This window comes from Methylotenera sp., assembly GCF_030684185.1.
Lineage (GTDB): Bacteria > Pseudomonadota > Gammaproteobacteria > Burkholderiales > Methylophilaceae > Methylotenera.
This window is the reverse complement of the sequence record NZ_JAUXOY010000010.1, coordinates 57,672-109,968: the sequence shown is the minus strand read 5'-3', so window position 1 is coordinate 109,968 and position 52,297 is coordinate 57,672. Positions and strand designations below refer to the sequence as shown.

The window sequence follows — 52,297 nt, the reverse complement described above, 5'->3', positions numbered from 1 at the left end:
GCGTTGGAAGACATCAAGGTCAATGTGAAACTGAAGCTTGCAGCACTGTGGGCGAGTTTTATGTTTCTCTACATCTATGTAGATTATTTCCACTTATATATGCCGGGCTCCATAGAGGATATTCTGGCAGGAAAAGTATTTGTATTTGACATTTCATATGTCTTTCTACTGATAGCAATGATTTTTGTAATAATTCCAGCTCTTATGATTTTCCTTTCTGTTGCCCTGCCGGCTAAGGTAAATCGTTGGGCAAACATAATCTTGGCTACGGTATATATTCCTTATATGTTGTTTAATTTGGCAGGAGAGGCTTGGGTGCACATGTATTTTGCTGCAGCTGTAGAAGTCGTTCTTCTTTTACTAATTATCTCATATGCATGGAAGTGGCCTAAACAGGAAGCATGAACTGAGCCCATGCTCTTAGAACCCCTCAGAGGAAAAGCAGTTATAACTTTGGAGCATGGTAGCAAAACCTAACAACGGGTTGCAGCCGACGTTGCTCCGCTGCGCGGCTTAACCCGGGCGTTGGACAATGCGAAAGACTGCGGATCAAAGCAACCTTCAAGGGCGATAACGTATGAAAGCTATTGTGTATGAAAGATATGGGTCACCCGACGTACTTCAATTGAAGGAGGTCGAAAAGCAAGCGTAGCCTCGATGGAATGCTATGAACTCGAGGGGAATTAAGTGATGGTTATTCCTTGATTCCACTACGCTTCATCAAGGCTACGCTGGCTATTCAAATTAATATGGATAAACCTACAATTGATTGCAAAGTGTCTCCTTCGATGGCGTTGAATTAAAACGTTAGTAACAATTGGGAACGATTATGGCCATTAATTAAATATAGGAAAAAGAATCAATTTTTCCATACAAGATGTTTATTTGTCACAACCATAAATCAGCACATCAGCAGTTTGCAAAAGTAGAGAGGCACAATATGAAAACACTTGGAATTTTGTTTTCCATTAACTTATTACTACCACTCACGGCAGTTGCCTGTCCAATCGGTATGGTTTACAACGGGAATGGTTGCAGTCCTCCGTATGAATATACTGGGTGGGATTTGCTCCGGGACCGGCGAGCTTACATTGATTCTATCGGAGCTGATCGACCTAAGGCATCGGCACCTGGCCTAAGCCGTGAGGAAGCGGTCGACTTGAAACGCCGCGCATTAGAGGCACAGCAAGAAAAAGAAAGAGAACGCGAGAAGATTGCAAAAGGGCTATGGCATTTTAATTCAACCTCAACACCTGAAGGTAAATTATGCGTTGCAACGTTTGCTAAATACACGAGCGGAAAGGATGGTTTAGAGGGCGGTTTGGTAACCATCATGGGGTTTCAACACCCTAAATCTGATGCTTGGCTCATGTTTCAAGGCACCGAACTACCCAAACCACGAGACGTTCAGAAGCTGAAGGTCACTATCCAGCAAGATGATGAGCCAGCACAAACTGTTCAGGTGTTCAATTACAGAAAATCAAGAGAGGTAGGCGAGGTTGCATTTGCCGTGCCAGGGCTGATGGCAGCACTGGACGGCATGCGTGATGAGCAAAGCTTCGAGTTATCGCTTGACGAAAAAACGTTGATGACCATCAAGTGGGCCAATGCAGCACCATTTATCGGTCAACTCAGGCAGTGCGTAAAGTAGTGGCAAAGCATATAAAAATAAGGGCGATAACGAATGAAAGCAATTGTGTATGAAAGATATGGGCCACCCGAGGTCCTTCAATTGAAGGAGGTCGAAAAGCCCACGCCCAAGGACAATGAAGTCCTGATAAAAACGCATGCGACAACGGTAACATCCGGGGACTGGAGGGTGCGAAGTCTCAATGTGCCTGCCGGCTTCGGGCTCATCATACGTTTGGTGTTTGGTTTCTCAAAACCCAAGCAACCCATACTAGGGTCGGAGTTGGCCGGGGTAATTGAATCAGTCGGCAAAGACGTAAGAAAATTCAAGGTCGGTGACCCCGTTTTTGCGTTCAGCGATGCCGCCATGGGTTGTTATGCAGAGTACAAATGTATGCCGGAAGACGGAGCGGTGGCATTAAAGCCAGTCAATCTGACCTTTTATGAAGCCGCCGCACTCTCTTTTGGCGGAACAACGGCACTGGATTTCTTCAGAAGAGGAAAGCTTCAGCGTGGTGAAAAAGTACTCGTCAATGGTGCTTCTGGTGGGGTAGGTACAGCCGCAGTGCAGCTTGCCAGGCACTTTGGGGCAGACGTGACTGGGGTGTGCAGTACCGCGAATATGGAATTGGTGCAATCTCTGGGTGCCGGTCATGTCATCGACTACACCAAAGAGGACTTTACGCAGAACGGTGAAACCTATGACGTCATTGTCGATACCGTCGGCACGGCCTCGTTCTCCCTTAGCAAAGCTTCGTTGAAAGAAGGGGGGCGTCTTCTTGTGGTTTTAGCTGGGCTGCCAGACATGCTTCAGATTCCATGTGTGTCGATGACGAGCAGCAAGAAAGTTATCGCTGGGCCAGCAACCGGGCGCGCGGTAGATTTGCGTTTTCTCGCGGGACTGGCTGAGGCGGGTGAATTCAAACCGGTCATTGATCGGTGCTATCCGTTCGAGCAGATTGTTGATGCTCACAGCTACGTTGACACTGGACGCAAGCGGGGGAATGTCGTCATAACTCTGGTGCGTGACGATTGAACTTAGGAGCACCGATCACGTATGCGACCATCTGAGAAGGCGTTGTCCAACATGGCGTTCGAGTGGGACACCCTTAAATTGGCGCACCCCTAAAAGTGACGTTAGTGGCGCAAAGGAGCGAAGTATCAAATGAAAAAAATAACTATTTTCTTGTCTGCAATCATTGTGCTTCTGATTGTAGCCTGCGGCGCAACTGCGAGAGTTGTGAACAGCTTTGAAGAGTGCGTAGCAGCCGGACTTCCTGTCGCGGAGAGTCATCCCAGAAAATGCTATACACCAGATGGCAAGCATTTTGTTGAAGCCTTACCTCCTGATTCTGATGATGTCGCCTGTACTATGGATGCGATGCAGTGTCTGGATGGCTCTTATGTATCGAGGATTTCGCCTGGTTGCAAATTTGCGCCATGTCCTGGGGATGATAAGGCGCAATGAATTGAGAATTCATCCCATTCTTTTCAACCACCAGCCCAACCCGTGCGCGCCAAAAACAGCCCGCTAGTTAGCTTTGCGTTCAGATTCCCGTGTAACTGAATTTTGTAGCAAGTGTAGTCTCGATGGAATGAGATGAAATCGAGGCTATTTGAATGCTGGCAATCCCCTGATTCCACTTAGCTACATCAAGGCTACAATTGTCAGTAAGCGCAAGCATAAGGACTAGCATTTATCATAGGCTTCTCACCTAACATCAAGGCGGTTACTAACTTAGCACTCGCTGGCGCCATGGTTAGCCCATACCTAAAATGCCCAGTATTCATAAACAGATTTTCAATAGTTGGATGCGCTGAAATAGTTGGTAAATTCTCGGGCGTGCCAGGCCGCAGGCCGCTCCAGTGTTTGAGTATGGCTTGATTTTTTAGCGCCGGCATAATTGCCTCAGCTTTTGCGCTTATTTCATCGCGCACTTCACGCGTAACGGCGGCTTCAAACCCAACATCTTCCAGTGTGCTGCCCGCAAGCAAATAGCCATCTCGGCGCGGTATCATGTAAAAGCCTTCACGGTACACTATTTGTTCAAGGTTCTTTTCGGGTTTATAGAGCAAAATTTGCCCGCGCATGGGTTTAATGTTTAGTTTTGCACTGGTTTCTTTAAGTAGCTCAAAACTCCATGCGCCTGAGGTAACAACGAATTGGTCCGCGGTTAATGTTTCACCGCTTACGGTTTGCCATTCGTTCAATTGTTGAATTTCATTAAGCGGCTTGAGTTCAGTGTGTTCCAGCATGGTGACATTGTTCTGCTCTAACCATTTTCGCATGGCTTGCATAAAGTACGGTGGGCGTACTTGGCAGACTGTCGGTAGCCATAATGCATCTTCACCACTAAGCGACTGCACACCAAATGCAGAGGCTTTGACTGGTTGCGCCGGTACTAGATTGTTAGCGCACCAAGCGGCGGCAGCATCAGTATCAAACTTTGGCAGCAGTAAAAATCCTGACTGCTCAAAGTCAGTATCGACCCCTGTTTCACGCAGTAGCCGCTGACAAATTTGAGGATAAAACTTAGCGCCATAGCTGGTAAGCACATTAACCGCATCAGAATAAAGCCAAGGCAGTAACGGAAAAACAATACCGCCACCTGCCCAAGAAGATTCGCCCGAAGTTTGACTGGCGATTTGGTTACGTTCCACGATGGTAACTTTGCAGCCGCGGTTTACCAATTCCATGGCGGTCATACAGCCAACAATGCCGCCACCTACTATCACTACTTTTCTAGTCATAATTTCACAAATTTATTTAGACGCCACACGGCCAATAAGTAAGGCATTTTGTGCGTTCGTTAGGCCTGTAGGCTGGCCAAGCAGAACAATCACATCACCTTCTACAAGCAGACTTTCATCGGTAGGCACCATGCCATTAGAGTTCGGGCGGCGAACGGACTTAACTTCTACGTCAAAATTTTCTAACTGTATATCCACCAAACGTCTGCCAATTGCGAATGAACCTGGTGAAATAATCACAGAATGTAGCCGTACCTGTTGTTTTTCCAATGCCTCATCCTCGGCATCTGAAATACCATGAAAATAGCCTTTAAACAACTGATAGCGATCTTCACGAAATAGCCGAATACGCTTTACCACTCGGTTAAGCGGTACGCCCATCAGCATCAGTGCGTGCGAGGCTAACATTAAGCTGCCTTCTAAAATCTCCGGCACAACTTCAGCCGCGCCTGCTTCTCGTAACGCCTCCATATTGCTGTCGTCCACAGTGCGGACAATCACGGGCAAATGCGGGTAGCTTTCTTGAACAATATGCAAAATTTTCATGGCGGCACGATTGTCAGCATAACTAATTACCAAAGATTTAGCGCGCGCACCTCCCGCAGCCTCAAGCACCACGCGGCGTGCGGCATCCCCAAACATAACATTTTCACCCGCCGCTGCGGCTTCTAACACGCGTGACGGATCAATATCTAATGCCACGTAGGGAATGTTTTCTTCTCTTAAAAAACGACCTAGATATTGCCCGCTACGCCCATAACCGCAAATAATCACGTGGTTATGCAAGTGCTTACCCACATTATCAATGTCTTGCACCACCTGACCGCTATTACGATTGTAGCTATGTACCATGCGCCTAGCGATACGACCGTTATACTGGATTAAAAATGGTGCAATCACCATAGAAAGTAACGAGGCTGCGAGCACGAGTTGCAAAGCCTGTCCGCTAATTAGCTTTTGCTCTACTCCCAGTGCCAAAATTACAAAACTAAATTCACCCGCTTGCGCCAATATCAAGCCTGTACGTATCGCTACACCCCATTCATATTTCACCATTCTTACAACCAAAGCCACCACTACCGCTTTAAATGCAATGAAAGAAATTAAAATCAGTAACACCAAACCAATATTATTAAAAATTTGTTGCAGGTTTAACAACATGCCAACGCTGATAAAAAACAGTCCTAGCAAGATGTCACGGAATGGTGAAATATCAGATTCCACCTGATAGCGAAATTTTGTTTCTGATATCAGCATGCCCGCAATAAAAGCGCCCAGCGCATAAGACAAACCTGCTAATTTAGTGGCAAATGCCAAAAGCAAAGTTATCATCAGCACGTTCATCACAAACAGTTCACGTGAACGCTGGCCCGCCACTATATTGAACCAGGGATTGATCACCCATTTACCAACGGTGAACAAAAATAAAAGCATGGCTGCCGCTTTTAACAGCGCTAATCCTAGCACGTCTGTTAAATTAGCCCCTGCTACACCTAAAGCTGGAATAAGCACCAGAACTGGCACTACTGCAATATCCTGAAACAGCAACACACCTATGCTTAATCGACCATGACGTGAATTTAAATCAACCCGTTCAGCCAATATTTTTGAAACAATCGCTGTTGATGACATGGCTAAAGCCGCACCAATCACAAAAGCTGCAGACCAGTCTAAACCAGCGAATTTAGCAATACCCATCACAATTATCAGAGTGATTGCAACTTGCGCGCCACCTAAGCCCAGCACCTTTTTACGCATGGCGTATAGTTGCGGCAAGCTAAATTCCAGCCCGATACTAAACATTAAAAACACGATACCAAACTCGGCAAATTCACGACTTGCTTCAGTATCTGGCAGCAAGCCAAAAGTATGCGGGCCCAGCGCCAAACCCACCAAAAAATAAGCCAGCATTGCGGGTAAGCGAAGCGCACGAAATAGCGCCACAGCCAGAACAGAACTTATGAGCAGGATTAGAACTAAGGGTAAAGCTTCAAACATATTTTATTTTATGATTTCTATTTTAACGTTCTCTATTGTTTCACATCTTTACCTATTATTTAACACCTTTACTTAAGTTTAAATGCGACTGATTTTCACTGAGAAAAGAAAAATATAGCATCAACATTTAAACTAAACCATTCTAAATTCAAAATCTGATAGCAAAAATTGTGCCTAAGCTATAAGTTTTTACTTAAAACTCTTAAATTGTCGTTATATTGTAGTTGTATAGGCTTTATATGTAAGCCATTCCCTTTTATACTAGCTAATAACTATGTCAATTTAAACAAATTAACAAAACACAATGTCATTCACACTTAAAGCGCAGCAATCTACAAAAACCAAACAGCCGACCTTGCAACTGGCACGCGATGTATTATTGCTTGAGGCTAATGAAATTAGCGCACTGGCAAGCAGGCTTGATGAAAATTTTACTGACGCTGTTACACTCATTTTAAATTGCACAGGTCGCGTTGTTGTGAGCGGCATGGGTAAATCTGGCCACATAGGCGGGAAAATAGCCTCCACACTGGCGAGTACAGGCACCCCTGCATTTTTTATGCACCCGGCGGAAGCCAGCCATGGCGATTTAGGCATGATAACCGCAGGCGACATAGTGATTGCGCTCTCAAACTCTGGTGAAAGTGATGAAATTCTCGCAATTGTTCCTCCGCTCAAAAGGCTAGGTGCAAGCATCATCGCAATTACAGGTAACGACACCTCCACTTTAGCCAAAGCAGCAGATATCCATTTAAGCGCCCATGTGGCAAAAGAGGCTTGCCCGCTCGGCCTAGCCCCCACTTCAAGCACTACCGTTGCTTTAGCGTTGGGTGATGCGCTAGCCTTGTGTGTACTAGACCAGCGAGATTTTACTGCAGAAGATTTCGCCCGCTCCCACCCTGGTGGCAGCCTTGGGCGACGCTTGCTGATTCATGTGAATGACCTGATGCGCACCGGTGAAAACATCCCGAAAGTTACGGTCGATGCATCGCTTTCACAAGGATTACTTGAAATGACACGCAAAGGCTTAGGTTTAACGGCAATTGTAGACGCGAATAAAATACCCATTGGCATTTTTACCGATGGCGACCTGCGTCGTACGTTTGAACAAAACGTGAATGTCGCAACTTCAAGCATTGCTGATGTCATGCATCAAAATCCATTTACAATTAATCAAGATAAATTAGCCATTGAAGCAGTTGAGATTATGGAACAACGTAAAATCAATGCGTTGCTAGTCACTGATGACACTGGCGTTTTGGTAGGCGCACTCAATATGCATGATCTTCTATTGGCGAAAGTGGTTTAAATTAAATGACAATAAGCTCGCTAACTTCCAAATCCCTAAGCCCTGAACTGCAGGCACGCTTCAAAAACATCAAGCTTTTAGTGCTGGATGTAGACGGCGTAATGACCAACGGCGGCCTAACCATAGGTGATGACGGTCAGGAATATAAAACCTTTCACTCGCATGACGGCTTAGGCATGAAACTTCTCAAAGCCACTGGCGTTAATCTGGCTATTATTACAGGCCGCACGTCAAACGTAGTAAAAAAACGTGCGGAAAGTACAGGTGTCGCACACTTTTATCAAGGTGCCGAAGATAAATTAGTGGCGTTTAACGACCTGATAAAAATAAGTGGCTTGCAAGAAAGTCAATGTGCTTTTATGGGGGATGATGTGGTGGATTTACCGCCTATGCTTAAATGCGGTCTTGCAATTGCCGTGCCGGATTCACCGGCATTAGTACTAAATCATTCACATTATGTAACAACAAAAGCGGGTGGTCATGGTGCAGTGCGTGAGGTATGTGAACTGATTATGCAAGCACAGGGCACGTTTGATGCGCAGATGGCGCAATTTTTAACGCAAGCAAGCATAGCTAATTAGTGCAATTGGTTAGCACTATCAATATTTAACATGACCATTGGCACACGTTCTGCGATTATTTACCCGATAGTGCTACTATCGTTAATCGGCTTGTTGACCGCTTGGATTGGCCATATGGTTCAACCGCCAGAACCTAAGCTGGATGGCAGTAGCAGACATGACCCTGACTATATTATGAGTAATTTTGTTACCACGCAGACGGATAAAGATGGAAGCCTGCGCTATAAATTAGCGGCGGCAGAAATGAAACATTTCCCTGACGATGACACTACTGAATTACAGCGTCCGCGGTACACCCAGTTTGCTTTAGACAAGCCTTATACACAAGTTGAAGCGCTAAGAGGACATGTGTCTAGCAATGGGGAGCAGGTACAATTAGAGGATAAGGTAAAAATAACGCGTCAGGCATTTGCTGGCAAAGGTGAAATGACTATTGAAACGGAATATTTAAACATTCTGCCAAATGAAGATTTGGTGAAAACTGATCGCCCCGTGGTTATAAGACAAGCGCCAAAAACAGTTATTTATGCTACAGGAATGATTTACGAGAAGAATGCACGTACGGTGACTTTGCTACATAAAGTACGCGCACATTATGAAAAACCTGTCACTCAATCTTCAAGCACGCAAAAATCTTCAGCTGTTAATAAAACAGCTCAATCCAATGCGGCTCCCCACAAGCAGTAGATGTGCAATCTAAGGCAAATCAAGTTGAAGACTAGTCAGCAAAAAACAGTTTTAACATTAAAGAAATCCAACACGAATAATGCGCGCATTTGGAGACGCTATGAGTAATCAATCCATCAAAATACAACCTAATTTATTGATGAGTTTAGTTTTTATAAGCTTGGCTTTAATGGGGGTTTCTAGCAAAGTGCTGGCTGAAGCAGCCGACCGTGACCAACCGATTGATTTGGAAGCTGATTCAGTAAAAGTAGACGATGCGAAGCAAATCAGCACCTACACTGGCAATGTCATATTAACGCAAGGCACATTGATTATTCGCGCTGACAAGTTAATCGTGCGCGAAGACAATACAGGCTTTCAGCACAGCACCTCAACAGGCAACCCCACTACCTTTAAACAAAAACTTGAAGGTAAAAACGAATATATGGAAGGCAGCGCACAACGCATTGAATATGACGGCCGCATGGATAAAGTACAGTTATATACTAAGGCTTGGGTAAAGCGTGGCGAAGATATTGTGCACGGCAATTACATTAGCTACGATGCAAATGCTGAATACGCAGAGGTATTAGGCGGCACCAAATCTGCTGACGGAGTGAGCTCTAGCGGACGAGTGCGTGCGATTATTCAACCGAAAAACAAAAAATCCGCTGAACCAGTAATCAACAACCCCAAACCAGTTGGCAGCAGTGGAGGTAGCTCTAGCAATAGCACCTCCCCCTTAAAAGATTCACGTTTTAGCCGAACCATAGAGCTTGGTGTTGAGAAAAAAGCATTAGATGCCGAGCAAAAACAATAGCATTACCCTAAAATTCCAGACACTAAAAAGAATATGCCAAAATGAGTGAACTGATTGTAGAAAATTTACGTAAATCATACAAAACCCGTACTGTGGTGCAAGATATTTCTTTAAGCATAAAAAGTGGCGAAGTCGTAGGCTTGTTAGGCCCAAACGGCGCAGGTAAAACCACCAGTTTTTATATGATGGTAGGCTTAGTGACTCTAGATGAAGGTAAAATCTTACTCGATGGTAAAGACTTAAGTCACATGCCTATTCATATGCGCGCTAGAATGGGCTTATCTTATCTTCCGCAAGAACCTTCTATCTTTCGCAAACTTACTGTGTCTGAAAACATTCTTGCAGTATTACAACTGCAAGATATGTCTGAAGAAGCAATGGATGAAAAACTGGAATCCTTACTCGAAGAACTGCATATTATGCATATTCGTGATAGTGCGGCGGTGAGCTTATCTGGCGGTGAGCGTCGCCGCGTTGAAATTGCGCGATGCCTCGCATCCAACCCCAGCTTCATTTTGCTGGATGAACCATTTGCTGGCATTGACCCAATTGCGGTAATTGATATTCAAAAAATCATTCACTTTTTAACCGCGCGCAATATTGGCGTGCTGATTACTGACCATAATGTACGCGAAACTTTAGGCATTTGTGACCGCGCTTACATCGTTAATCAAGGCCATGTATTTGCCTCTGGAATACCCAGTGATATCGTAGATAACGAAAGAGTGCGTGAAGTATATTTGGGCAAAGACTTTAGACTATGAAACAAGGTTTACAACTTAAGTTTTCACAAAACCTTTCGCTTACGCCACAACTGCAACAGGCGATTAGGCTTTTGCAACTGTCTACATTAGAGCTCAATCAGGAAATTGATTTGCTCATGCAAACCAATCCGTTGCTAGAAAGAGGCGATGACGGTGAAGATGAATACGGTAACGCAACTGACAATAGTGAAGATGAAGTCACGCTAAATACCACCAGTAATGATGGCAATGTGACTGAAACCCCGCAGGACTATGATGTAAACAGCGATTTTGACCTAGAAAAACCTAACACTGAATTTTCTGAAAGTAAAGCTGAGTCAAATCAAGCAGAATCAACAGAATTTGAACCAGGCACTTCTGAATTTGAACAAAGCACTACAGACTTTTCTGCCGAATTCAATGATGATTATGACGAATACTCAAACGGGAGCCTTTGGGACGAAAATAGCACGCCTGCTGATGACGATAGCGACTTTAAACAACAAGAAACTTTACAAATCAGCCTGCGGGAACATCTACTTTCCCAACTAAAATTGATGCCGCTGTCAGAGCGTGACCAAACTCTCACATTATTGCTGGTAGATAGTATTAACGAAGATGGTTACTTGGAAGAAACGCTCGAAGATATTGTCGAGCAAATGCCGCTAGAGCTGGAAATAGAAGTATTAGAACTACAAACGGCTTTACGGCATATTCAGAACTTAGACCCTGCTGGTGTCGGTGCGCGAGATTTAAGTGAATGTCTGTTATTACAGCTAGAACTGCTTCCTAAATACACTCCGCATTTAGCACTTGCTAAGTTAATGGCAAAACACTACTTACCTGCACTTGGCGCACGTGATTTTGGTAAATTACGTAAAGAGTTAGGGTGTGATGAATCCACGCTGAAAAATGTACAGCAACTTATCACCAGCTTGAATCCAAGACCTGGCAGCGCTTTTAGCATCATCGGCTCTGAACATTATATTCAGCACGAAGTCATCATCAAAAAAGTAAAAGGTATTTGGATTGCCAGCTTAAACGACGCTGTGATTCCTAAACTTAAAATCAACCAGCTTTATGCGAGCATTTTGAAACGCAACCGCGACAGTTCTAGCCAATATCTGCAAAGTCAAATGCAGGAGGCTAAATGGATGATTAAAAATATCCAACAGCGTTTTTCAACCATTTTACGGGTGGCTCAATCAATTACAGACCGTCAGCGTAATTTTTTAGAATACGGTGAGGTGGCAATGAAGCCTCTGGTGCTACGTGAAATTGCCGAAGAGCTGGATTTACATGAATCGACCATCTCTCGCGTCACCAACAACAAGTATATGCTCACGCCGCGTGGAATCTTTGAGTTGAAATACTTCTTCGGTAGCTCAGTGGCAACCGATACAGGCGGCACTTGCTCGGCAACTGCTATACGCGCACTTATTAAGCAACTGGTTGACCAGGAAAATCCTAAAAAACCCTATTCCGACAATCAAATTACTGATTTATTAGCTAAACAGGGCATAGTCGTAGCACGCCGCACCATTGCAAAATATCGGGAATCACTCAACATTGCGCCAGCCAGCTTAAGAAAATCGCTCTAAAGAGTTAAGTCAAATATAAGGCGTCTACTTCAATTAAGTATTGAAGGCGAGTTCAGTTGATACACATAATAAGCATCTAAAATATTCTCTATTCAAGTAGCACAGATGTGAATTAAAGTAGTAAACTGAAATTGTTCGAGAAGTTTTGAAGTACTAAAAATTTCAACCATTGTGGGTTTTTGGAAATTCAAACTTTTAGAATATTTTAAAAAGGAGCAAGTCATGAATTTACAATTAACTGGTCATCACTTAGAAGTAACGCCTGCATTACGCGATTATGTCACAAGCAAATTAGTCCGAATTAGCAACCACTTTGATCATGTTATCGATGTCAAAGTGACCATGAGTGTAGAAAAACTTATCCAAAAGGTAGAGGCTACACTGCATGTTCCTGGGAATGATTTACATGCCGCCTGCACTGACGACAACATGTACAGCGCAATTGATATGCTGACAGACAAACTGGATCGCCAAGTGGTGAAACACAAAGAAAAACAAGCCGATCATCACAAAACGAATGGCGCAGTTAAGCACCAAAGCATTGATTAATCTTTGTAATAATTTATGGCTCAAATAAACGTAGCTGAGCTATTCAAACAGACCCGCCGTAAGCTCAAACTTAACTGGATTGCCGGACTTGACGGCGGGTTTAATTCCCTCACTAGCGAAACCGTATCAAAACCATCTTTGGCACTCATTGGCCACCTCAATTTCGTGCATCCTAATCGGGTACAGGTGTTAGGTTGTGCCGAAATGGACTACTTACAAAGCCTGCAAACTACTGAAGCCAATAGCGCGATTAAAAATTTATATTCGACAGATTTAGCCGCAGTCATTGTTGCAAATGGCGAAAAAGTACCAGAAACGCTAATAGCGGCCGCCAATAGTCACAATACGCCGCTATTCTCTTCCCCGCTACGCAGCCCGGAATTAATGGATATTTTGAATCACTTCCTAGCCCAAGCAGTGGCAGAATCTGTCAGTATGCACGGCGTTTTTATGGAAGTGCAAGGATTTGGCGCGCTTATTAAAGGTGAGGCTGGTATGGGAAAAAGTGAGTTGGCTTTAGAGCTGATTTCACGCGGGCACCGGTTAATTGCCGATGATATTGTTGATTTTTTCCGTATTTCTCCTGAGCGTATTGAAGGGCGTTGCCCCCCTCTATTACAAGATTTTATCGAGGTGCGGGGTTTGGGTATTTTGAATATCCGCGCACTATTTGGTGATAACTCTGTCAAACCAACTAAGCCGCTAGATCTTATTATTCAGCTTGAAATGGCAGATAAACTGGCTCCGCATTTACTGGACAGACTTAAGATTAAAACATTGTATGAGCAAGTATTAGGCGTAAAAATTCCTAAAGTGCAAATCCCCATCGCGGCTGGGCGTAATATTGCCGTGTTGGTAGAAGTCGCAATTCGTAACCACATGCTATTATTACGTGGTATCAACGCGACTAAGCAATTCACTCAGCGCCAACAGCGCGAAATGAAAAAGTCGGCAAATACCGAATAATTATCAACATGAAACAACTCATTATCGTTACAGGACTTTCTGGCTCAGGTAAAAGCATTGCACTACATGCGCTTGAAGATAGCGGCTATTACTGTATTGACAACTTACCCGCCACCATGTTGCCGCAGATTGCGGAACACTTGCAATCCGAAACCAGGCGCGCAGAAAACCCAAATGTGGCTAATTACGACCGCGTGGCAATTAGCATTGACAGCCGTAGCGCGGCGATTGAAACATTGCCTGCACATATCGAGCAATTAAAATTACAGGGCGTTATTACTCAAGTACTTTTCCTTGAGTCTAATGCTGAAACACTAGTCAAAAGGTTTAGTGAAACAAGGCGTAAACACCCCTTGAGTAAAGATACCACTACGTTAGCTGAGAGCATTGCTATTGAACGCGAACTGCTGGGAAACTTAGGTAACCTTGGACATGTGATTGATACCAGCCATATCAGTGCTAACAAACTCAGGGCCTGGATAAAAGAAGCCGTTTCGATTGACCATACTGGATTAACTTTGCTATTTACCTCATTCGGTTTTAAGCATGGCATTCCGTTAGACGCTGACTTTGTATTTGATATACGCTGTTTACCAAACCCACATTACGACCCAAAATTACGCGACCTCACAGGCCGCGATGCTGAAGTGCAATTGTTTTTGGATAAACAGGCTAATGCGCAAGAAATGTTGAATGACATAAAACAATATATAGAAAAGTGGCTACCGTGCTTTGTTACAGACAACCGCAGCTATTTAACAGTGGCTATTGGTTGCACTGGCGGCCAGCATCGTTCCGTTTATTTTGTTGAGCAACTAAGTCAACATTTTAAGTCAAAGCAAAAAGTGTTAACCAGGCATAGAGAATTAACATAATGTGGTTAACAAAATAGTGAATAGCATTAGATTTAATAACTTATAGTTGAGATAAAAAATGATTGGCATTTTAATTATTGCGCATGGGGGTTTAGGTGAAAGCCTGAAAGAGTGTGCTAAACATGTCATTGGAAATGAACCTAGGCAATTAGCATTTCTTGCTGTTAATATTGATGACGACCCCAATGAATTGCTACCAAAAGCACAAGCATTGGTGCTCGAGCTTGATCATGGTGATGGCGTTTTAGTGCTGTCAGATATGTATGGCGCAACCCCTTGCAACATTGTGAGTAAATTATTAGTACCCGGTAAGGTAGAAGGAGTTGCGGGCGTCAATATGCCGATGATAGTTCGCACGATGACTTACCGACATGAGTCACTGATGGCATTGGTGGAAAAAGCCATCAGCGGCGGGCGTGAGGGTGTAGTGCATTTTGACCGTGATTGTTGCGACCGATATGGGTCGTAAGATATTTATGAAAAACTTAGTGCTTAATATTAAAAAATATGACTTTCAAAAATACAACCGGGCTTATATAGCATGATTAGTACCGAAGTGGAAATTATCAATAAATTAGGGTTGCATGCCCGCGCCTCAACTAAACTAACCCAAACTGCCAGTAAGTTTGCCAGCGAAGTGTGGATAACCCGAAATGGCCGCAGAGTAAACGCAAAGAGCATTATGGGTGTAATGATGCTGGCTGCTGCTAAAGGCTCGTTTATCACACTAGATGCCAATGGCACAGATGAACAAGCTGCAATTGATGCCCTGACTGCATTAATTGCGGACTATTTTGGCGAAGGCGAATAATTTTTCATGGGGAAAATTACGAGTGATTTCTCGCGGAGTAAATTTAAAGTGATTTCTCACGGAGAAGAACTATAGTGACTAGCTTTAGCATCCATGGCGTAGGCGTCTCTAGTGGCATTGCCATTGGGCAAGCACACTTAATCTCTAATGCACTTCTAGAAGTTGTTCATTATCAGCTTCCAATGCATTTAATAGATGATGAAATCAAGCGTTTTAGCGATGCGATAGCTACCGTTAAGTATGATTTAGAGAAAATTAACAGCAGTTTGCGTAAAAATGCACCCGCCGAATTAAGTGCCTTTATTGGTACACATTTAATGATGCTGTCAGACAAATCATTATCTGAAGCGCCTAAAAAAATCATCCAAAATGAAAAATGCAATGCCGAGTGGGCAATTAAATTGCAAATGGATGAAATCGTTGAGCAATTTGAACAAATTGAAGACAACTATCTACGAGAGCGCAAACAAGATGTCATTCAAGTTGTCGAGCGCGTCATTAAAGTGCTGCTTGGTCACCCTAGCCAATTGGCCACAGAACAACAGTTGAGTGCACTGAGTGAAGAACACAAACTCATTTTAGTTGCACACGATATTTCACCCGCCGATGCCATTCAATTTAAACAGCATGAATTTGCCGCATTTATTACCGATGTAGGAGGCATAACGTCTCATACCGCAATTCTTGCGCGCAGCCTTAATATACCTTCAATTGTTGCATTGCAAAAAGCCCGTGATTTAATTCGCGACGGCGAGCTCATTATTGTAGATGGTAAGCAAGGGGTGGTAATTGTTAACCCCGACAAAAACATCTTGACTGAGTACAGGCTGCGTCAGGAGCAATGGGAACTTGAGCAACAAAAGCTACAGCGCATCAAATCAACCAAAGCCGTTACTTTAGATGGTATTAATATTGATTTATTTGCCAACATTGAAGTGCCGGATGACGTGACCGCCGTCAAAGCAGCGGGTGCCACAGGTATTGGGCTATATCGCACCGAGTTTTTGTTCATGAATCGGCGTGAAATGCCAGATGAAGAAGAGCAGTTTATTGCCTACAAAAAAGTAGCTGAGGCCATGAAAGGTGATGTTGTCATTATTCGCACTCTGGATTTAGGTGCCGATAAACAAATGAATCCTGATACTGTGGTAACGTGTGCCAACCCAGCACTAGGTTTACGTGCGATTCGTTATTGCTTATCTGAACCACAGATTTTCCATACCCAATTACGCGCACTATTACGTGCATCGCATTTTGGTAATATTAAAATATTGGTGCCTATGCTATCAACGCTGTCTGAGCTGCGGCAAACCAAGCTGCTACTAGAGCGCGCTAAATTGAGCCTGCGTAAGCAGGGGGTTTTATTTAATGAAAACATTGCATTAGGCGGAATGATAGAAATTCCAGCGGCCGCTATTAACGCGGAAGCATTTGCGAATGAGTTAGACTTCTTGTCCATCGGCACTAACGATCTGATCCAATATACCTTAGCGATAGATCGCACTGATGATGCCGTGGCGCATCTTTATAACCCACTGCATCCATCGGTATTAAAATTAATCTCGATGACCATCAAAGCAGGTGAAAAGTTGGGTAAGTCAGTTTCTGTGTGTGGCGAGATGGCTGGAGATGCCAAACTCACCAAGCTGTTAATTGGTATGGGGCTGCGTCAACTTTCCATGCATCCATCACATATACTCAGTGTAAAACAACAGATACTGCACAGCCAACTGAGTGCGCTTAGTGCTAACTCCCGCAAAATTCTAAATCTGACTGACATAGAAAAAATTGAACCTCTTGTCGCCAAATTGAATCGAATTGCTGATTTAAGAATGCATCCAAGACCATAATCAATGCACACCTACTATCGAAAGGACTTCAATGTCTACCGAAACAAACACCGAAGTAATTACTGAGCCAAATAACGCCACTCCCAGTAACGATGATAAAAATATCGCCACCATTACGCATCTTGGGGGCACGGTGTTTTCGTTTGTTCCCGCGTTAATCGTTTGGATTTTGAAAAAAGATGACAGCGAATATATTTCAGAGCAAGCTAAAGAAGCACTGAACTTTCAAATCACCGTACTACTTGCTTATTTTATATCATGGGTTTTAGCCTGGATTTTAATAGGCTTTGTGTTCATGTTGATTATTTGGGTATTCAATATTGTTTTATCCATTATCGCCGCTATCTCTACCAGCAAGGGCGAAACCTACCGTTACCCGTTTACCTTACGTTTGATAAATTAGAAGGCAAGTTTTATCAATTTACCAGTTAATCAGCTTACAAGTAACTTGTTAAAAGGTTACGTTAAAATATCAGGAAAGATTTTACACTTTGACCAGTCAATCATTACAAAACAACCCACTTTTACATTTTTCTGGCCTACCAAAATTTGAAGAAATCAAGGCTGAGCATGTATCACCCGCCATTGACTGTTTACTGGCGGAAGCAAGAGCGACCATTGAAGCACTTGCACAAAGTGACAGTCAAAGTAATGGCGAAGTCACTTGGGATAACTTTGCTGCCAAACTTGAAGATATGGAAGAAAAATTATCTCGCGCATGGTCTCAAGTGGGTCATATGAATGGCGTGGTGAATAGCCCGGAATTACGTGAAGCTTATAACGAAAATTTATCTAAACTGACTGATTTTTATGCTGACTTAGGTCAAGATGAACGGCTTTATGCTAAGTTCCGCACCTTGCGTGCTAGCCCTGAATTTAACACATTCACCGCATCACAAAAGAAGATTGTAGAAAACGAGCTGCGTGATTTCCGTTTGGGCGGAGCTGAATTACCTACCGAGCAAAAGAGTCGCTTCAAAGCCATTCAGGAAGAATTATCAAAACTTTCATCCAAATTTGAGGAGAATGTATTAGATAACACCAATGATTATGCCCTTTACGTGGATGATGCAAGTGCTTTAGCTGGCATTCCTGAAGATGTGCTGCAAGCCGCCAGCGAGGCTGCAAAACTGGACGAATTAGCAGCGCGAGCTGGTAACAAAAATAATAAGCCAAGCTGGAAATTTACTTTACACTTCCCTTCTTATCTGCCTGTTTTGCAATATGCTCAAAATCGCAACCTGCGCGAAACCCTTTACCGCGCCTATGCAACACGCGCTTCAGAGTTTGGTAAGGCAGAATGGGATAACACGCCGCTTATTTCACAAATACTAAAATTGAAACTTGAAGCTGCAAATCTGCTCGGTTTTGCTAACTACGCTGAACTTTCAGTCGCTACCAAAATGGCTGAATCAGTAAAACATGTGAAAGATTTTTTATATGACTTGGCTGAAAAAGCCAAACCTTATGCGTTAAAAGACAAGCAAGAGCTTGAACAGTATGCAGCTAAACTGGGCATTACCGATATGCAGGCTTGGGACGTTGCCTATGCTTCTGAAAAACTGCGTGAAGAAAAATATGCGTTTTCTGACCTTGAAGTGAAACAATATTTCCCTGAAACTAACGTGCTGACAGGTCTCTTCAAAGTGGTTGAGACCATTTTTGGCGTACATGTAAATAAATCTCAAGCTTCAGTATGGCACGAAGATGCCAGCTTTTATGACATCAATGACCACGCGGGCAACTTAATTGGTCAATTTTACCTAGACTTATATGCACGTAACAATAAACGTGGCGGCGCTTGGATGGATGAAGCCATTACACGTCGTAAAGTAGATGGTAAAGTGACTACGCCTGTGGCCTTTTTAACTTGCAACTTCTCAGCGCCTGTCGGTGAAAAACCGGCGTTATTTACACACGATGAAGTACTCACCATGTTCCACGAATTTGGCCATGGCTTACACCACATGCTGACGCAAGTAGATGATTATGGTGTATCTGGCATTAAAGGTGTGGAATGGGATGCAGTAGAACTACCCAGCCAGTTTATGGAAAATTTTTGTTGGGAATGGGAAGTACTGCGGAATATGACAGCCCATGTAGACACAGGTGAGCAATTGCCGCGCGCTTTATTTGACAAAATGGTAGCCGCTAAAAACTTCTCTGCCGGCATGCAAACCATGCGTCAAATTGAATTCTCATTGTTTGATATACTCTTACACAGTGAATTTGACCCGAATGGTCAGTCATCAGCGCTAGATTTAATCGAAACCGTACGTGATGAAGTCGCAGTAGTACGCCCACCAAAATGGAATCGCTTCCCGAATAACTTCACACATATTTTCTCAGGCGGATACTCTGCAGGCTACTATAGCTACAAATGGGCAGAAGTATTATCTGCCGATGCCTACAGTATGTTTGAAGAAGACGGTGTAATGTCAGCCGAAACTGGCAAACGCTATTGGCAAGAAATTTTGTCACAGGGCGGCTCTCGCACCGCGATGGAATCTTTCACTGCATTTCGTGGCCGCGAACCAAGCATTGATGCGTTGCTCCGCCATAATGGCATGAACTAATTATCTCTACCACGATGAAACTTGCTACCTGGAATGTCAACTCACTGAACGTCAGACTGCCGCACATGCTTGATTGGCTGGATGCCAATCAGCCTGACGTGCTATGTTTGCAAGAAACCAAACAAGAAGACAGTAAATTTCCGTATGAGGCACTAAAAGAAGTTGGCTACGAGGCTACCCATATTGGCCAAAAAACTTATAACGGTGTGGCTATTTTAAGTCGCCATCCCATCAGCAACATTCAGCGCAACATTCCCAATTTCGATGATGATCAGCAACGAGTCCTTGCTGCCACCATCAATGGCATGCGGATTATTTGCGTCTACATTCCTAACGGTCAAGCAGTGGATTCTGACAAATATCATTACAAAATGCGCTGGCTAAATGCTTTAAACGATTGGCTCAAAACAGAATTAGCTGCCCACCCTAAGCTCATGTTACTTGGTGATTACAATATCGCTCCTGAAGACCGTGATTGCCATGACCCCGCCGCCTGGGTAGGCCAAGTATTAGTTAGCCCAGCCGAACGTGAGGCGTTTCAAAAACTATTGCAGTTAGGATTACACGATAGTTTCAGGTTATTTGAACAACCTGACAAAAGCTTTAGTTGGTGGGATTACCGTATGATGGGTTTCAGACGTAATTTTGGCATGCGTATTGACCATATCTTAGTAAGTGATGCACTTAAATCAGCCTGCGCCTCTGCGTGCATCGACAAAACGCCGCGCAAATTAGAAAGGCCTTCTGATCACACGCCCGTGGTCTTGGAGCTTGCTTAAGTCTGTATTTCCTCACATTGCATACCAAATTAACTGCGAGAGGCAGTATCAAGAACCTTTGTCTTCTCTCATACCCACCGCATATTGCAGAATACTCACTTGAGCCTCTTCGCTTAGATCATTAAATTCAAGAATAATCTCTGCCATGATTTCATTTTCGCAATACATATAAATTGCGGGAATTCTAAGCACACGCGCCAAACGCTCCACCATGTAAACATCAGGTACATGCTTGCCGCGCTCGTATTGGTTAATTCTTGGACTTGCTGAAAATTCATCAATTCCAGCCAATATACCCAGTTTTTTCTGAGATAGCCCCGCCCTCTCACGCGCTTGTCGCAACCTGATGGCAACAGTATGCAAACTCAATATCACTTTAAGAAAATAATAGCATGACGATTCATTGCTAAGATATTCTTAGTTATTAACTTGACACGATACTAAGGAATGCTTAGTATTTGTAAATTACTAATAATTTTCAACTAGTAAGCAAGTTTTTATAATAAAAAACTTTAACTAAAAGTGATTAATTCAAGAAAGGATTACTCGTCATGAGAATGTATGTTTTAGCACTGAGCGTTGCTTTAAGTAGCGCGGGTTGCGCTACCAGCACGCCATTGATGCCGCAAGCCGAAAAATATCCCGTAAGCTCGCAAAAAAAGCCAATAGCAGTGCAGCATTGGGGCGCAATTGCGGTTGATGTAGCGATACAAACCAAGCTAACATTGGATAAAAATAATTTTTTGAACCAAAGAGCCTTGTACGTTGCACCTGGTAACTCGGTGTTTGAACAATCATTTAGCAATTACATGATTAGTAATTTAGTCGCTCGTGGCATTCCAGTAGCTAATAGCCCACAGGGTGCTGTTGAGGTGAAATATGATGTGCAAGTTGTACAACATAAAGCAGGCTTTAACCCCGCAGACCAATCTTACGTACCTGGTTCAACCACTGCTGGCGTTGCGGGACTATGGATTTTAAGAGATGCTGCATTACATGCCTCAAGAGATGCGTGGATTGCAGGTACCATAGGCATTGCAGCTGCGTATGATATTTATAAATTTTTAGAAAAAGACAAGAACTTAACCAAACCCACCAATACTGAGCTGGTCATTAGCACATCAATTGCAGATAACGGGCGATACCAAATGCACAAAACGGACGCCTATTATATTGAGCAGGCGGAGGCCAGCTTATTTCAACCAAATGTTTTTGCAAAAAACTGGGGGGTAGTACAATGAAACGCATCATTCAAACCCTTGCCATGACCACAATCGCATTGCTGTCAGCATGTGCAACAGCTCCACAAAACAGCGTTGCTGCCTCAAGTAGCGCACCGCAGATCAATTTTCAACAAAATGAATTTATTCGCGCAAATTATCAAGCAGCTGACGCGTTAAGCGCATCTGCAAATCTACGTCGTGAAATGCCGAAACAAGTGCCAATTTTGGTGGCAACTTTAGTCAATATTGACTCACTTACCGAGTCATCGCGCCTAGGACGCATTGTTTCCGAGCAGCTGCAAGCAAGGCTATCGCAGCATGGTTATTCAGTGGTAGAACTCAAACTACGTGGAAATTTGTTTGTTAAGCAAGATCAAGGTGAGTTACTGCTGTCTCGTGAGATTAAAGACATTACCACCAACCACAAAGCGCAAGCTGTCGTTGTGGGCACCTACGCTGTAGCTAACAGTAATGTATTTATCAACTTAAAAATTGTAGGTAATGATAATATTTTATTAGGCTCTTACGATTACTCGCTAAATTTAGATGCCGATACAAAAGCGATGCTGATTAATACAAAGAAGTAGCTCAGCTGTAAGGCATTATTCACAGGCAAACTCCATTGAGCGAAAAATGCTGGCATGGAAGCCTTTATTTACAAGGCTTCCATGCCCTAAGCCAGCAAAGACCATGGAAGTTTCCATCAATTTAAATCTCAATCATCCTTTAATTTTAATACCCAGCTGTTTAAGTTTACGATACAAATGAGTACGCTCTAAACCTGCAATCTCAGCCAGTTTACTCATATTATTAACGGCATCTTTCATGTGGTGGGCAAAATAAAGCCGCTCAAAATCATCACGTGCCTCGCGTAAAGGTTGATCTAAAAAAGGCATATCTACTTGACTGGTTAAACTCACTTCTTCCACTTGAACTTGTTTTGATTTTCTATTTTCAGCTGATTTAGCCCGCGTGCTAGAATCATCAAATTGATGCAACACACGTTTTACATCATCCAAGGTGATTTTTTCACCCAAGCTGGTATGTATCAAATTACGAACCGCCGCGTCTAACTGTGCTAAATCGCCAGGCCAATTGGCATTACGCAAGCCATTTAATGCCGCTACATCAAATTCACGATATTCCAGCCCGGCTAACTCTAATTGCAAATTGGCAATCGATACTGCCAGATCAGGGATATCCTCTTTGTGCTCATCCAGCGCCGGTACACGTAACGAAACCGCAGATAAAGCTTGAAATAAATTATGATCGAACAATGCCTCAGCTTGTAGTTTAGGCAGATTTTCACTAGTACCACATACCACGCGCACATTATATTTATCTGATTTTGCAATCAGCAGTAACAGGCCCTTCTGTTCGGTTTTATTGAGTTCAGTAATCTCCGAAATGTAAACTACACCGCCTCGGATAGTTTCTAAAATATCCAGAGGCGCATTGACCAGCTGGCTAAATTCAGACAATTGCAGCCAAGGGCTACCAGAATCATGCAAATAGCGCGCGCACAGCTCGGCACCGCAACCTTTAGGGCCAATCAACAACACTGGGCTTGGGCTAACGCCTACCGCAATTTTGTCCAGCCGATCTTTCAGAGCCACCACAATCGGACTCTTACCTAAACTGGTTAAATTCATCTCGGATTTTGGCAACTGCTCACTATGCTTTAATGCCGCGCTTACGGTCTTTAATAATTTCTGTAGCGCGATAGGCTTTTCTAAGAAATCAAACGCACCGATACGTGTGGCTTCAACTGCAGTATCAATTGTACCGTGCCCAGACATCATCACGACCGGCATGGTCAGCAGACTGCTATTCGCCCATTCTTTAAGCAGGGTAATGCCGTCGCAATCCGGCATCCAAATATCTAACAGTACAATATCCGGCCGCTCATGCAGGCGCGCCGCACGCGCTACAGCTGCATTTTCGGCCAGTTGTACCTGATAGCCTTCATCTTGCAAAATGTCGCGCAGAAGCTCGCGTATGCCGATTTCGTCGTCTACTACTAATATATGTTTTGATGCCATTATTTTTATCTTCTTTTGGATGTCGTCGTACTATTTTCTTCAATTAATAAAGGAATATTAATGGTCACAATTGCCCCTGTGCTTACCTTCTTCTCGGCATATTCTTTTCCACTTTGGCCTTGGACATTCTCAATTTTAATACCACCTTTATGTTCTTCAATAATTTTTTTAACGATGGCCAAACCAAGCCCTGTACCATGAGTTTTAGTCGTCATGTAAGGTTCAAAGGCATGTAACATCATCTCCTCAGGAAAGCCTGCGCCGTTATCTTCTACTGTAATCACCAGCATCTCGTTTTGTATTTGTGTGGCAACCTCAATTACCGCATCAGCTTTTTCCACAAGGGAATCTTGCGCATTTTGTAGCAAGTTATGTATCACTTGGCGCAGCATAGTGCTATCACCTTTAATTGGACAAGCTTGCTTTTCTAAAGACAGCTTAATTTTAGTGGCAGGCTGATCATAAAACGATACCACTTCTTTAATCAGGCTATTCAAGTCTAAACTTTGCAGTTGCGGAGCAGGCGATCGGGCATATTCGCTAAATTCGTTCACCATTCTCTTCATCGCATCGACCTGATTGACGATAGTCTCGGTTGAGCGTTTTAACATTTCGGCATCAGCAACGTCTAATTTTTTTAGCAACTTATGCGACATTCGCTCTGCCGATAGCTGAATAGGGGTGAGCGGGTTTTTAATTTCATGGGCGAGGCGTCTGGCTACCTCACCCCAAGCGGCATCGCGCTGGGCCTGTATCATAATTGTTGCATCGTCAAAAACTGCCACATATCCGCCATCTGGCAAACGCGTGCCACGGACCGTTAATATCTGTTTGCCATGTGCACTTAATAACTCAACCTGAGTTTGAACTTCATCTTTACGTCCATCTGCCTGCTCTGGGTGGGGCAGACTATTCATTGCTATTGTCAGTAAAAAACTTTCTAATCGCGCGTTTTTTGCATATATTTTATCTAGCGTTAAACCCACAAAACCACCCAATTTCACGCCCAGAATATTACTGGCTGCTTGATTATATGTGCGTAGCTCACCACGTTTATTCAGCGCCAAGACCCCTGACGACAAATGCGAAAGTATGGTCTCTAGATAACCGCGCGCCGCCTCAACACGTGCACGGTTACTTTCTGCGGCCTTGGTCGCATCGCCCAACTGCTGTGTCATGCTATTAAAAGACTGAACCAATATGCCCAATTCATCTTTGCCGTGTGCAGGTAACATAGTGCTGAAATCGCCGCTAGCAATCGCCTTGGTGCCTTCCGCCAACACAGTTAAAGGTGCAGATAACCTGCGGCTCAACACAAATGCCACAGCAACTGCACCAAGCATTGCCAGCATCATGACCAAGGTCAAGGTTAATGCAAACACTTCTCTTAATGAAGTGCGGCTGTATGATAGTTGCTGATAATCTTGATAGACATCCTGCACCGCCTCGGCGGTCGCGGCAAGCTGCTTAGGCACTGGTTGCAGCAGTTGCAAAATTCGCGTTTCACCCGCTAAATCCTGCACATTGACTGGCACTAACACACGCAAATACAAACCTTTATTACCTATAGGTTCTACACTTGCAGAAACTTGTTTTCGCGCCTGCCTGAGTTGGGCCACGCTAGGTAACTCAGGTAAAAAGCTCGCTGAGTCACTACTCGATACCTCTAAAATCCTGCCTTGCACTGTTAATAAAGTGGCATCTTGTATACCACTTTTTTCTCGTAAATCATTTAGCATTGAATGCGTATTAGCTGGCTGAAAAGCCAAACTGGTCGCCATGCTTTCGCCCTTTTCCTTCACATCAGCCAGCATAATATCAAGGGCTGTACGGCCTAAATTAAGCCCTCCTTCGAGTGCAGCTTCAACTTTCACGTTAAACCAAGACTCAATAGAACGCGTTAAAAAATTCACAGAGACTAAGTACACAATCAAGCCAGGAATAATCGCCATCATGGCAAAACTTGCTAACAGGCGAAGGGTAAAACGGCTTCCAACTACACGATGACGAATTTGTCGATATAAACGCCAGATTTGAAAACCAATGACAGCAATCAGAAACGTTGCTAATACAATATTGAGTGTAACTAATAGCGTGTAATATTCGCCAGACGCAGCAGTATTGGCACTTGCGTTTGATAATAAGTAGAGTAAGAATACGCCTAATGCGGCGCTAACTAGAACGATATACTTCATCTGAGGATGTATTTCATTTAGTTGATTCAGGTTTTCCTAGACTTGGCACCCATTCAAAACGCTGGGAGCTCATTTTCCAGTCATCAGAGCCAATCGCATCACCCTGCAATACCTTTGGCAATTTTTTAGTGTTTAGCCGCATCAATAATGCGGCCTTATAGGACTCGCCTTTTTCTATTTCAGCACTATGAAATACCTTTAGACCACTCACATAAGACAAATCATCCATGGCTTCGTCTAATCTTACAAAGGCTTTTTGCTGATCCCCACGGATAACCAAAAACTGCCTGGAAAGTGCATGATAGGTCAATGCAACATTGTGAGTGACAGTGACAATTTCATCATCAAACCAATACTTTCTAGGTTTGGCAAGCTGAAATTCAATTAAAAAATTGAGCTCAAAACCTTTGCTAATAGCCTCTTCTATCTTTTCGCTAAACTTCATTTCTACATCTGCATTCAGTACATAAACATCGTCCAGCGCCAACAATTCCGCACTCTTGATATTCAAGCTGCTATTACCAGCGAAGGCTGTTGCAGCAAATAGTGCCAATACGCATGCCACAAAACATGCAGAAAGTTGTTTAATTAAAGCCTGTTTAATTTTTTTGCAGCAATGCATAAAAAAAGCCGTCATGTGCATTTGAAGGGACAAGCTGGCCATGAATCTGGGTAACTTCTGCTGATGAATAATTTGCTGGTAACTCAAATGGCAACTGAGTCGCATCGGCATTATTTTGTAAGAATTTATCCACTTGCCCTTGATTTTCTTCATTAAAAACGGAACATGTTACATAAAGTAATTTACCACCCTTTGCCAACATCTGCCATAAGTTAGCCAAAATTTTAGCTTGCTGTCGCGTAAAAGAAGCCACATCTGCCTCACGGCGCAGCCATTTAATATCCACATGGCGCCGCACAATGCCTGAAGCGGTGCATGGCACATCGGCCAATATTCTGTCATAGGACTGCTGAGCAGTCTTAGCGTTATTCCACCAATCGGTAGTTGACGCATCACCGACTAAAAGATTCGCCTGTAATTTTAAACGGTCCAAATTGCTTTGCACTTGCTGTAAACGCACTTCATCGCTATCTAAAGCAGTTAATGCCACATCAGCCAGCTCTAGAATGTGCCCCGTTTTACCGCCAGGTGCACAGCAAGCATCCAGCACATTCATGCCCGGTTCGGCAGCTAATAAATATGCCGCCAGCTGCGCACCAAAATCCTGCACAGAAACAATACCGTCAGTAAAACCAGGGATTTTTTCTACAGGCACAGGATTCGTTAAAATAAGCGCCTGCGCACCGATATGCTTAGCTTCTATATCTTGTCGCGCCAGTAATTGCAAATAATCCTGCATACTGACTTTTTGGGTATTCACCCGCAATGTCATTGGCGGATGCTGATTACCAGTTTGCAATATGCCTTGCCAATGGCTTGGATATTGGATTTTAAGCTTATTAATCCACCATTGCGGATAAGAGTAAGTCGCCACTTCGCTAGTGCTTAACTTTGCTGCAAGCTGGTCTTTTTGACGTAAAAAATTGCGTAGAATTGCATTCACCAAGCCTTTAGCCCAACTTTTTGTCGCAGGCTTTTTAAGCTGGCTCACAGCTTGCACAGCTTGGTTTACCACAGTAAAAACATCAGCTTTATCATGCAATAGCTGATATATCGCCACAAGTAATAAGGCATTAATGCGATCATCTGTTAAGGGCTTTTCTAATAGCTGTACGAGGTAAGCGTCAATCTCGCCATAAAACCGCAATGTACCGTAACTTAAATCCTGCGCCGCACCCCGTTGTTGTGGTGTAGCATTAGGAAATATGGCTAAAGCTGCAGGCAGCGCTAATGTTAGATTACGTCCTGATAAGACTTGATTCACAGCATTCGCAGCGATTTGTTGAGATATATACAAAGAAAACTTTCCTGATGATCAAACTTATTGATTAAGCGTTGATTTTACTTGATAACCGCTACATCTGTGCTAATCAAATCGTGAAACTTCATTTGATTTCCCGTCCCTTGCTACCTCGGCCATGATGCCGCAAAAAAACCGGAAGACGTATGCAAGGAATGTTTGAAGACCTAGTCCGAGCTCCTGTGCTGCTCACCTTTTTACAGCAGCACAGGATATAAGTGATATGGAGCGTCGTTTACTTTAATTACTTTATTTTTGGTTTAGCCAAAAAGCCAACTCGCCAGTCGCATAAAAGCGACCACTTACAAATGGCACTATGTCTTTTATCAGCAAATATGGGCTGGTTTTAAGCAACTATAATTTGGCGGAAAAGAACACTCTCGGTATCAATTACTGTGCTTTACTTACCAACTAATAACTACTCGCCATCGCCATCAACCTCGCCACCCGTTCCTCAGTCTTAGGATGCGTACTAAACAAACTGTCGAACGAAACACCTGACAATGGATTAATAATCATCATCTGCCCCGTTTCCGGGTGTGCCTCTGCCGTCGGGTTAGCAATTTGATGCGCGTAATTGTGAATCTTACCAAGCGCACTCGCCAAAGCTTTAGGATCTTTGCTTATTTCAGCCCCCACTCTATCCGCCTCAAACTCGCGCGAGCGTGATATAGCCATTTGAATCAACGATGCTGCCATGGGTGCTAAAAACATCATCAACATTGCCACCACTGGGCTCACGCTACGCTCACCGCCGTCATTCCGGCCACCACCAAACAACATGCCGAAGGTGCCTATCGATGAAATTGCACCTGCAATGGTGGCGGAAATTGTCGAAATCAATGTGTCACGATGCTTGATGTGTGCAAGTTCATGCGCCATGACCCCGCGTAACTCGCGCTCGCTTAATGCTTGCATAATACCTGTCGTAGCCGCTACGGCAGCATGCTCGGGGTTACGGCCGGTGGCAAATGCATTTGGTTGCGCTTCATCCATTACATAGACTTTTGGCATGGGTAGCTGGGCATTTTCAGCAAGTGTTTTCACCATGTTGTAGTAATTGCGAAACTGGACGTTATCTGGCGTCACCTCTTGCGCGCCATACATTTTGAGCACGGCTTTATCTGAAAACCAATAGGCGTACACGTTCATACCTGCCGCCAGCGCTAATGCCATCATCATGCCACCTTGTCCGCCAAGGGCTGCGCCCACTGCTCCAAACAACGCGACTATCGCCGCCATTAATATCGCCGTTTTTAACCAATTACCTAACATTGCATTCTCCTTTTTTAGCGTATGCTAACTTTGTATAAGATGATGGTAAACGATAGAAATTCAAGCTTAATAGCAATCCCTAAGATTTGTATAACTAGACTTTAAGTAAAAAAGTCTCCAATTTGCAGATTATGTCCTTGCACAAAGGCCTGCGCACTCAGTCGCTTACCACCTGGTGCTTGCAGCTCTGTAATATGTAACAATCCCTCACCACAGCCTACTGTGACGCCATCATGCACACTCACAATTTCACCTGCTCTGGCTTTTCCTGCTTTTGCCGTTGCCATCCAAATGCGGCAAACTTCATGTTTTAGCGTACCTTGCGCAACTGGAAATGGATTAAACGCCCGCACCTGACGTGAGACTTCTATCGCACTTTTATGCCAATCAATCGCGGCTTCAGATTTATCTAATTTGTGTGCATAGGTAACCAAAGCTTCATCTTGCTGTTTTGCTGGCAATGTGCCTTGTTCTTCTAATGTAGCCATCGCCTGCACCATCAACTCCGCACCGATGTTACTTAATGCATCATGCAAAGTTTGCGTAGTGTCGCTTTCGGCAATTCGCACCTCACCTCGGCTTATCATGGCACCAGCATCCAAGGCTGGTGCAACTTCCATAATCGTCACGCCCGTTTCCGCATCACCTGCCAATATTGAACGATGAATTGGCGCTGCACCGCGCCAACGCGGTAATAAAGAGGCGTGAATGTTATAGCAACCAAAACGCGGCATATTAAGTACGACTGTTGGAATAATCAATCCGTAAGCTGCGACTATCATCACATCGGCATTGATCGCTTCTATATGCGCCTGCACAGCCGCGTCTTTTAATGTTTCCGGCTGGTATACACTCAGATGATGTTGTTCAGCCAACACTTTCACAGGACTGGCTTTCAGCTTCATGCCACGGCCCGCCGGACGGTCTGGCTGCGTGAGTACCATGACTATTTGATGACCAGCCTCAATAAGCGCGGTTAAAGCCGGAACGGCGAAATCTGGCGTACCAGCAAAAATAATTTTCAATGGACTATCCTTAATATATTACTTTTGGCGGCTTAATTTAAGCATTTTATTTTTAATGCGATTCCGCTTGAGCGGCGATAAATACTCGACAAATACTTTGCCTAACAGATGGTCCATTTCATGCTGAATACATACACTCAGCAAACCTTCAGCCTTTAAAGTAAATGTTTTGCCGTGATAGTCTAATGCTTCAACCGTTACTTTTTCAGCTCTTGTCACGTTTTCATAAATGCCAGGCACGGATAGGCAACCTTCTTCGTAATCTTGCTCGCCACTTCTAGCGATAATTTTTGGGTTGATGAACACTTGCAAATGGTCTTTAGTTTCGCTGGTATCAATGATAAGGAGTTGTATGTGCTGATCAACCTGAGTCGCTGCCAAACCTATGCCAGGTGCGTCGTGCATGGTTTCGCGCATATCATCGATTAAACGTCGAATCGTTGCGTCCACTTCTTTCACAGGTTTCGCAACTTTATGCAAGCGCGGGTCTGGATAATTGAGTATGTCTAAAATTGCCATAAATGCCTTGTTGTATCCTTAAAAACTAAATTGACTCTAATAAAATGGTTGTTTTTCCATAAAAGCTTGATTGTTTAATGAATTACGTGATAAATTTAACGTAATTTCGCGGTTAAAGTTCGTATATTAACCGTATATTTATAATGCATTTTTGACCGAGGTCATCAATATATGTTTCGCCATATTATAACGCTGCTCATGTTTTGTTGCATAAGCTTCAATGTTCATGCCCAAGTAGTAACACTTAAAAACGACCATCCTGACAAGCACGTTGTAATTAAAGGTGATACGTTGTGGGGTATTTCAGCTAAGTTTCTTAAAGATCCATGGCAATGGCCAAATGTATGGAAGCTAAACCGCGCGCAAATCAAAAATCCACATTTAATCTATCCTGGCGATGTTGTGTTCCTTGATATGAGTAGCGGCAGCCCGCAATTACGCTTGTTGCGCGAAACAGTTAATTTACAACCAGGCGCGGTAGAAGAGCCGTTAGATAAGGCCGCCATTTCGACGATTCAGCTTAATGTCATCGCGCCGTTTCTAAACCAACCTCTCATCATTGAAAAAGATCAGCTGGCATTATCACCTAGAATTATTGCAGGTCAAGATAACCGGGTTGTGCTTAGTCCAGGCACCCGCGTTTACATAAATAATATAGAAGAAGGCGATGGAATCAATTGGTATGTCTATCGTCCAGGTGATACTTTAATAGACCCAGATAGTAAAAAAGTGTTAGGTGTAGAGGCTAATTATTTGGGTGATGCCAAAATCACCAAATATGGAGAACCAGCTAGTGCTGATATTATCAAAGCAAAAGAGGAAATATTCACTAAAGACAGATTAGTGCCAACGGGTGATACTGTCGTTACAAATTTTGTGCCGCATGCGCCAGACTCACCAATATCAGGACGCATTATAAAGATTTATGGCGGTGTAGCAGAAGCAGGCCCGCAAAGTATCGTTTCTATTAGCCGTGGCGCCACAGATGGCATAGAAGTTGGCCACGTGCTGGCAATTAACCGTTACGGCCGCGTGATTAAAGACCCTGAATATGTAAAATCAGAGGCCGATAAAACAACAAAACTTAAAGAAGTTAATCTTGACATTCAAACGGCATCAGATGGTTCAAAAATTGTGAACTTTAAGAAAAAGCCTGAAAGTGTAGATGGTAAACTTGTACTAGAATCAGGTATGGTAAAACTGCCTGATGAACGCATCGGTTTGTTGATGGTATTCCGTGTATTTGAGAACGTGTCCTATGCCTTGATTATGCAAGCATCTCAACCGGTTAACACACTTGATTCTGTAAATACGCCCTGATTACAGCCAGTTATGCAATTAAGCCACAGCGAGAATACCTACAATGAAGAACTTGTAGAAAAATCACTGTGGATTAGTTTAAGTAATATTCATGGTGTGGGTTCGCAAACTTTTTGTCAGTTGCTAAAAACATTTGGCAATCCTGCCAACATATATGCCGCCAATCACAAACAATTAAAAGAAGTCGTCTCAGATAAAATTGCAGCAGAAATCACTAAAGGCGTAGATGAAGAAGCACTTCGCGACTCACTACATTGGTTATCTCAAGCCAACAACCATCTCGTTACCTTGGCCGACTCACACTACCCCAAAGCACTTCTCGAAATTTCTGATCCCCCGCCTTTTTTATACGCAAAAGGCAATTTAGCATTATTAAATATACCTAGCATTGCCATTGTAGGTAGCCGCAATGCTTCAGTACAAGGTGAGAAAAATGCTGAGGCTTTTGCGCAAGGTTTAAGCGGTTATAATTTATGCATTGTTAGCGGCTTGGCGCTTGGTATAGACGGCGCAGCACATCGCGGTGCATTAAAAGCAAATGGTGCGACTATTGCCGTGGTTGGCACGGGTTTAGATATTGTCTACCCCGCCAGGCACCGTGATTTAGCCCACCAAATTGTAGAGCGCGGACTCATTATTTCTGAATTCGCTTTAGGTACACCTTCTAAACCACAAAATTTCCCTAAACGAAATCGCATTATTAGTGGCTTGAGTTTGGGTTGCCTAGTGGTTGAAGCTAATCTTCAAAGCGGCTCACAAATTACCGCCCGCTTATCAGCCGAGCAGGGACGAGAAGTCTTTGCAATTCCAGGTTCCATTCACTCTCCCATGTCAAAAGGCTGCCATCAACTAATTAAGCAAGGTGCAAAACTGGTAGATTGCCTACAAGACATTGTTGAAGAACTCGATTTAATCAACGCCACTGAAAACGTTGCCGAAACAAGCAACTATTCCGACAATAAAACCCCGCCGCAAAATTCACTGCTTACTCTAATGGGATATGAACCTATAACCCTAGAAAATATAGTGCATTTGAGTGGCTTGACGGTGAGTGAAGTTTCATCCATGCTAATGTTATTGGAATTAGAAGGGGGTGTAGCGAGCCTGGCTGGCGGGCAATATCAAAAAATTATGTAGCCTCCTAATCACTTACCAATATAAAAAATTTAGATTTTAGAATTTTTATTTATGCATAAACCATCACACTTTATTTAAGAATAACTCTAATTTAAGGATAAACATCATGTTTGAAGTATTGGTTTATATGTTTGAAAACTACATTGATACACATTTTAGACCTGATGAAAGTACGCTCTCAAAAGAATTGAGCGCAGCAGGATTTGATGAGCAAGATATTAACGGTGCATTCGATTGGTTTAATCAGCTCGAGTTGATGACAGATCAGCCTGACATATTTGAAAAACCCAACTACGTTAGTACGCGTATTTTTACCGATGACGAACTTAAAAAAATCACAGGTGAAAGCTTGGGTTTTATTCTGTTTTTATTTCAGGCCAAGATACTCAATACTGCACAACGCGAATTAGTCTTAGAACTCGCAATGAACTTACCTCAACCAATAATCAGTATAGAAGAGATGCGCTGGATTGTGCTAATGACCACTTGGGGTGCAAGTAAATCAGGACCAGATAAAACCAAAGAATACTTATTTATTGAAGATGCGTTACTTAATAAACAAAAACCTACACTACATTAGCAGACCCGTTTTTTTTGAAACTTAAAAAGTTACACCTTGAAACCGCCCTTTTTATTCGCTGATGTTCTCAATGATATTACTGATAATAGTTGAGCGATTCAGCGTATAAAAATGCAAGCTCGGCACACCCCAAGTTTGCAATGTTTCGCATAACTCACTCACAACATCCACGCCAAACGCGCGAAGGGATTCAATATCATCGCCATATTCCTCAAGGCGCATTTTGAGCCAGCGCGGTATTTCAGCACCGCACACACTTGAAAAGCGCGCTAATTGTGTGATGTTATAAATTGGCATGATGCCTGGCACAATAGGTATATTAATACCTGTTGCTGCACACTGATCTATAAATCTGAAATAGGCATCCGCGTTATAAAAATACTGCGTAATGGCTGAATCTGCACCCGCGTCTACTTTACGCTTGAGGTTCAGTAAATCTGCTGCTGGCGTTCTTGCTTCTGGATGAAACTCAGGGTAGGCAGCAACCTCAATATGAAAATGACTGCCCGTTTCTGCGCGAATAAACTCTACCAGTTCGACCGCGTATTTAAAATCACCAGCACTCACCTCACCTGACGGCACGTCTCCGCGCAATGCAACTAAGCGCTTGATACCACGCGCCTGATAGGTTTGCAACAATTCGCGTATTTCTTCTTTACTTGATGAAACGCAAGAAATATGCGGTGCCGCCTGAAAGCCTTCCTGCTGAATTTCCAGCACAGTATCCATCGTTCTGTCACGGGTAGAGCCACCCGCGCCAAAAGTCACGGAAAAAAATTCAGGATTGAATTTTGCCAATTGAGCACGCGTTTCGCGTAACTTTTCAATGCCATCAGCTGTTTTAGGCGGAAAAAACTCAAAGCTTATTGCTGTCGTTTTCATTTATTTTTCTTTACTTATCATCAATTAAAAGCGCTGCTAGCAACCAGGAAAGTACGCTATACAATAATGCACCTATAATCCCAGCCGTAAGCGTTTTGACATCAAAACCCTGCAACCAATGTCCTACACCATAAAATAGCAAGCCATTGATAACCAGTATAAAAATCCCTAGTGTCAATATCGTAATAGGTAAGGTTAATATCACCAGGATTGGCTTAATTAGCATATTGACCAAACCAATGACTAAAGCAGCAATTAATGCAGTTAAGAAATCAGCTACATGAATATCCGGCACAAAATACGCCACAGCTAAAAGTGCTAACGCGTTCAATATCCAAACAAATAATAATTTCATGAGCTGACTCCTTAAATTAAGTCTTAATTGAGCTTAATAACGGTATGTATCTGGCTTGTAAGGCCCTTGTTTTGAAACGCCGATATAAGCCGCTTGTTGATCAGTCAATACTGACAATTTCGCGTTAAGCTTCTTCAACTGCAATACCGCTACTTTTTCATCCAAATGTTTAGGCAAGGTATATACACCCACTGGGTAATTAGCAGTTTGCGTAAATAACTCGATTTGTGCAATGGTTTGATTAGCGAATGATGAGCTCATCACATAACTTGGATGACCAGTACCGCAACCTAAATTCACTAGACGACCTTTTGCCAAAAGAATAATCTTTTTACCATCTGGGAAAATCACATGGTCTACTTGTGGTTTGATTTCGTCCCACTCATATTTTTCAAGTGATGCAACATCAATCTCATTATCGAAATGACCAATATTACATACGATGGCTTGGTCTTTCATTTTGGCCATGTGGTCGTGCGTAATTACATGATAGTTACCAGTCGCAGTGACAAAAATATCACCATGTTCGCAAGCATAATCCATCGTTACCACGCGGTAGCCTTCCATTGCCGCTTGTAAGGCGCAGATTGGGTCGATTTCTGTCACCCATACTTGAGCAGAAAGCGCGCGTAAAGCTTGCGCAGAACCTTTGCCTACATCGCCGTAACCAGCTACGATAGCCACTTTACCAGCAATCATCACATCAGTAGCGCGTTTAATCGCATCGACCAATGACTCACGACAGCCGTACAAGTTATCAAATTTTGATTTGGTCACTGAGTCATTCACGTTAATCGCCGGGAAAGCCAATTTGCCTTCTTTATGCATTTGATACAAACGATGTACGCCAGTGGTGGTTTCTTCAGTAACACCGATAATTTGCGCCAAACGTACAGAATACCAAGTTGGGTCAACTTTTAATTTCGCTTTAATCGCATCAAACAGGCAAATTTCCTCTTCGCTTGTTGGAGTTGCAATGACGGACAAATCTTTTTCAGCACGTGCACCCAAATGCAATAGCAATGTTGCATCACCGCCATCATCTAGAATCATGTTAGTGTAGCCGCCGTCAGCCCATTCAAAAATGCGGTGGGTATAATCCCAGTACTCAGTCAACGTTTCACCTTTAATGGCAAACACGGGTGTGCCTCCAGCAGCAATTGCAGCTGCCGCATGATCTTGAGTAGAGTAGATATTGCATGACGCCCAGCGTACATCCGCACCCAAGTCTTTAAGTGTTTCAATCAGCACGGCGGTTTGAATCGTCATGTGTAGCGAGCCGGTAATGCGCGCGCCTTTAAGTGGTTGTGCCTTAGCAAATTCTTCACGAATCGCCATCAAGCCCGGCATTTCTGTTTCAGCAATCGCGATTTCTTTACGGCCAAAAGCAGCCAGGCCAATATCGGCAATTACGTAGTCTTTAGCTGTATTTTTAACATCAGCAGTCACAGTATTCATATTTATTTCCTTGAATGTGTGACCGGGGGGATGGTGGGGTAAATCTTTAGAGATGCTTAACGCTTTTCTCACCCGTATCCCGTGCCCGGCACGGTTAATAATGGTGAGCGCCGTTAAAACATGTTCCGAGCCTGGGAGGTCAATCAATTTCAGCTCTCGCAGCGCTCCTCGGAATCGTTAGATTATACTTGATATTTTTTTTGCTTACAAACAGCAGTACGCCCTGCAAAAAATGGCTCTGACAAACCTCATGCCGGACTCCAAATTTCATTAATATCGTGAATACCCCAAGCCAAAGGGTTTTCATGGCCAACGATTGAGTCTTGCTCATGAATTTTTGATAAATCAACTAACTCTACCTTGATTCGAGAATTTGATTTAGTTGAAAAAAACACTTTTATCAAAGGGGTCAATAATGATTTAGGACTTTGGTCAATCACAACAGCAAGTCGCCCAGATTTAAGCTTAATCATTGATCCTATAGGATAAATACCCACACTCTTAACAAAGGCCTTAAACACCCTGTCATCAAAGTGATCTGACCATTGCGCCATGCGTTGCAGTGATATGCCAGGCTCCCACCCCTCTTTATAAGGCCTATTTGAGGTTATAGCATCGTAGACATCGCAGACTGCACCCATTTTGGCAAAAATGCTGATTGCATCTGCCTTTAATTGATGAGGGTAACCTTTACCGTTCACTTTTTCATGGTGATGCAAGCACACATCTAACACGACTTCATCTACGATATTTGCTTGCAGTAACAACTCATGTCCACGTTCCGGGTGAAGTTTAACCAAAATAAATTCCTCATCCGTCAACGCTCCAGGCTTGTTAAGCACTTCTAAAGGAATGCCCGCCTTGCCTATATCGTGCAAGAGTCCAGCCAAGCCAGCCTGCTTGGTTTCGGCTTCAGACAAACCCAGCTCCTTAGCCAACGCCACCATGAGCGCACACACGGCCACCGAATGCATATAGGTATATTCATCTTTGTTTTTAAGGCGTACCAAACTAATAAGCGCGCTTAGATTTCGGTCCACTGAGGCCGCAATATCATCAACCAGCTGCATCGCAGATTCTGCATTGATTGCCTTACCCATGCGCGCATCATGAAACATCGAAGCAACTGCTTTTTTAGATCCAGTAATCACCTGTTTAGCACGCTCATGCTCTTCAGATGCTGTAATACGGATTGGTTTTGCTGAAGCGCTTGAGCCGGGCTTTGTTTCAGGAAGGATTTTAACTGCTTCGGGTGGTGATGAATCTGCGCTTGCATCAGGTTCAGCCACATCCAAGCCTTTAGTGATGTCAATGACAACTTCTTTTATGACGCTAGCTTGCAGCTTTTTTAAATCAGAAGGGTCTTCTAATTTAAACGCTTTTTTCCAAAAAGGATGATCAATCCAAGCGCCTTTTAGCTCTTGAATAAACATGCCTAAACGAACTTTTTTTGTAGATACGACTTTTAACATATGCCACCACTAGATTGCACCAACAGATAGTAAGTACAATTCTAGCAATGACATTGTTAATTCAATTGCGCTAAATAGAAGCCTTTAATGCCGCAGCTTTATCAATCGCTTCCCAGGTAAATTCTGGCTCATCACGACCAAAGTGACCATAGGCAGCAGTTTTAGCATAGATAGGGCGAAGCAAATCTAGCATCTTAACGATGCCTTTTGGACGCAAATCAAAATGCTCACGAACCAAAGCTGTCAACACTTCATTTGAAACCTTACCTGTACCGTAAGTTTCCACCATCACACTGGTAGGCTGTGCAACCCCAATCGCGTAAGAAACCTGCACCAAGCAACGTGAAGCAAGACCAGCAGCAACAATGTTCTTAGCAACATAACGGCCTGCATAAGCAGCGCTGCGGTCAACTTTTGAAGGGTCTTTACCTGAGAAAGCACCGCCGCCATGCGGTGCAGCACCGCCATACGTATCCACAATGATTTTACGACCAGTTAAACCACAATCACCTTGCGGACCGCCAATGACAAAGCGCCCTGTCGGGTTTACTAAATATTTAATCTCACCCTTAATGAGCTCTTTTGGCAAAACCGGCTTGATGATTTCTTCAATCACCGCTTCACGAATCGCTTCCAAAGTCATCTCTGGCGCATGCTGTGTTGACACCACAATGGTATCAATCGCATTTGGTTTTCCATCTACATATTTGACTGTTACTTGTGATTTAGCGTCTGGACGCAACCATGGCAAGCGGCCGTCTTTACGCAATTGCGCTTGGCGTTCCATCAAACGATGGCTTAGCCAAATTGGCAATGGCATGAGTTGTGGCGTTTCGTCTACCGCATAACCAAACATCAAACCTTGGTCGCCTGCACCTTGGTCTAGAGGGTCATCATGAGCACCATCTACACCTTGTGCAATATCTGGTGACTGTTTATCGTAAGCCACTAATACTGCGCAACCCTTATAGTCAATGCCGTATTCGGTATTGTCGTAACCGATACGCTTAATAGCATCGCGCGCCACTTTAATATAATCGACGTTCGCGGTAGTGGTAATTTCACCAGCCAATACAATCAAACCGGTATTTGCCAAAGTCTCGGCAGCTACTCGTGCGGTAGGGTCTTGAGTTAAAATAGCATCTAAAATGCTGTCGGATACTTGGTCTGCGAGTTTGTCTGGATGACCTTCAGAAACTGACTCTGAAGTAAAAAGATATTCGTTCGTGTGGTGATTCATGAGTGCGCCTTGAAAAGTAAAATTTATAAAAAATGAAATGATTTTCATACTAAAGGCTAAAGCATGAGTATCAGGTCAACGACTAACCGCACATTGTACCTAACTATTTGAACAATAAAACCAAAAACTTAATAATAAAATTCGGCCTATTTAGTCAATCAATTTATAATAAGACGATGAATTTAAAATTTACTAAAATGCATGGCGCAGGCAATGACTTTATGGTCATAGACGGTATCAGCCAGTCTTTTGCACTCACCACCCAGCAAATACAAACACTTGCACATCGTCAATTTGGCGTAGGGTTCGACCAACTGCTTCTCGTTGAATTATCTAAAGTAGCAGACTTTAAATATCGCATTTTTAACGCTGATGGTAGTGAAGTGTCACAATGCGGCAACGGTGCGCGATGTTTTGTACGTTTTGTGGTTGATCAGCATTTAACCGATAAACATGAAATCAATGTAGAAACTGCAAGCGGAATTATCACCCCTAAACTGGAAGAAAATGGGCTGGTAACGGTGAATATGGGCGCACCTGGATTTGCGCCTAGTGAGATTCCTTTTGTCACTGATGCCATCTCTACCAGTTATTCACTTGAAGTGGGTGGCCAACATTTGACGATTGCGGCACTTTCTATGGGAAATCCACATGCGGTACAAATTATAGATGATGTTGAAGCTGCCCCAGTTGCAACGCTTGGCAGCCAAATTGAAGTACACCCGCGTTTCCCTGAACGCGTGAATGCAGGTTTTATGCAGATTATTGATACTCATCATATCAAATTAAGAGTATTCGAACGAGGTAGCGGGGAAACGCTGGCATGCGGAACGGGCGCCTGCGCGGCTGTTGTTGCAGGCATTCAATTGGGACGTTTACAATCACCGGTGAAGGTAACAGCGCGTGGCGGTGAACTGCATATTGCCTGGCAAGGTGGTAACTCACCCGTAATGATGACTGGCCCAGCCGTGACGGTATTTACTGGCACTATCACATTAATATAAAGTAACGCTAGCGCAAAGAACAGCTGTAACTATAAGGATATTTATGCAACAAGATTATCAAGCTCAAAATAACACAATCTCCGTAGACCAAGTGGCGGGCTATCTGCGTGCCCACCCACACTTTTTTGAAGAACAAGCAAGTTTACTGACGGAAATCTTTTTACCCAGTCCGCACGGCAGCGGCGCAATTTCACTTGCAGAACGTCAACAGCTGGCGCAACGCGATAAAATTCGCGTTCAAGAAGTCATGCTGGCGCAATTAATCGAGTTTGGTGAACAGAACGACGTCACTAGCCACAAAGTGCACAGCTTCAGCATCAAGCTGCTTGAAAATCAAAACCTCGGCAATCTAGAGCCACTCATTGCCGAAAGTATGCAGCAAATTTTCGCTGTCACCCAATCACAAGTGCGTATTTGGCTAAATCCCAGCGATGCCGCAGTATTGCATGATGCCGTTTTTACGCCAGTAGATGAGGCTTTTAGTCACTGGGTAACCGCATTGGATGCACCCTACTGTGGTGTAAAGCCAGAGTTGGCTAATAGCCTGCTAGCGGATAATTTGCAGTCTTTTGCCTTCATCCCTTTGTATAAAAGTTCAGATAAAAAACAAGCTTTTGGTGTGTTGATGCTAGGTTCAGAAGACCAGCAACGCTTCAAAGCCGATATGGGTTTGATGTATCTTAAACGCATCGGCGATTTAGTTAGCGCGTCATTTTCACGCTACCTTTAAAATGACTTTGATGTAACTTTGGGTTGCCGACTGCTATCCGATGGGCACTTTAGACGACTACCTTCAACATCTGACTTTTGAGCGCGGTCTAAGCGCGCTTACACTTAAAAATTATGCCAGAGACATCAAGTTACTTGAATCTTTGGCCGAAGAAACTACCTTAGATTTAGTCAAAAATACACAAATCAGGCGCTATATAGCAACTCTGCATAGCCGTGGCTTGAGTGGCAAAAGCATTGCACGCGCGCTTTCAGCATGGCGTGGTTTTTACGACTATTTAATTCATCACAAAGGTTATACACAAAACCCTGTCACGGGTCTGCGTGCGCCAAAATCACCCAAGACTTTACCTCAAGCGCTTTCTACCGACCAAGCCGTTAAATTTGTAGATATTCAAGGTGATGGCCTGCTAGAACAGCGTGACCATGCCATTTTAGAGTTGTTTTATTCATCTGGTTTACGCTTGGCTGAGCTGGTGAATTTGGATATTAATATGCTGGATTTTTCTGAAGGCACTGTCACTGTAACGGGTAAAGGCAATAAAACCCGTATTGTGCCGATGGGTAGCCATGCGATAAATGCTATCCAAATATGGATACAACGCCGTGCGCTAATTAAAATTGCGGATGCTAACCCGAATGCGCTGTTTGTGACCCAGCAAGGGCAACGCATTACACCACGCGCAGTGCAATATCGTGTGAAAGAATGGTCAATCAAACAAGGTATTAACACCAGCATGCACCCGCATTTATTGCGCCATAGCTTTGCCACACATGTTTTACAATCCAGCCAGGATTTACGCGCAGTGCAAGAGATGTTAGGCCACGCCAACATCAGCAGCACGCAAGTGTATACACATCTTGATTTTCAGCATTTAGCCACCATCTATGACAAAGCGCACCCGCGAGCTAAGAAAAAGTAACAATACCCTACTAATTTACCCTGTTATTATGTCAAAATAACGTATGGCAAAATAGTAATTCAAAACTTTACAATGCAAAGGACTTCATTATGGAACACACCCTACCTGCCCTACCGTACGCTAAAAATGCTTTAGTACCACATATTTCAGAAGAAACTTTTGAGTACCACTATGGCAAACATCACCAAACATATGTCACAAACTTAAACAACCTGATTAAAGGCACAGAGTTTGAGAATGCAAGTTTAGAAGAAATCATCAAAAAATCTTCTGCTGGCATTTACAACAACTCAGCACAAATTTGGAACCACACCTTCTTTTGGAGCAGCATGAAGCCAAATGGCGGCGGCGCTCCTACCGGCGCGCTTGCTGATGCCATTAACGCAAAATGGGGTTCATTCGATGAATTCAAAAAAGCGTTTCAAGCTTCAGCAGTTGGCAATTTTGGTTCAGGCTGGACATGGTTAGTGAAAAAAGCCGATGGCTCAGTGGATATTGTGAACATGGGAGCTGCTGGCACACCACTTACCACTGGCGATAAAGCATTATTGACAATTGACGTTTGGGAACATGCCTATTACATTGATTACCGCAACGCACGTGCTAAATTCGTTGAAGTATTTTTAGCTTCTTTAGCCAATTGGGATTTTGCTTCTGCAAATTTTGCATAAGTTTTGAATTTCATGATTTAAAAAATGGTCGCCTTAGCGGCCATTTTTATTTCTGCCTACTTTTGCTTTACCGATAAAGTCTGTTACCATTTGAGCCATGTTACAACGTTTTGCTATTCATTTTGCGCTCATTTTCCTGTTTGCTTTTACGCAATTAGGTGTAGCTACGCATGAAATAAGCCATCTAGACGACTTTACAAAACACAGCCAGCAAGATAAAAAAGCCCCTGCCGAGCAATGCGAAAAATGTATAAGCTATTCGCAAGTAGTCAATGGCTTACAATCACAAGCTTTTACTCTACCTAGCTTTGAAGCAAGGTTTGAAGTCACTTCAAGCTATTATTTCAATAATAAATCCTCACTTCAAACTGCTTACGCAGCACGCGCTCCACCTCAAACAATCAGCATTTAATTTTTTAATTTTCTCAGCATCGTTTTTAAACGGCTGGGTATCTGCTATTTTTTTGAGGTTTAACATCATGATTAACAAACAATACGTGCAAATGCGTTCAGCATTGTTGCGCGCTGCATTTCCACCTAAATCTATTTTTTTGGCACTTAGCTGCCTATTCATCAACAATGCAATTGCGGATGAAGCCACACAAATTGAGCTATCCTCCATTTCAGTTACTGGCAACCCGTTAGGCGTTGGCTCAGACGAACTCGTAGTGCCTGTTTCCATATTGAACGGCAGGGAGTTATCACTTAGACGTGAAAGCACACTAGGAGATACGTTAAATGGTATTCCTGGTGTGAGCGCAACACACTTTGGCCCAAATGCTTCGCGCCCCGTGATTCGAGGGCTAGATGCAGAACGTGTACGTATTATGCAAAACGGCGTGGGCGTTTTAGATGCCTCCAGTTTAAGTTTTGATCACGCCGTCACCATTGACCCGCTAGTGATTGAACAAATAGATGTAGTACGAGGGCCAGCCGCCTTGCTGTACGGTGGCAGTGCTGTAGGCGGCGTTGTGAACGCGATTGATCATCGTATTCCTAAAGAAAAACTGGACGGCATTACTGGACGCGTTGAAGGTCGTTTAGGTGGTGCGGATAGTCAAAGCAACCTAGCTGGCGTGGTGGATGTAGGCAATGGTCAATTTGCGATTCATGCCGATATGTATAGCCGTAAAACCAGCGATTTAGACATTCCGGGGTTTGCCGTTTCAAACCGCAAAAATCAAGCGGATGGCACACTACAAGAAAATAAAGGTAAGCTCATCAATAGCAGTGCGACAGCTGATGGCGGCGCACTGGGCGCATCACTCACCTTTGATAACGGCTACTTAGGTGCATCGTACTCCGGCTTTAACAGCAATTACGGCACAGTGGCAGAACCTACCGTACGCGCTGACATGAAAAGTGACCGCTGGGATTTGGCAACAGAATTCAGGGATTTAGGCAGCATTGTAAGCCGCGTAAAAGCACGCATGGCCTACACAGATTATCAGCATCAGGAAGTGGAAGATGGTGAGATTGGTACCTCTTTTAAAAACAAAGGCATTGAGGGCAGTATTGAGGCTGGCCATACCGCCTTCAATACGGGACTTGGCAATTTAGAAGGTGTAATAGGCTTTCAATTTCAAAACAGCAACTTTGAAGCCTTAGGTGACGAAGCTTTTGTGCCGCCTGTGAATACGCAAAGCAAAGCCTTGTATGTATATGAAGAAATGCCTCTCAACCTATTTGGCCAGCAAAAATTCAAACTAAGTTTTGGCGGCCGTGCGGAACATACCACTTTGGATGCCAGCCCATGGGCTAAATCATCCACCGCACAAAATAGCAGCTTTAATACATACAGCTACGCACTCGGCGGACTTTACACGTTTAATCCAAACTGGTCATTTGCCACAAATCTTTCGCATAACGAGCGCGCACCTAGCTATTTTGAGTTGTATGCCGATGGCGAGCACTTAGCTACTGGGCAGTATGAAATAGGAAACCCCAACTTTGGTAAAGAGCGTTCAAACGGCTTAGATGCGCAGATACGCTGGAAAGTTGGCAGAAATTCTTTTAACGTTGGTGCATATTACACGCGTTTTAGCAGCTTTTTGGGATTGCTAGATACTGGCGTTGATGACGTTGATTCAGGTTTACCCATCGCCCAATTTTCAGCCTTTGCCGCCACCTTCAAAGGCTTGGAAGCAGAAGGTAAATTTAATCTGGTTGATAATTTAGACCTAACTCTACGAGGTGACTATGTGCGTGCAAGTAATCAAGATAATAGTGAAGCCTTGCCGCGCATAACACCGCTACGCTTAGGTGCTGGCTTGCGTTATCAAAAAAATAGTGTGGGCGCCAGGTTGGATGTGTTACATGCGTTTAGTCAAACCCGCACTGCGGTGAATGAACTGCCAACAGATAGCTACACTAACGTAAGTGCGCTGGTTAGCTACAAACTACCGACCAAGTTGAATGTCGAGTTGTTTGCCAAAGCGAACAATCTGCTCAATCAAGAAATTCGTGAACATGCGTCTTTCTTGAAAGATATTTCACCTGCAGGTGAAAGGTCTTTGATTTTAGGATTACGTAGCGATTTTTAGAGATTTTTGGTAGGGACGACGACCCGTCGCGAAGCAGCAGTGCAAATCGCGACGGGTCGTCGCTCCTACACAAACAGCACCAAACCCCAAACACTCACCACTATCGTCAAGGCAATAAACACAGCGGCACTGCCAATATCCTTGGCACGCTTGGCAAGCGCGTGATGCTCCGTCGAAGTATGGTCTACCGCCGCTTCAATGGCTGAGTTCAGCAATTCCACAATCAACACTAACAACACGCTCGCTATCATCATGGCTCGTTCGATTGGGGTTTTGCCTAAATAAACCGCAAGCGGAATCAGCACGATTGCCAAAAAAACCTCTTGCCGAAACGCATCTTCATGCTTAAACGCGGCTTTAAAGCCTTCTAATGAATAACCAAACGCATTCATCAAACGGCGTATACCTGTTTTACCTTTATAAGGGCTTTCCATGTTGTCATTCAGCTTTCATTAGATTTTATCAATTGATTTGCCGAATATTACCATGCGGGCTCGCACCACTTAAAGCCATGCGTTATCATATTGTTTTATTCAGCACATAAGGCATTACAAATGGCACGTACAGTGAATTGCATTAAATTAGGCAAAGAAGCCGACGGCATGGACTTTCCTCCGTACCCGGGCGAGCTTGGCAAACGCATTTATGCAAATGTTTCAAAAGAAGCATGGGCAACATGGCTAAAACAGCAAACCATGCTGGTGAATGAAAACCGCCTGAGCTTGGCAGACCCATCAGCACGTAAATATTTGACGGAACAAACTGAAAAATACTTTTTTGGTGATGGGGCAGATACGGCAATAGGTTATGTACCACCTAAGAATTAACATTTAATTGACGCCTATTCTACGATAGGCTTTTCAAGAATCCATATGCGTTATCAAGGAAAAATTACAAATTGGAAAGACGACCAAGGCTTTGGTTTTGTTACTCCGAACGGCGGTGGTCAAAAAGCATTTGTGCATATAAAGGCTTTTTCTAACAGCTCATCTAGACCGATTGACGGTGATTTAATCACCTATGAGCTTGCAACCGATGAGAAACGTCGATTCTGTGCAAAAAATATTCGGTTTGCAGGAGAGCCTGCGTCTTCTAGTGCCCCAAATAAAATCAGCTCACTTGCCACCAGTTTTTCGATTCTATTTTGTGTTTTTTTAGCATTGTTGGCGTTAATAGGACTGCTCCCATTAGCTCTAATTGGCGTGTACTTGGCGGCAAGCACTATTACTTTCCTTGCCTATGCAATAGACAAATCAGCGGCCCAAAATAATCGCTGGAGAACCAAAGAGAGTACTTTGCATTTATTTGGTTTGGCTGGAGGTTGGCCTGGAGCATTACTCGCACAAAAAACGTTGCTCCATAAATCAAAGAAAGAAGAGTTCCAAACTGTTTTTTGGACTACAGTTATTGCTAATTGTTTTACCCTTGGCTGGCTACTCACAACAAAAAGCGGCTCTACCTTTCTAAGCTCTATTCTTGGTCAAGTAGCATAAAAATGGCTAATCCATCATTCAAGCAGCCTAGTCTCGATGATCCGAAGTGAAGCTAGTGTAGATTTGTATTTGCGCACCGCAATAAAAAAGGTGTACAACCTGTGGTTATACACCCAAACATTCAGTTTATGAATTTACTTCTTGTAAGTCTTCACACCATCCGCAGTAGCCAGCAACAACACATTGGCTGGGCGTGCCGCGAATAAACCATTAGTCACCACACCGACAATTTGGTTGATTTTCGCTTCCATCGCCACTGGGTCGGTAATATTCAAGCCATGTACATCGATAATCACGTTGCCGTTATCAGTGGTGAAGTTACGTAATGATGGCTGGCCGCCTAATTTCACTAACTCGCGTGCTACATAACTGCGCGCCATTGGCAGCACTTCTACTGGTAGTGGGAATTTGCCTAGTGTTGGTACGTATTTAGTTTCATCACAAATACAAATGAATGTTTTAGCCACTGCTGCCACGATTTTTTCACGGGTTAATGCACCGCCGCCGCCTTTTAGCATGTGAAGATGTTCGGTAATTTCATCGGCGCCATCCACATAAATATCCATGCCGTCGATGTTATTCAAATCAAACACTTCAATGCCATGAGCGCGTAAACGTTGTGCTGTGGCTTCACTACTGGCAACCGCGCCTTCAATTTTGTGTTTTACTTTTGCCAGTTCTTCAATAAAGAAGTTGGCAGTTGAGCCTGTGCCCACACCGATGATGCCTTCTTTTACATATTCAACCGCTGCTTTAGCGACTTGTTGTTTTAATTCGTCTTGTGATAACTTTTTTTCGTTTCCTAGCATTTTGCCTAATTCCTCTACAAATTCTTTATAATATGAAAAACTTAATCTAATACAACATAATACACCGCTCAGGCATTTTTAAAAACCTACGTTAAGAACATTGCATGTCTAAAAACACAACTATCAATTACCGCGAAAAAATAGAGCATTCACATGTTTACGATGTGGCAAAAATAACGCCACTAGAATTTCAGCCCAATTTATCTGCCCGCATCAACAACCGTGTGTTGCTAAAGCGTGAGGATATGCAACCCGTATTCTCATTCAAACTGCGTGGTGCATATAACAAAATGGCAAGCCTGCCTACCGACACATTAAAACGTGGAGTGATTGCGGCGAGCGCGGGTAACCATGCGCAAGGCGTGGCAATGAGCGCACAAAAATTAGGCTGTAGAGCTGTCATTGTTATGCCTACAACGACGCCGCTTATTAAAATTAATGCAGTGAAAGCCCGCGGTGCTGAGGTGGTATTGTTTGGCGATAGTTATTCTGATGCTTATGTAAAAGCGCTTGAACTAGAAAAATCTGAACAACTGACGTTTGTGCATCCATACGATGACCCCGATGTGATTGCGGGGCAAGGTACGATTGCGCTTGAAATTCTGAATGCTCACCCTGAGCCAATCGAGGCGATATTCTGCTGCGTAGGCGGTGGTGGTTTACTAGCAGGCATTGCCGCCTACGTAAAAGCCGTGCGCCCGGAAATTAAAATCATCGGCGTTGAAGCAAAAGATGCCGAAGCCATGACAGAATCACTCAAACAAGGCAAGCGCGTGATGCTAGACCAAGTTGGCTTATTTGCCGACGGCGCTGCTGTTAAGCAAGTTGGCGAGCATACTTTTGCACTATCACAACAATATGTAGATGAAATGATTGTGGTGGATAACGACGCTATTTGCGCTGCGATTAAAGACGTATTCGAAGATACCCGCAGCATTTTAGAGCCCGCTGGCGCACTGGCTACTGCCGGCCTTAAAGAATATGCCAAGCGCAACAATTTAAGCGGAAAAACGCTAGTGGGCATTGCCTCTGGCGCAAATATGAACTTCGACCGTTTACGATTTATTGCTGAGCGCGCAGAAATCGGTGAAAAACGTGAGGCGGTATTAGCGGTGACGATTCCTGAAAAACCAGGCGCGTTTAAAACGTTTTGCCGTTTGCTGGGTGACCGTAATATTACCGAATTCAATTACCGTTATTCTGACCCTAAAGAAGCGCATATTTTTGTAGGCGTAGCAATTGCCGACCCTAATGAATCTGCCAATCTAGTGGCCGATTTAATAGCCCAAGGCTTACCCGCACTTGATTTAACTGATAATGAAGTGGCGAAATTACATTTACGCCACTTGGTAGGCGGACATGCGCCTCAAGCAGAAAACGAAGTGGTATTTAGATTCGAGTTTCCTGAAAAACCTGGTGCACTCATGAAGTTTTTAGACACAATGGGGCACGACTGGAATATCAGCTTGTTCCACTATCGCAATCACGGTGCCGATTTTGGCCGCGTACTGGTTGGTATGCAGGTGCCTCCGAATGAACAAACTGAATTTGCAGAATTTTTGCAAAATTTGGGCTACCCACACTGGGATGAAACACATAACCCTGCTTATAAACTATTTTTAGGTTAAATTGGCTGTATACAACCAGGTTGGTGGTTATATACAGCCAAAATTATTATGCTATCAAACCCAACCATATGATTTTCATAGACTAAAATATGAGTATGATTTTTGCTTAACCTTTACCACTCATTACGACGAGTGCAACGAATTGAACCTAAATTTATTTAGCATGCCCAAACAACAGAAAATGAAGCAGCAACAATCATCCCTAAGGAGAAATAAAGCATGAAGTTAACGCATTTGGTAGCTGCCGCATTGGTCAGCATGACTGTTGGTATGAACGCTAACGCGGAAGACCGCGGTAAAGCGTATGTTTCCAATCAAGATGGCGGCGTGTCTGTGATTGACTTAAATACATTAAAGTCTACTGGCACCATAGACGTAAAGGCTGAGGGCCCAAGAGGACTGGCAGTAAGCGATGACGGAAAACTATTAGTGGTTGCCACGCGTGAAAATGGCAGTGTTTCGATTATTGATACAGCAACAGGCGAGGTTTTGAATCAAATTAAAGTCGGTCAAAATCCTGAGTTTGTTCGAATTCGTGGAAATTTTGCCTTTGTATCTTATGAGCCAAGCGCAAAAGGTGGCCCTCCTCCTACACCAGGTTCTGCTGAAGCTTTGGCAGCCGCAAAAGAAGATGACGACGATGACAAAGAGCCTGCGCGTATTGGCATTATTGATTTGAAACTAGGCAAAAAAATTCGTGAAATTACCGGCGGCCCAGAAACTGAAGGCATTGAGTTTAGCAAAGATGGTAAGCAACTGGTTATCACAAACGAAGCGGACAACACCGTCACTGTTCACAATATTAAAACGGGAAAACTGCTTAAAACCATTAAAACCCATCAATATGGCGACAGACCACGTGGCATTAAAGTATCACCCGACGGTAAAACCTACCTAGCTACGCTAGAGTACGGCAACAAGTTTATGGTGATGAATAAAAACTTTAAGGTTTTACGTACAGTTGATACTGGCGCCACGCCTTATGGCATTGCCTATGACCGCAAGGGCGAGCGCATTTTTGTAGCAGCCAATAAAGCCAAAACATTAGAAGTTTACAACGCAAAAACTTATGAGAAGATTAAGGACATCCCTACAGGCAATCGCTGCTGGCACTTTACATTTACTCCAGATGACAAAGAAATTTTGCTGGCTTGCGGTAAATCAGATGCAATTTTTTTGATTGACTCAGAAAAGCTGGAAGTAACACAACAAATTGAAAATAAAAAATTACCTTGGGGTGTAGTGACTTACCCTAAAAGTATGGGTAGCTTAGATACCGCAATTAAGTAATTTGTAACGAATTATGAAAAGCCCCGAATTTCGGGGCTTTTTCTATTACTCCACCTTGATAATATTTAATTATCCTAGAATAAAATCCCATTTTTTATGGATGTTTTATATTTCAAGTCGACCCAAAATGAACTCCCATTCCTTTGGGTCTACGGGCGTAATCGACAAACGGTTACCACGTTGCAATATTCGCATGTTGACTAACTCAGGATATTCACGCAACTCTTTTAGGCTAAGCAAGCGTGTTTTACGCACCAGCTTTACATCAACATTAAGCCAGCGTGGATTCTCCGGTGTAGCTTTTTCATCGTAATATTTATGACCTTTTATAAACTGCAATCGGTCTGGATACGCTAACTTACTGACCTCTGCGATACCGGCAATGCCTGGTACATCGCAATTTGAGTGGTAAAAAAACACACCATCGCCCACTTTCATTTGATCACGCATAAAATTGCGTGCCTGGTAATTACGAATGCCATACCAATCCACAGATTGATTCGGAAAATCTGCTAAATCATCAATCGAGACATCTGTAGGCTCAGACTTCATTAGCCAGTAACGCATATTTTTTACCTTTTCTAAATTCAACATTAAACCGTATGATAATCTATAAATAATTCTAAGTAGAGGGTTAGAAATGGCAAAACAACAAGAGAGAAACGTACTTGGTACAGCATTGCAAGTATGCAGCATGAACCCACTCACGGGTTTTATGCGTAATGGTTGCTGTGAAACTGGCCCTAATGACGCGGGTAGCCACACCGTTTGCGCGCAAATGACTGATGAATTTTTAGCATTTTCAATCTCAAGGGGTAACGATTTAAGCACGCCACATCCTGAATATGGCTTTGACGGCCTGAAAGCGGGCGACCGCTGGTGCGTGTGCGCGGCACGCTGGCTTGAAGCTTCAGAAGCAGGCTTTGCACCACCAGTAATACTGGAAGCCTGCCATGCAAAATGTTTGGAAATTGTGAGCCTGGCTGATTTGAAGTATCACGAATTGAGATAATCAGACAACGTATCAATTTTAATACGGAATGGAACGGGGAGTTCTCCACGGATATAGCCTAAGCCAGCATCCTGAACCAAAAAGGCTCAAGTGGTAACAGCCTAGAGCGCATTAGGTACACCCGCCAAGAGGTTCTTAAAAGAACACCCAACCCAAGAAGGATTAAAGGGGGCGCGCACACAACAACTCGAATGACCAAAACCGATGCTATAAACTAGTTCAAGGAATTATTAGCTTAAACCGCACCGCAGAGAACAAACTTTAAAACTGGGATTTTTATTTTTCGCCTAAAAACCTGAAGCGATTGAGATGATTCTACTATTTTTAATTGGCACTTTGATGACATTTTAAAAATTTATTTTATTGCACACACTTTATCAATTTGATCTTGCATGTTCGTAATTCTACGTTTGAAGTCACCAACATCGACATTACCGCTTTTACTATTTAAAAGCTCATGCGCCAAATTAAGTGCCGCCATAATTGCGATACGCTCAACACCAATGATTTTGCCGCTATCGCGAATATCGCGCATTTTTTTGTCTAAAAAATTAACTGCGTTAATTAATCCCGGGCGCTCTTCATCGGTACAGGATACCGTAAAATCCCGCCCCATGATATTGACATCAACGCCTTTAATTTCGCTCATTGTTTTTACTCAATCTGGACTAGATATAACCATTAGGGCAGATGCTCAATTAAAGCCTCAATGCGCTCGCTGGCTTGCGCCATATTGGCTTTTAATAACGCAGCATCATTTTGCGTAGCATTTAAATCATGGCGTAACTGTGCGTTTTCACTGCGTAAATCACTACACAATGAAATTAAGCCAGATAATTTTTCTTCTAACGCTTTTAAGTCCGCATCCATGTGACCACTATAATTGAAAAAATTGATTGTAGTCAATAGCTAACGCGTATTTTTCAAAGTATTACAATATGTTATAAAAATTGTCCTGCAAAAAATTTCATTTAGTCCTAAAAATAACCGCTATAATTCGCACTTGTTGTTAGGTGCCAAGTTTGTTTTCTACAAACAAGGTGAAA

General features: G+C 43.4%; 55 protein-coding genes and 2 riboswitches (1 of these 57 running past the window's edge). Of the genes, 35 read left to right on the top strand and 20 right to left on the bottom strand.

Features of this window, described 5'->3' with window-relative positions; translation table 11 throughout:
• From Q8J82_RS01950 to Q8J82_RS01935, 4 genes are all read left to right on the top strand, one after another.
• Positions 1-405 (top strand): DUF6326 family protein (locus tag Q8J82_RS01950; RefSeq protein ID WP_305327674.1); only part of this gene is annotated, 405 nt, incomplete at its 5' end.
• A 535-nt stretch (positions 406-940) separates the two neighbouring features.
• Complete coding sequence (locus Q8J82_RS01945; RefSeq protein WP_305327673.1) at positions 941-1,651, top strand: hypothetical protein; 711 nt, start codon at positions 941-943, stop codon at positions 1,649-1,651.
• 33 nt (positions 1,652-1,684) lie between these two features.
• Positions 1,685-2,665 carry an NAD(P)-dependent alcohol dehydrogenase gene (locus Q8J82_RS01940; protein WP_305327672.1) on the top strand — a complete coding sequence of 327 codons (981 nt, stop codon included), beginning with the start codon at positions 1,685-1,687 and terminating at the stop codon, positions 2,663-2,665.
• A gap of 150 nt (positions 2,666-2,815) precedes the next feature.
• On the top strand, positions 2,816-3,097 hold the full coding sequence (locus Q8J82_RS01935) for a hypothetical protein (RefSeq protein WP_305327671.1): 282 nt from the start codon (positions 2,816-2,818) through the stop codon (positions 3,095-3,097).
• 200 nt (positions 3,098-3,297) lie between these two features.
• On the opposite strand, the gene Q8J82_RS01930 is transcribed toward Q8J82_RS01935, so the two are convergent.
• Together Q8J82_RS01930 and Q8J82_RS01925 are read right to left on the bottom strand one after the other, a co-directional pair.
• A complete protein-coding gene (locus tag Q8J82_RS01930; RefSeq protein ID WP_305327670.1) occupies positions 3,298-4,380 on the bottom strand; it encodes an FAD-binding oxidoreductase in 1,083 nt (360 codons plus the stop codon).
• A 12-nt stretch (positions 4,381-4,392) separates the two neighbouring features.
• Entirely contained in the window at positions 4,393-6,378 is a 1,986-nt protein-coding gene (locus tag Q8J82_RS01925; protein WP_305327669.1) for a monovalent cation:proton antiporter family protein, read from the bottom strand.
• Between the two features lie 304 nt (positions 6,379-6,682).
• Here Q8J82_RS01925 and Q8J82_RS01920 point away from each other — a divergent pair, with 304 nt between their 5' ends.
• The 15 genes from Q8J82_RS01920 to xth all read left to right on the top strand — a co-directional run bounded on the left by Q8J82_RS01920 (position 6,683) and on the right by xth (position 20,504).
• Positions 6,683-7,687, top strand: coding sequence for a KpsF/GutQ family sugar-phosphate isomerase (locus Q8J82_RS01920; protein ID WP_305327668.1), 1,005 nt, complete (start codon positions 6,683-6,685; stop codon positions 7,685-7,687).
• 5 nt (positions 7,688-7,692) lie between these two features.
• A complete protein-coding gene (locus Q8J82_RS01915; protein ID WP_304891111.1) occupies positions 7,693-8,268 on the top strand; it encodes an HAD family hydrolase in 576 nt (191 codons plus the stop codon).
• Between the two features lie 30 nt (positions 8,269-8,298).
• Positions 8,299-8,955, top strand: a complete 657-nt coding sequence (lptC, locus tag Q8J82_RS01910; RefSeq protein ID WP_304891112.1) for an LPS export ABC transporter periplasmic protein LptC — start codon at positions 8,299-8,301, stop codon at positions 8,953-8,955.
• Between the two features lie 139 nt (positions 8,956-9,094).
• A complete protein-coding gene (lptA, locus tag Q8J82_RS01905) occupies positions 9,095-9,754 on the top strand; it encodes a lipopolysaccharide transport periplasmic protein LptA (protein ID WP_304891162.1) in 660 nt (219 codons plus the stop codon).
• Between the two features lie 41 nt (positions 9,755-9,795).
• The gene (gene lptB, locus Q8J82_RS01900; protein WP_304891113.1) at positions 9,796-10,518 is read left to right on the top strand and encodes an LPS export ABC transporter ATP-binding protein; all 723 of its coding nucleotides are present in this window, start codon (positions 9,796-9,798) and stop codon (positions 10,516-10,518) included.
• Positions 10,515-12,098 (top strand): RNA polymerase factor sigma-54, encoded by a 1,584-nt coding sequence (locus Q8J82_RS01895; protein WP_304891114.1) that lies wholly within the window; start codon positions 10,515-10,517, stop codon positions 12,096-12,098. Before lptB ends, Q8J82_RS01895 begins: the two co-directional genes overlap by 4 nt.
• Before the next feature lie 222 nt (positions 12,099-12,320).
• The gene (gene hpf / locus Q8J82_RS01890) at positions 12,321-12,647 is read left to right on the top strand and encodes a ribosome hibernation-promoting factor, HPF/YfiA family (protein ID WP_304908127.1); all 327 of its coding nucleotides are present in this window, start codon (positions 12,321-12,323) and stop codon (positions 12,645-12,647) included.
• 15 nt (positions 12,648-12,662) lie between these two features.
• Complete coding sequence (hprK, locus tag Q8J82_RS01885; RefSeq protein WP_305327667.1) at positions 12,663-13,613, top strand: HPr(Ser) kinase/phosphatase; 951 nt, start codon at positions 12,663-12,665, stop codon at positions 13,611-13,613.
• An 8-nt stretch (positions 13,614-13,621) separates the two neighbouring features.
• The gene (gene rapZ, locus Q8J82_RS01880; protein WP_305327666.1) at positions 13,622-14,488 is read left to right on the top strand and encodes an RNase adapter RapZ; all 867 of its coding nucleotides are present in this window, start codon (positions 13,622-13,624) and stop codon (positions 14,486-14,488) included.
• A gap of 58 nt (positions 14,489-14,546) precedes the next feature.
• A complete protein-coding gene (locus tag Q8J82_RS01875) occupies positions 14,547-14,957 on the top strand; it encodes a PTS sugar transporter subunit IIA (protein WP_305327665.1) in 411 nt (136 codons plus the stop codon).
• A 72-nt stretch (positions 14,958-15,029) separates the two neighbouring features.
• On the top strand, positions 15,030-15,299 hold the full coding sequence (locus Q8J82_RS01870) for an HPr family phosphocarrier protein (RefSeq protein ID WP_305327664.1): 270 nt from the start codon (positions 15,030-15,032) through the stop codon (positions 15,297-15,299).
• A 74-nt stretch (positions 15,300-15,373) separates the two neighbouring features.
• Positions 15,374-17,149: a phosphoenolpyruvate--protein phosphotransferase gene (ptsP, locus tag Q8J82_RS01865; protein WP_305327663.1), complete on the top strand. Its 1,776-nt coding sequence runs from the start codon at positions 15,374-15,376 to the stop codon at positions 17,147-17,149.
• A 31-nt stretch (positions 17,150-17,180) separates the two neighbouring features.
• A complete protein-coding gene (locus Q8J82_RS01860; RefSeq protein WP_305327662.1) occupies positions 17,181-17,552 on the top strand; it encodes a DUF4870 domain-containing protein in 372 nt (123 codons plus the stop codon).
• 88 nt (positions 17,553-17,640) lie between these two features.
• Positions 17,641-19,725: a M3 family metallopeptidase gene (locus Q8J82_RS01855; RefSeq protein ID WP_305327661.1), complete on the top strand. Its 2,085-nt coding sequence runs from the start codon at positions 17,641-17,643 to the stop codon at positions 19,723-19,725.
• A gap of 14 nt (positions 19,726-19,739) precedes the next feature.
• The gene (gene xth, locus Q8J82_RS01850; RefSeq protein ID WP_305327660.1) at positions 19,740-20,504 is read left to right on the top strand and encodes an exodeoxyribonuclease III; all 765 of its coding nucleotides are present in this window, start codon (positions 19,740-19,742) and stop codon (positions 20,502-20,504) included.
• Positions 20,505-20,552: 48 nt separating this feature from the next.
• Here the strand turns inward: xth and Q8J82_RS01845 are convergent, their stop codons facing one another.
• Positions 20,553-20,873: a helix-turn-helix domain-containing protein gene (locus Q8J82_RS01845; RefSeq protein ID WP_304908132.1), complete on the bottom strand. Its 321-nt coding sequence runs from the start codon at positions 20,871-20,873 to the stop codon at positions 20,553-20,555.
• Positions 20,874-21,055: 182 nt separating this feature from the next.
• Between Q8J82_RS01845 and Q8J82_RS01840 the strand changes: the two genes are divergently transcribed.
• Both Q8J82_RS01840 and Q8J82_RS01835 read left to right on the top strand, forming a co-directional pair.
• Complete coding sequence (locus Q8J82_RS01840; RefSeq protein ID WP_304908133.1) at positions 21,056-21,745, top strand: hypothetical protein; 690 nt, start codon at positions 21,056-21,058, stop codon at positions 21,743-21,745.
• Positions 21,742-22,314 (top strand): FlgO family outer membrane protein, encoded by a 573-nt coding sequence (locus tag Q8J82_RS01835; protein ID WP_304908134.1) that lies wholly within the window; start codon positions 21,742-21,744, stop codon positions 22,312-22,314. Before Q8J82_RS01840 ends, Q8J82_RS01835 begins: the two co-directional genes overlap by 4 nt.
• Positions 22,315-22,446: 132 nt before the next feature.
• Here the strand turns inward: Q8J82_RS01835 and Q8J82_RS01830 are convergent, their stop codons facing one another.
• From Q8J82_RS01830 to def, 7 genes are all read right to left on the bottom strand, one after another.
• A complete protein-coding gene (locus Q8J82_RS01830) occupies positions 22,447-23,769 on the bottom strand; it encodes a sigma-54 dependent transcriptional regulator (RefSeq protein WP_305327659.1) in 1,323 nt (440 codons plus the stop codon).
• A 5-nt stretch (positions 23,770-23,774) separates the two neighbouring features.
• Entirely contained in the window at positions 23,775-25,964 is a 2,190-nt protein-coding gene (locus tag Q8J82_RS01825; protein WP_305327658.1) for an ATP-binding protein, read from the bottom strand.
• A 13-nt stretch (positions 25,965-25,977) separates the two neighbouring features.
• Positions 25,978-26,586: a DUF4390 domain-containing protein gene (locus Q8J82_RS01820; RefSeq protein WP_305327657.1), complete on the bottom strand. Its 609-nt coding sequence runs from the start codon at positions 26,584-26,586 to the stop codon at positions 25,978-25,980.
• Positions 26,564-27,883, bottom strand: coding sequence for a 16S rRNA (cytosine(967)-C(5))-methyltransferase RsmB (gene rsmB, locus Q8J82_RS01815; protein ID WP_305327656.1), 1,320 nt, complete (start codon positions 27,881-27,883; stop codon positions 26,564-26,566). The genes Q8J82_RS01820 and rsmB overlap by 23 nt, the downstream gene beginning before the upstream one ends.
• 414 nt (positions 27,884-28,297) lie before the next feature.
• Positions 28,298-29,161 carry a zinc metalloprotease HtpX gene (gene htpX / locus Q8J82_RS01810; protein WP_305327655.1) on the bottom strand — a complete coding sequence of 288 codons (864 nt, stop codon included), beginning with the start codon at positions 29,159-29,161 and terminating at the stop codon, positions 28,298-28,300.
• 101 nt (positions 29,162-29,262) lie between these two features.
• Positions 29,263-30,186, bottom strand: a complete 924-nt coding sequence (gene fmt, locus Q8J82_RS01805; RefSeq protein ID WP_305327654.1) for a methionyl-tRNA formyltransferase — start codon at positions 30,184-30,186, stop codon at positions 29,263-29,265.
• Positions 30,187-30,204: 18 nt separating this feature from the next.
• Entirely contained in the window at positions 30,205-30,705 is a 501-nt protein-coding gene (def, locus tag Q8J82_RS01800; protein ID WP_305327653.1) for a peptide deformylase, read from the bottom strand.
• A gap of 171 nt (positions 30,706-30,876) precedes the next feature.
• Between def and Q8J82_RS01795 the strand changes: the two genes are divergently transcribed.
• The 3 genes from Q8J82_RS01795 (at position 30,877) to Q8J82_RS01785 (ending at position 33,742) form a co-directional block, all read left to right on the top strand.
• A complete protein-coding gene (locus Q8J82_RS01795; protein WP_305327652.1) occupies positions 30,877-32,025 on the top strand; it encodes a LysM peptidoglycan-binding domain-containing protein in 1,149 nt (382 codons plus the stop codon).
• A gap of 12 nt (positions 32,026-32,037) precedes the next feature.
• Positions 32,038-33,162: a DNA-processing protein DprA gene (gene dprA, locus Q8J82_RS01790; RefSeq protein WP_305327651.1), complete on the top strand. Its 1,125-nt coding sequence runs from the start codon at positions 32,038-32,040 to the stop codon at positions 33,160-33,162.
• Positions 33,163-33,268: 106 nt separating this feature from the next.
• On the top strand, positions 33,269-33,742 hold the full coding sequence (locus Q8J82_RS01785; RefSeq protein ID WP_304891135.1) for a DUF494 domain-containing protein: 474 nt from the start codon (positions 33,269-33,271) through the stop codon (positions 33,740-33,742).
• A gap of 51 nt (positions 33,743-33,793) precedes the next feature.
• Here the strand turns inward: Q8J82_RS01785 and metF are convergent, their stop codons facing one another.
• From metF to metK, 5 genes are all read right to left on the bottom strand, one after another.
• The gene (gene metF / locus Q8J82_RS01780; RefSeq protein ID WP_305327650.1) at positions 33,794-34,624 is read right to left on the bottom strand and encodes a methylenetetrahydrofolate reductase [NAD(P)H]; all 831 of its coding nucleotides are present in this window, start codon (positions 34,622-34,624) and stop codon (positions 33,794-33,796) included.
• A 10-nt stretch (positions 34,625-34,634) separates the two neighbouring features.
• Positions 34,635-34,979, bottom strand: a complete 345-nt coding sequence (locus tag Q8J82_RS01775; RefSeq protein ID WP_305327649.1) for a phage holin family protein — start codon at positions 34,977-34,979, stop codon at positions 34,635-34,637.
• 33 nt (positions 34,980-35,012) lie between these two features.
• Positions 35,013-36,437, bottom strand: coding sequence for an adenosylhomocysteinase (gene ahcY / locus Q8J82_RS01770; protein ID WP_305327648.1), 1,425 nt, complete (start codon positions 36,435-36,437; stop codon positions 35,013-35,015).
• Positions 36,438-36,535: 98 nt separating this feature from the next.
• Positions 36,536-36,613: riboswitch (S-adenosyl-L-homocysteine riboswitch) on the bottom strand.
• A 72-nt stretch (positions 36,614-36,685) separates the two neighbouring features.
• Complete coding sequence (locus tag Q8J82_RS01765) at positions 36,686-37,909, bottom strand: HD-GYP domain-containing protein (RefSeq protein WP_304908145.1); 1,224 nt, start codon at positions 37,907-37,909, stop codon at positions 36,686-36,688.
• A 70-nt stretch (positions 37,910-37,979) separates the two neighbouring features.
• Positions 37,980-39,149, bottom strand: a complete 1,170-nt coding sequence (gene metK, locus Q8J82_RS01760) for a methionine adenosyltransferase (RefSeq protein ID WP_304908146.1) — start codon at positions 39,147-39,149, stop codon at positions 37,980-37,982.
• A 176-nt stretch (positions 39,150-39,325) separates the two neighbouring features.
• Here metK and dapF point away from each other — a divergent pair, with 176 nt between their 5' ends.
• From dapF to Q8J82_RS01730, 6 genes are all read left to right on the top strand, one after another.
• Positions 39,326-40,153 carry a diaminopimelate epimerase gene (gene dapF, locus Q8J82_RS01755; RefSeq protein WP_304908147.1) on the top strand — a complete coding sequence of 276 codons (828 nt, stop codon included), beginning with the start codon at positions 39,326-39,328 and terminating at the stop codon, positions 40,151-40,153.
• Between the two features lie 43 nt (positions 40,154-40,196).
• Positions 40,197-40,883 carry a DUF484 family protein gene (locus tag Q8J82_RS01750; RefSeq protein ID WP_304891142.1) on the top strand — a complete coding sequence of 229 codons (687 nt, stop codon included), beginning with the start codon at positions 40,197-40,199 and terminating at the stop codon, positions 40,881-40,883.
• 40 nt (positions 40,884-40,923) lie between these two features.
• Positions 40,924-41,805: a tyrosine recombinase XerC gene (gene xerC / locus Q8J82_RS01745; RefSeq protein ID WP_304891143.1), complete on the top strand. Its 882-nt coding sequence runs from the start codon at positions 40,924-40,926 to the stop codon at positions 41,803-41,805.
• Between the two features lie 89 nt (positions 41,806-41,894).
• The gene (locus tag Q8J82_RS01740) at positions 41,895-42,476 is read left to right on the top strand and encodes a superoxide dismutase (RefSeq protein ID WP_305327647.1); all 582 of its coding nucleotides are present in this window, start codon (positions 41,895-41,897) and stop codon (positions 42,474-42,476) included.
• Between the two features lie 97 nt (positions 42,477-42,573).
• A complete protein-coding gene (locus Q8J82_RS01735; protein WP_305327646.1) occupies positions 42,574-42,888 on the top strand; it encodes a hypothetical protein in 315 nt (104 codons plus the stop codon).
• A gap of 67 nt (positions 42,889-42,955) precedes the next feature.
• Positions 42,956-45,019 carry a TonB-dependent receptor gene (locus Q8J82_RS01730; RefSeq protein WP_305327645.1) on the top strand — a complete coding sequence of 688 codons (2,064 nt, stop codon included), beginning with the start codon at positions 42,956-42,958 and terminating at the stop codon, positions 45,017-45,019.
• Positions 45,020-45,084: 65 nt separating this feature from the next.
• Here the strand turns inward: Q8J82_RS01730 and Q8J82_RS01725 are convergent, their stop codons facing one another.
• On the bottom strand, positions 45,085-45,453 hold the full coding sequence (locus tag Q8J82_RS01725; protein ID WP_304909182.1) for a diacylglycerol kinase: 369 nt from the start codon (positions 45,451-45,453) through the stop codon (positions 45,085-45,087).
• A gap of 120 nt (positions 45,454-45,573) precedes the next feature.
• Between Q8J82_RS01725 and Q8J82_RS01720 the strand changes: the two genes are divergently transcribed.
• Both Q8J82_RS01720 and Q8J82_RS01715 read left to right on the top strand, forming a co-directional pair.
• Positions 45,574-45,846 carry an oxidative damage protection protein gene (locus Q8J82_RS01720; protein ID WP_305252988.1) on the top strand — a complete coding sequence of 91 codons (273 nt, stop codon included), beginning with the start codon at positions 45,574-45,576 and terminating at the stop codon, positions 45,844-45,846.
• Between the two features lie 45 nt (positions 45,847-45,891).
• Positions 45,892-46,512 carry a cold shock and DUF1294 domain-containing protein gene (locus tag Q8J82_RS01715; RefSeq protein ID WP_305252989.1) on the top strand — a complete coding sequence of 207 codons (621 nt, stop codon included), beginning with the start codon at positions 45,892-45,894 and terminating at the stop codon, positions 46,510-46,512.
• Between the two features lie 134 nt (positions 46,513-46,646).
• Here the strand turns inward: Q8J82_RS01715 and rpiA are convergent, their stop codons facing one another.
• Positions 46,647-47,321: a ribose-5-phosphate isomerase RpiA gene (gene rpiA, locus Q8J82_RS01710; protein ID WP_305252990.1), complete on the bottom strand. Its 675-nt coding sequence runs from the start codon at positions 47,319-47,321 to the stop codon at positions 46,647-46,649.
• A gap of 104 nt (positions 47,322-47,425) precedes the next feature.
• Between rpiA and ilvA the strand changes: the two genes are divergently transcribed.
• Both ilvA and Q8J82_RS01700 read left to right on the top strand, forming a co-directional pair.
• A complete protein-coding gene (ilvA, locus tag Q8J82_RS01705) occupies positions 47,426-48,949 on the top strand; it encodes a threonine ammonia-lyase, biosynthetic (RefSeq protein ID WP_305252992.1) in 1,524 nt (507 codons plus the stop codon).
• 219 nt (positions 48,950-49,168) lie between these two features.
• On the top strand, positions 49,169-50,239 hold the full coding sequence (locus tag Q8J82_RS01700) for a cytochrome D1 domain-containing protein (protein WP_305252994.1): 1,071 nt from the start codon (positions 49,169-49,171) through the stop codon (positions 50,237-50,239).
• Between the two features lie 105 nt (positions 50,240-50,344).
• Here the strand turns inward: Q8J82_RS01700 and Q8J82_RS01695 are convergent, their stop codons facing one another.
• Complete coding sequence (locus tag Q8J82_RS01695; RefSeq protein WP_305252996.1) at positions 50,345-50,806, bottom strand: EVE domain-containing protein; 462 nt, start codon at positions 50,804-50,806, stop codon at positions 50,345-50,347.
• 73 nt (positions 50,807-50,879) lie between these two features.
• On the opposite strand from Q8J82_RS01695, the gene Q8J82_RS01690 reads away from it, so the two are divergent.
• The gene (locus Q8J82_RS01690) at positions 50,880-51,251 is read left to right on the top strand and encodes a DUF2237 family protein (RefSeq protein ID WP_305252998.1); all 372 of its coding nucleotides are present in this window, start codon (positions 50,880-50,882) and stop codon (positions 51,249-51,251) included.
• Between the two features lie 355 nt (positions 51,252-51,606).
• On the opposite strand, the gene Q8J82_RS01685 is transcribed toward Q8J82_RS01690, so the two are convergent.
• Positions 51,607-51,900 (bottom strand): cell division protein ZapA, encoded by a 294-nt coding sequence (locus tag Q8J82_RS01685; protein ID WP_304891154.1) that lies wholly within the window; start codon positions 51,898-51,900, stop codon positions 51,607-51,609.
• A gap of 32 nt (positions 51,901-51,932) precedes the next feature.
• The gene (locus Q8J82_RS01680) at positions 51,933-52,121 is read right to left on the bottom strand and encodes a hypothetical protein (RefSeq protein ID WP_304891155.1); all 189 of its coding nucleotides are present in this window, start codon (positions 52,119-52,121) and stop codon (positions 51,933-51,935) included.
• Positions 52,122-52,245: 124 nt separating this feature from the next.
• A riboswitch (cobalamin riboswitch) is annotated at positions 52,246-52,297 on the top strand; it runs 236 nt beyond the window's last position.

What these genes read in the sequence shown, in the direction of transcription:
- Q8J82_RS01685 (WP_304891154.1), bottom strand. Translation starts at nt 51,900, where the DNA reads ATGAGCGAAATTAAAGGCGTTGATGTCAATATCATGGGGCGGGATTTT.
- rpiA (WP_305252990.1), bottom strand. Translation starts at nt 47,321, where the DNA reads ATGCTAGGAAACGAAAAAAAGTTATCACAAGACGAATTAAAACAACAA.
- metK (WP_304908146.1), bottom strand. Translation starts at nt 39,149, where the DNA reads ATGAATCACCACACGAACGAATATCTTTTTACTTCAGAGTCAGTTTCT.
- ahcY (WP_305327648.1), bottom strand. Translation starts at nt 36,437, where the DNA reads ATGAATACTGTGACTGCTGATGTTAAAAATACAGCTAAAGACTACGTA.
- Q8J82_RS01730 (WP_305327645.1), top strand. Translation starts at nt 42,956, where the DNA reads ATGATTAACAAACAATACGTGCAAATGCGTTCAGCATTGTTGCGCGCT.
- lptB (WP_304891113.1), top strand. Translation starts at nt 9,796, where the DNA reads ATGAGTGAACTGATTGTAGAAAATTTACGTAAATCATACAAAACCCGT.
- Q8J82_RS01725 (WP_304909182.1), bottom strand. Translation starts at nt 45,453, where the DNA reads ATGGAAAGCCCTTATAAAGGTAAAACAGGTATACGCCGTTTGATGAAT.
- Q8J82_RS01835 (WP_304908134.1), top strand. Translation starts at nt 21,742, where the DNA reads ATGAAACGCATCATTCAAACCCTTGCCATGACCACAATCGCATTGCTG.
- Q8J82_RS01825 (WP_305327658.1), bottom strand. Translation starts at nt 25,964, where the DNA reads ATGAAGTATATCGTTCTAGTTAGCGCCGCATTAGGCGTATTCTTACTC.
- hpf (WP_304908127.1), top strand. Translation starts at nt 12,321, where the DNA reads ATGAATTTACAATTAACTGGTCATCACTTAGAAGTAACGCCTGCATTA.
- Q8J82_RS01925 (WP_305327669.1), bottom strand. Translation starts at nt 6,378, where the DNA reads ATGTTTGAAGCTTTACCCTTAGTTCTAATCCTGCTCATAAGTTCTGTT.
- htpX (WP_305327655.1), bottom strand. Translation starts at nt 29,161, where the DNA reads ATGTTAGGTAATTGGTTAAAAACGGCGATATTAATGGCGGCGATAGTC.
- Q8J82_RS01795 (WP_305327652.1), top strand. Translation starts at nt 30,877, where the DNA reads ATGTTTCGCCATATTATAACGCTGCTCATGTTTTGTTGCATAAGCTTC.
- Q8J82_RS01915 (WP_304891111.1), top strand. Translation starts at nt 7,693, where the DNA reads ATGACAATAAGCTCGCTAACTTCCAAATCCCTAAGCCCTGAACTGCAG.
- Q8J82_RS01930 (WP_305327670.1), bottom strand. Translation starts at nt 4,380, where the DNA reads ATGACTAGAAAAGTAGTGATAGTAGGTGGCGGCATTGTTGGCTGTATG.
- hprK (WP_305327667.1), top strand. Translation starts at nt 12,663, where the DNA reads ATGGCTCAAATAAACGTAGCTGAGCTATTCAAACAGACCCGCCGTAAG.
- Q8J82_RS01895 (WP_304891114.1), top strand. Translation starts at nt 10,515, where the DNA reads ATGAAACAAGGTTTACAACTTAAGTTTTCACAAAACCTTTCGCTTACG.
- Q8J82_RS01750 (WP_304891142.1), top strand. Translation starts at nt 40,197, where the DNA reads ATGCAACAAGATTATCAAGCTCAAAATAACACAATCTCCGTAGACCAA.
- Q8J82_RS01945 (WP_305327673.1), top strand. Translation starts at nt 941, where the DNA reads ATGAAAACACTTGGAATTTTGTTTTCCATTAACTTATTACTACCACTC.
- Q8J82_RS01680 (WP_304891155.1), bottom strand. Translation starts at nt 52,121, where the DNA reads ATGGATGCGGACTTAAAAGCGTTAGAAGAAAAATTATCTGGCTTAATT.
- Q8J82_RS01735 (WP_305327646.1), top strand. Translation starts at nt 42,574, where the DNA reads ATGTTACAACGTTTTGCTATTCATTTTGCGCTCATTTTCCTGTTTGCT.
- lptA (WP_304891162.1), top strand. Translation starts at nt 9,095, where the DNA reads ATGAGTTTAGTTTTTATAAGCTTGGCTTTAATGGGGGTTTCTAGCAAA.
- Q8J82_RS01920 (WP_305327668.1), top strand. Translation starts at nt 6,683, where the DNA reads ATGTCATTCACACTTAAAGCGCAGCAATCTACAAAAACCAAACAGCCG.
- ilvA (WP_305252992.1), top strand. Translation starts at nt 47,426, where the DNA reads ATGTCTAAAAACACAACTATCAATTACCGCGAAAAAATAGAGCATTCA.
- Q8J82_RS01820 (WP_305327657.1), bottom strand. Translation starts at nt 26,586, where the DNA reads ATGCATTGCTGCAAAAAAATTAAACAGGCTTTAATTAAACAACTTTCT.
- Q8J82_RS01740 (WP_305327647.1), top strand. Translation starts at nt 41,895, where the DNA reads ATGGAACACACCCTACCTGCCCTACCGTACGCTAAAAATGCTTTAGTA.
- Q8J82_RS01690 (WP_305252998.1), top strand. Translation starts at nt 50,880, where the DNA reads ATGGCAAAACAACAAGAGAGAAACGTACTTGGTACAGCATTGCAAGTA.
- Q8J82_RS01765 (WP_304908145.1), bottom strand. Translation starts at nt 37,909, where the DNA reads ATGTTAAAAGTCGTATCTACAAAAAAAGTTCGTTTAGGCATGTTTATT.
- lptC (WP_304891112.1), top strand. Translation starts at nt 8,299, where the DNA reads ATGACCATTGGCACACGTTCTGCGATTATTTACCCGATAGTGCTACTA.
- Q8J82_RS01940 (WP_305327672.1), top strand. Translation starts at nt 1,685, where the DNA reads ATGAAAGCAATTGTGTATGAAAGATATGGGCCACCCGAGGTCCTTCAA.
- Q8J82_RS01695 (WP_305252996.1), bottom strand. Translation starts at nt 50,806, where the DNA reads ATGCGTTACTGGCTAATGAAGTCTGAGCCTACAGATGTCTCGATTGAT.
- Q8J82_RS01875 (WP_305327665.1), top strand. Translation starts at nt 14,547, where the DNA reads ATGATTGGCATTTTAATTATTGCGCATGGGGGTTTAGGTGAAAGCCTG.
- def (WP_305327653.1), bottom strand. Translation starts at nt 30,705, where the DNA reads ATGGCAATTTTAGACATACTCAATTATCCAGACCCGCGCTTGCATAAA.
- metF (WP_305327650.1), bottom strand. Translation starts at nt 34,624, where the DNA reads ATGAAAACGACAGCAATAAGCTTTGAGTTTTTTCCGCCTAAAACAGCT.
- dprA (WP_305327651.1), top strand. Translation starts at nt 32,038, where the DNA reads ATGCAATTAAGCCACAGCGAGAATACCTACAATGAAGAACTTGTAGAA.
- xth (WP_305327660.1), top strand. Translation starts at nt 19,740, where the DNA reads ATGAAACTTGCTACCTGGAATGTCAACTCACTGAACGTCAGACTGCCG.
- xerC (WP_304891143.1), top strand. Translation starts at nt 40,924, where the DNA reads ATGGGCACTTTAGACGACTACCTTCAACATCTGACTTTTGAGCGCGGT.
- rapZ (WP_305327666.1), top strand. Translation starts at nt 13,622, where the DNA reads ATGAAACAACTCATTATCGTTACAGGACTTTCTGGCTCAGGTAAAAGC.
- Q8J82_RS01720 (WP_305252988.1), top strand. Translation starts at nt 45,574, where the DNA reads ATGGCACGTACAGTGAATTGCATTAAATTAGGCAAAGAAGCCGACGGC.
- Q8J82_RS01775 (WP_305327649.1), bottom strand. Translation starts at nt 34,979, where the DNA reads ATGAAATTATTATTTGTTTGGATATTGAACGCGTTAGCACTTTTAGCT.
- dapF (WP_304908147.1), top strand. Translation starts at nt 39,326, where the DNA reads ATGAATTTAAAATTTACTAAAATGCATGGCGCAGGCAATGACTTTATG.
- Q8J82_RS01860 (WP_305327662.1), top strand. Translation starts at nt 17,181, where the DNA reads ATGTCTACCGAAACAAACACCGAAGTAATTACTGAGCCAAATAACGCC.
- Q8J82_RS01870 (WP_305327664.1), top strand. Translation starts at nt 15,030, where the DNA reads ATGATTAGTACCGAAGTGGAAATTATCAATAAATTAGGGTTGCATGCC.
- Q8J82_RS01700 (WP_305252994.1), top strand. Translation starts at nt 49,169, where the DNA reads ATGAAGTTAACGCATTTGGTAGCTGCCGCATTGGTCAGCATGACTGTT.
- Q8J82_RS01785 (WP_304891135.1), top strand. Translation starts at nt 33,269, where the DNA reads ATGTTTGAAGTATTGGTTTATATGTTTGAAAACTACATTGATACACAT.
- Q8J82_RS01715 (WP_305252989.1), top strand. Translation starts at nt 45,892, where the DNA reads ATGCGTTATCAAGGAAAAATTACAAATTGGAAAGACGACCAAGGCTTT.
- Q8J82_RS01840 (WP_304908133.1), top strand. Translation starts at nt 21,056, where the DNA reads ATGAGAATGTATGTTTTAGCACTGAGCGTTGCTTTAAGTAGCGCGGGT.
- Q8J82_RS01830 (WP_305327659.1), bottom strand. Translation starts at nt 23,769, where the DNA reads ATGGCATCAAAACATATATTAGTAGTAGACGACGAAATCGGCATACGC.